Below are 54144 nucleotides of genomic sequence, written 5' to 3'. Positions count from 1 at the left end.
GGTGCGCAGGAACGGATTGGTCGCCAGTTCGCTGGCGAGGGTGACGGGAACGGTGGGGCGGGCAGCGTGACGCATGGCCTGGGCTTCCTGATGGCGCTGCCGCAGGGCAGCGTTGGTGGGATCGACCGTGACGGCGAATGCCGCATTGGCCAAGGTGTATTCGTGTCCGCAGCAGACCAGCGTCTGCCCCGGAAGGGCGGACAGGCGCTGCAGCGAACCCAACATCTGGGAGGGCGTACCTTCGAACATGCGCCCACAGCCCAGGCTGAACAGCGTATCGCCGCTGAACAGGTGGCCGTGGCCGACATAGGCCAGGTGCGAGCGGGTATGGCCGGGGACGGCCAGGGTATCGAACTGCCAGTCCAGCACCTTCACGGCATCGCCGTCGCCGACCCGCTCGCACGAAAATCCGGCAATGCGGGGGTCGTCCGGCGCGTACACCGGCAGATCCGGCCAGCGTTCGCGCAAGGCGGCGACGCCACCGATATGGTCGTCGTGGTGATGGGTGAGCAGGATGGCGGCGGGTTGCAGCCCTTGGGTCGCGGCCTCCAGCACCGGCTCGGCCTGGCCTGGATCGACCAGCAACGCACGCCCGTCGTCCGTGGCGATCGCCCAGATGTAGTTATCCTGGAATGCGGGCAGGGCGATCAGTCGCATAGAATTGGCACCATGCCTGCCGTGTCGCTCCCTCGTCAAGCCAACGTCTCATCCTGGTTTGATACTGCCGGGGCGCAGGCGTTGCTGCAGGCCGAGCAGCCGCTGATCCTCGACGCCTTGCTCAAGCGCCCCGCGCAGCCCTGGCTGTGGCTGGCCCCGGTGCCGCTACCGCCCCCCGCGCGCGAGCTGCCGGGGCGGGGCGTGCGCCTGCACCGCAGCGCCTGCGGCTACGCCGGCGACCTGGTGTGCACGCTGCCACTGCCGCTGCCGTCGGAAAGCGTCAACGCCATCGTCCTGCAGCACGTGCTCGCCGCCGACGCGGCGGCGCTGCTGGAGGAATGCGAGCGCATCCTGATGCCGGGCGGCCGCGTGTGGCTGTTCGCGCTCAATGCGGTGAGCCCGTACCGGCTGCGCTGGCGCCGCCAGGGCCTGGTGGCGCGTCCGCCAGGTAGCTGGCGCGGCCTGCTCGAACAGGTCGGCCTGCCGTGCGTGGAGCAACTGCGCTATCTCGGGCCGGTGTGGCCGACCCGCGGCGGCGTCGGCCCGGCCACCTCCACCGCGCCGCTGCGCGCGGTCTGCCTGCTGCAGGCGGAAAAACGCACCGCCGCCGGCATCGGCCCCATTCCGCTGCGCGCGCCGGTCCGCTGGCGCGGCTCGGTCGCTTCCATCTGAACACGGAGTTTCATGAAGACTGTCGACATCCATACCGATGGCGCCTGCCTCGGCAATCCCGGCCCCGGCGGCTGGGCCGCGCTGCTGCGCTACAAGGGACTGGAGCGCGAGGTGGCCGGCGCCGAGGCGCACACCACCAACAACCGCATGGAGCTGATGGCCGCGATCATGGCGCTGGAGACGCTCAACGAGCCGTGCCAGATCGTGCTGCACACCGATTCGCAGTACGTGCGCCAGGGCATCACCGAATGGATGCCGGGCTGGGTGCGCCGGCAGTGGAAGACCGCCGGCGGCGATCCGGTCAAGAACCGCGATCTGTGGGAGCGGCTGCATGCGGCCGCGCAGCGGCATACGATCGACTGGCGCTGGGTCAAGGGCCACAACGGCGATCCGGACAACGAGCGGGTCGACCAGCTGGCGCGCAACCAGGCCCTGCACGTGCGCGCCGGCGGCGCCGCCGTCGCGACCTGATCTTGTCTTCCTTTTCCGCTGCGAGTCCCATGCGTCAGATCATCCTCGATACCGAAACCACCGGCCTGGAATGGAAGAAGGGCAACCGTGTCGTCGAAATCGGCGCGGTGGAACTGCTCGAACGCCGCCCCAGCGGGCGCAACTTCCATCGCTACCTGCGCCCGGACTGCGATTTCGAACCCGGCGCGCAGGAAGTCACCGGCCTGACCCTGGATTTCCTTGCCGACAAGCCGGAATTCCACGAGGTGGTCGACGAATTCCTGGAGTTCATCGACGGCGCCGAGCTGATCATCCACAACGCCTCGTTCGACCTGGGCTTTCTGGATTACGAACTGTCGCGGCTGGGCGAGTCCTACGGTCGCATCCTCGATCGCGCCACGGTGATCGACACCCTGCTGCTGGCGCGCGAGCGCTTTCCGGGTCAGCGCAATTCGCTGGACGCGCTGTGCAAGCGGCTGGGCGTGGACAACTCGCACCGGCAACTGCACGGCGCGCTGCTCGATGCGCAGATCCTCAGCGACGTGTACATCGCGCTGACCTCCGGCCAGGAGGAAATCGGCTTCGCCCTGGCCGAGGACGGCGCCGCGCATGCGGCGGCGCAGGGTCCGGCATTCGACATGACCAGGCTGCTGCCGCGGCCGCGGGTGTTGCCGACGGCCTCGGAACTGGAAGCGCACCAGGCGCGGCTGGAAAAGCTGCGCAAGAAGGCCGGCCGCGCGCTGTGGGACGACGCCGAACCGGTCGTGGTGGACGCGATGGCCGGCTGAAGGGCACCTCGAATGACGGTGGGACGTCTGTTGTAGGAGTGGCGTCAGCCGCGACGGGGCGTTGCCGGTAAAACCCGGTCGCGGCTGCAACTGCTCCTGCAGGGCAGCCTGGCCGGCTTGAGCGTTGAGAATGCAGTATCCAGCGGTGCCCTGACGTGGCTTGCGCGGACGGAGCGGCGGCCGCGCCGCACCGAATTCAGTGACAGCGCACCAGGATCGCGGTGATGTTGTCCGAGCCGCCTTCGTCGAGCGCGGCGGCGACCAGCATGTCCACGCATTCCTGCGCGCTGCAGTCGTCGTGGCCCAGCGCGTTGGCCAGGCCGGCATCGTCCACTTCCTCGGTGAGCCCGTCGCTGCACAGCAGCAGGCGCATGCCCGGGCGCAGCTCGCCGGTCATCGTCGCCACGTTCAGGTGCTGCGGATCGGTGACGCCCAGCGCCTGGGTGACGACGTTGCGGTGCGGATGCGCGCGCGCCTGTTCGGCGGTGAGCGCGCCCTGCGCGATCAGTTCCTGCACGTAGCTGTGGTCCTGGCTGAGCTGGGCCAGCTTGCCGTCGCGCCACAGGTAGGCGCGGCTGTCGCCGACCCAGGCCACCTCGAAGCGGTTGCCCTGGACCCGCGCGGCCACCACCGTGGTGCCCATCGGCAGGGTGTCGTTGCGGCGCTGCGAGGCGCGGATGATCTCCTCGTCGGCGATGCGGATGGCCTGCGCCAGGGCGGTGCCGCCGCGCACTTCGCGCACGATGGCCTCGCGCGCCAGCGCGCTGGCGACCTCGCCGCAGGCGTGGCCGCCCATGCCGTCGGCCACCAGCCACAACCCCAGTTCGTGGTCGCCGTAGTAGGTGTCCTCGTTGAGGTCGCGGCGCAGGCCGACGTGGGTGAGGTGTCCGAATTCGATCATTGCGCGCCTGCGGCCGGCCGGTGTTTTCTGGGGTCGACGGGCATCATCGCGGTCGCGCGCGGATCAGGCAATCGCCGCACGCGGCACGCAGCAGGCGGGGTTCATCGCCCCGCGGCGCCGGGGCGCTTGCGGGGGCTCGGCGCCTGGCCGCTTGTCCGCGCGCGGCGGGGACCGTATGATGCACGCCCCCGGTCCGCCGGGGACCACCCGGGAAGGTGGCAGAGTGGTTGAATGTACCTGACTCGAAATCAGGCAGGCGTTTATAGCGCCTCGGGGGTTCGAATCCCCCCCTTCCCGCCAGTTTCATCGCGCGCGCGCCCTCCAGCGGTCGCAGAGTGTGATCGGTGCAGGGGTGGGGGGTGAGAAGCCCCGCGGGTTCGACCCATCGGCGACAGCCGATGGGCACGGCGCAGCCGCCCGCAGGGCGAGGTGCAGCATGCACCGCGTGCATCCCCCCCTTCCCGCCAGTTTCGCATCAGGCCCCGTCAGGGGCCTTTTGTTTTTGGGCGATCGCGACGCGTGCCGACGCCGCTTTAAGACGCGGCCGTTACACTCTCTTTTCTCCTGTTTTTGGTGTCTGCCATGTCCGAAATCCTGGTGCCCGTGTCCTTCGGCGAATTGCTCGACAAGATCGCCATCCTGCAGATCAAGTCCGAGCGCATCGAAGATCCGGGCAAGCTGGCCAATGTGCGTGCCGAACTGTCGGCACTGGAAAAGACCTGGATGGCGCATCCGGCGGCCGGCGGCGACGTGGCGCGCCTGCGCGCGGAACTGAAGGCGGTCAACGAGCGCCTGTGGGTGATCGAGGACGAGATCCGGATCAAGGAGAAGGCGCAGGCCTTCGACGAGGAGTTCATCAAGCTGGCGCGCAGCGTGTACTACGAAAACGACGAACGCGCGCGGCTCAAGAAGGAAATCAACCTGGCCCTGGGCTCCAGCTACGTGGAAGAGAAGTCCTACCAGGACTACCGCAACGCCTCGGCGTGAGGGCAGAGTTCCGGGAGGCGTTGCCGCCTCCCGGAACGCGCCTCACCTCAGTTGCGTGCGACCACCAGGCCGGTCAGGCGCCGCACCAGCGGCAGCACCAGCAGCAGGGTGGGGAAGGCCACCAGCCAGGACAGCGCCCAGGCGCCGAGCCAGAGCGTGCCGACGCCGGGCGCCAGCCCGACGCTGCGCAGGGTGCTGATCATCGAGACGATGCAGGTCATCAGCACCGATAGCAGCAGCGGGGTCACCCAGGCGGCGTGGCGCGGGGACAGCTTGCGGGAAAACAGCGGGGAACGTGACATTGCGGACTCTCCGTAAGCCGGTCGATCGAAGGCGCCACCCGCAAGCGGCCTGCCAGGCCCGGGCGGGAAACAGCCCCGGACGGATCCGGCGCAGTTGGCGCGTTGATTGACGTAAACGCTTACGGCGGCTCCTGCGGGCCGGGTCGGCGGCAGGACGCGCGGTGATGGTAGAGCGGCGCCGCGGGCGCCGCAACCGGGCTCAGTGGCCGTGGTCGGCGCGATAGCGCTCGAATGCGGCGATCGCATCGTCCACCGCGATGAGTTCCATCACGCCGTCGAATTCGATCTTGCTGCCCCACTTCAACTGCGCGGCCGGCTTGCCCAGGTACTTGCGCGCGGCGGCGTCGTACTTGTCCACGCAGTAGCGGATGTCCGAATACGGGCCGCTGCGGCGCGGGTTGCTGGCCGCGTGCAGGCCCAGCACCTTGGTGCCCATGGCGTTGGCGATGTGCATGGGGCCGGAGTCGGGTGTCATCACCAATGCGGCGCGCTGCAGCAGCGCCGGCAGTTGCTTGAGCGTGTCGCGGCCGACCAGGTCGAGCACCGGCGTGCGCGCCGCCGCGACGATGGCGTCGGCGGTGCTGCGCTCCAGGTCGCTGCGGCCGCCGCACAGCACCACCCGCCAGCCCTGCGCGGCGGCATGGTCGGCCACCGCGGCGTAGCGCTCGGCATACCAGTTGCGACGCTGATGGCTGGAGCAAGGTGAGATCAGCAGCGCCGGACGGCCGTCCTCGGGCCATTGCGCACGCGCCCAGGCATGGGCGTCCTCGGGCACTGGCAGGTCCCAGCGCACCTCGGTCTGGCGCAGCCCGAGCGGCTCGCAGAAGCTGCCGATCGCCTCCAGTACGTGGATGCCGGGGCGGTCGGGGATGCGTTCGTTGACGAACAGGCCGTGCAGGTCCTTGGAGCGGCTGCGGTCGTAGCCGATGCGGCGGCGCGCCGGCACGAACGCCGACAGCACGTTGGCGCGCAACGCCACCTGCATCTGCAGCAGCGCGTCGAAGCCTTGCGCCGGCAGGGCGCGGCGCAAGGCGCGCATGCCGGCCAGGCCGCTGCGCTTGTCGTACGGGTGGAAGACCACGCCCGGCAGGCCGTCGAGCAGCTTGTGCCCGGCCTTGTCGATGATCCAGTGCAACGCCGGCGCCTGCGGCCAGGCGCGTTGCAGGGTCCGTACCAGCGGCACCACGTGGGTCACGTCCCCCAGCGCCGACAGGCGCAACAGGCACAGCGAAGGGAGCGTTGCCGGCATGGTGTTGTTAGACTCGCTGGATGGTTGCATTCGACGCCACCGAAGCACTGACGCCGTACCGCGAGGGCCGCGGCTACGGGGCCATTCTGTTCGACCGCGAACGGCTGCGGCAAGCAGAACCGGCGCTGTTTTCCGCCGCCGCCTGGGGCGAACGCGCCCGCCCGGTGGATGCCGGCGGCCGCGGCGGCGCCTGGTTCGTCGATGCCCCGTTCGGCAGCTGCGTGCTGCGCCAGTACCGCCGCGGCGGGCTGGTCGCCAAGCTGGTCCGCGACCGCTACCTGTGGACCGGCGCCGAGCGCACCCGCAGCTTCGCCGAATTCCGGCTGATGCGCGCGCTGATCGCGCGCCAGCTGCCGGTGCCGCGGCCGCTGGCGGCCTGTTATCTGCGCCAGGGGCTGCGTTACCGCGCGGCGATCCTGATGGAGCGGCTGGAGGGCGTGCGCTCCCTGGCCGAGCGCGCACATCTGGCCGGCCGCGGCGCGCCGTGGGAGGAGGCGGGGCGGCTGATCGCGCGCTTCCATCGCGCCGGTCTCGACCACGCCGACCTCAATGCGCAGAACATCCTGTTCGACGGCAACGGCCGCGGCTGGCTGATCGACTTCGACCGCGGCGTGCTGCGCATTCCCGCCACCCGCTGGCGCGAGCGCAACCTCAAGCGGCTGCGCCGTTCGCTGCTGAAGCTGCGCGGCGAGCGCAGCGTCGATGCCGTGGAGAAGGACTACGCGCGCCTGCGCCGCGCCTACGACCTGGCCTGGGAGCGCGGCTGCTGATGACGGACTGGGCGCTGCGCTTCCAGGGCGTGGGCAATGCCTCGGCGGTGGCGCTGGGCTCGCCGATGGCCACCATCGAGCGCGACGGCCGGCCGTGGCTGACCATCGACTGTGGCGGCGAGGGCCTGACCGCCTATCAGGCGCACTACGGCGCGATGCCGCAGGCGCTGTTCGTCACCCATGTGCATCTGGACCACGTCGCCGGCTTCGAGCGGCTGTTCGTGGACAGCTATTTTTCCGAGCGTCGCGGCAAGGTGCGCCTGTACGTGCCGGCCACGGTGCTGCCGCTGCTGCACCGCCGCGTGGCCGACTATCCGAATGTGCTGGCCGAGGGCGGCGCCAACTTCTGGGATGCGTTCCAGCTGATCGCGGTGGGCGATGCGTTCTGGCACGAGGGCGTGCGCCTGGAGGTATTCCCGGTGCGTCACCACTGGCCGGAGACCGCCTATGGCCTGCGCCTGCAGGGCGCGCTGGTGTGGAGCGGGGATACCCGGCCGATCCCGGAAATGCTGAACCGGTATGCCGACGACGGCGAACTGGTGGCGCACGACTGCGGTCTTCACGGCAACCCGTCGCATACTGGCGTGGACGACCTGGAGCGGGAGTACCCCGCAGAGCTGCTGCAACGAACCATGCTCTACCACTACGCCAGCGCCGAGGATGCCGAGGCCCTGCGCGCCCGCGGCCACCGCGTGGCGCGGCCGGGCGAGCGCGTGGCGCTGACGGCGCCGCGCGCGCCGCAGGTGCCGGCGGGATGAACGCGCTGCCGCGCCCGCCGCTCGCGTCGGCGACGCCGGCGGACCGGCGCGGGCGGCCGTTGCGCGACCTGCGCCTGTCGGTGATCGAGGCCTGCAATTTCCGCTGCGGCTACTGCATGCCGGCCGACAAGGTGCCGGATGATTACGGCTTCGACGCCGCATCGCGGCTGTCGTTCGCGCAGCTGGAGACGGTGGCCCGCGCCTTCGTCCGCAACGGCGTCAACAAGCTGCGCCTGACCGGCGGCGAACCGCTGCTGCGCCGCGATCTGCCCGAGTTGGTGCGGCGGCTGGCGCGCATCCCCGGCGTGGACGATCTGGCCATGACCACCAATGGCGCGCTGCTGGCGCGGCATGCGCAGGCCTTGCGCGAGGCCGGCCTGCGCCGGGTCACGGTCAGCCTGGATGCGATCGAGCCGGCGGTGTTCCGACAGTTGTCCGGCGGCCGTGGCGAGATCGCGCAGGTGCTGGAGGGCATCGACGCGGCGGTCGCGGCCGGGCTGGGGCCGGTCAAGCTCAATTGCGTGGTCCAGCGCGGCATCAACGACGACCAGGTGCTGCCATTGTTGGCGCATTTCCGCGGCAGCGGCCATGTGCTGCGCTTCATCGAATACATGGACGTCGGTACCTGCAACGCCTGGCGCCGCGAGCGGGTGGTGCCGGCCGCCGAGTTGCGTGACCGCATCGCCGCACGTTGGCCGCTGCAGGCGCTGGCGCCGCACTACCCGGGCGAGGTCGCCGCGCGCTATGCGTTCGCCGATGGCGGCGGCGAGATCGGTTTCGTCACCTCGGTCAGTACGCCGTTCTGCGGCGATTGCCACCGCGCTCGCGTGTCCGCCGATGGCCATCTCTACACCTGCCTGTTCGCGGGCGAGGGCACCGATTTGCGGCCGGCGCTGGCGGGGGGCGAGGAGGCGCTGGTCGAGCGCGTGCGTGCGCTGTGGGAACGCCGCGACGATCGCTACAGCGAACTGCGCGGCGCGGCGACCGCCACGCGCGGCAAGCACGTCGAAATGTTCCTGATCGGCGGTTGAGCCATGGACGCCGCCGTGCAACGCGCGCTGGTCGCGCTGGAACTGGAATTGCTGGAACCGGCGGTGCGTGCCTCGGCGGCGCGCGTGGCGGAACTGCTCGACGACGCCTTCGTCGAGTTCGGTGCCTCCGGCCGCTGCTTCGACAAGCCGGCGGTGCTCCAGGCGTTACCGGCTGAGTCGGGCGCATTTCGCTACTGTGCATTCGACATCGATGTGCAGCTGCTGGAGCCGGAGTTGGCGCACCTGCGTTATCGCAGCGAGCGCAGCGGCGGTGGCGAGCCGCCGCGACAGGCGCTGCGCAGTTCGCTTTGGCGGTATCGCGACGGCCAATGGCGCATGCTGTTCCACCAAGGCACGCCGATCCCCGGCGGCGCTTGAAGATCGCGCCGTGGGAGCGGCAGCGCAATCCATGACCAAGAAGACCTCCGCCACGTCCGCGCGCGCCGCCGCGCCGGCGCTGACCCATCTGGACCCGCAGGGATTGCCGACCATGGTCGACGTCTCCGCCAAGGCTGCCACCGCGCGTGTGGCGGTGGCCGAGGCGCAGGTGCGCTTTCCCGCGGCCGTGGCCGCGCAGTTGCGCGCCGACGCGTTGCGCAGCGCCAAGGGCGGCATCGTCGACACCGCGGTGATCGCCGGCACGATGGCGGTCAAGCGCACCCACGAACTGATTCCGTTCTGCCATCCGTTGCCGATCGACGGCTGCCGCTTCGCCATCGACTGGCGCTCGCCGCAGGTGCTGGGCATCGAATGCACGGTGCGCACCGTGCACCGCACCGGCGTGGAGATGGAGGCGCTGACCGGCGCCAGCGTCGCCGCGCTGACCGTCTACGACATGTGCAAGGCGCTGACCCACGCGATGACCATCGGCCCGGTGCGGCTGGTCGGCAAGCGTGGCGGCAAGCGCGACGTCGGGAGCGTGGCATGAGCGTCCAGGTGAGCGTGCTGTACTTCGCCAGCCTGCGCGAGGCCGCGGGCCTGGAACGCGAACAGGTGCATACCGATGCGCCGAACCTGCGCGCGCTGTATGCCGAACTCGACGCGCGCCACGGCCTGCGCTGGCCGCTGGATCGCTTGCGGGTGGCGGTGGACAGCGCCTTCGTCGGCTGGGACGAGGCGGTGCGCGACGGCAGCGAAGTGGTGTTCATCCCGCCGGTCTCGGGAGGCTGAGCCATGTCCACCGAACCGCGTTTCCGGCTGGCCGACCACCCGCTCGACATCGCCACGCTGCGCGCCCCGCTGGCGCACGCCCAGGCAGGCGCCTATGCCAGCTTCGAAGGCTGGGTGCGCGACCACAACGACGGCCGCGCGGTCGACGGCCTGCACTACGAGGCCTACGCCGCACTGGCCGAGGCCGAAGGCCAACGCATCGTCGACGAGGCCCTGGCCCGCTTCGCCATCCTCGACCTGCGCTGCGTGCACCGCGTCGGCGAACTGACGATCGGCGACCTGGCGGTGTGGGTGGGCGTCGTCGCTGCGCACCGCGGCGCCGCGTTCGACGCCTGCCGCTACGTCATCGACGAGGTCAAGGCGCGCGTACCGATCTGGAAGCGCGAACGTTATCGCGACGGCGATGCGGGCTGGCTGCATCCGGAGGCGCAGGCGCCGCAACGCGAATAGCAGCGCGCGCGATCAGGCGTTGATCGTGTCTTCGTACAGAAGGGTGGTAACCCCGCCGGCTGACCGCGCCAGGCATAGTCTGCCGCCGCAAGGCTCTCTGTGCCGTCGCCACGGCCGGAACGACTGACAGGCCGGGATGGCTTTACTTGCTGCAGGTGCAGCCGCTGCCTGCGATCTAGGCTGATCGTTCGTCGTCGAGAAGGGTGGTAACCCCGCCGGCTGACCGCGCCAGGCATAGCCTGCCGCCGCAAGGATCTCTGTGCCGTCGCCACGGCCGGAACGAATGACACGCCGTGATGGCTGTTGCTTTCTGCAGGCGCAGCCGCTGCTTGCGATCTAGGTTGATCGTTCGTCGCCGAGGAGGGTGGTAACCCCGCCGGCTGACCGCGCCAGGCATAGCCTGTCGCCGTGCGGATTTCTATGCCGTCGCCACGGCCGGAACGAATGACACGCCGGGATGGCTGTTGCTTTCTTGTAGGCGCAGCCGCTGCCTGCGATCTAGGCTGATCGTTCGTCGTCGTAGGAGGGTGGTAACCCCGCCGGCTGACCTCGGCGCCCGCGTCGATCGATACCGTTGCTGCCTTCCGGCCCTGGCGGGGTTTTCGACCTAGCGTCGCGAGGGGCCGACGGGGCCACCATAGAGACGAAACCGCGCCAGTGGCGCGGTCTTTCCTCATTTGAACACCGCCACCAGGGTGGGGCATTCTGCGAGAGGACACGCATTCGAATCTGGCGGAGAGAGGGGGATTCACTCGGCATCTTCGATGCCTCGCCCTGCGGGCGGCTTCGCCGTGCAGGTGGCTACGCCACCTGTCGAACCCGGGGGTTCTCACCCCCTCCCAGGCGCCGGCGAAACTCACGCGACTGGGCCATCTCAACACTTTCAATCTGGCGGAGAGAGGGGGATTCGAACCCCCGAAGCGCGGTTTAGACGCTTACACACTTTCCAGGCGTGCTCCTTCAACCACTCGGACACCTCTCCGGGTCTTGCGCGGGCCATGCGGTCCGGGCAAGGGCGGGAATTCTAGCCGTCATGGCCGCCGTTCACAAGGCGAATCGCGGCTGCCGCGCTGACCGGCGTCACCTTTGCCCTGTTCATCGTCGCAGGCAGCCCTGCGCCAAAGGTCGGCGCGCGCGTGATTGCGGATGACCGGGCGACTGAACGATCGCGATGGCCCGGCGTGGCACAATGGCGGTTCAGATGAAGACGGTCGCCTGATGTCCTATCTCGTTCTCGCCCGCAAGTGGCGCCCCAAGCGTTTCGCCGAGCTGGTGGGGCAGGAGCATGTGGTCCGCGCGCTCACCAACGCGCTGGACAGCGGCCGGGTGCACCACGCCTTTCTGTTCACCGGCACCCGCGGCGTCGGCAAGACCACCATCGCGCGCATCTTCGCCAAGTCGCTGAACTGCGAGCAGGGCACCAGCGCCGACCCGTGCGGTCAGTGCGCGGCCTGCCTGGACATCGACGCCGGCCGCTACATCGACCTGCTGGAGATCGACGCCGCGTCCAACACCGGCGTGGACGACGTGCGCGAGGTGATCGAGAACGCGCAGTACATGCCCTCACGCGGCAAGTTCAAGGTCTACCTGATCGACGAAGTGCACATGCTCTCCAAGGCGGCGTTCAACGCGCTGCTGAAGACGCTGGAAGAGCCGCCGGAGCACGTGAAGTTCCTGCTCGCCACCACCGACCCGCAGAAGCTGCCGGTGACGGTGCTGTCGCGCTGCCTGCAGTTCAACCTCAAGCGTCTGGACGAGGAGCAGATCCAGGGGCAGATGACCAAGATCCTGGCCGCCGAGCAGATCGAGGTGGATGCCTCGGCGATCGTGCAGCTGGCCAAGGCCGCCGACGGCAGCCTGCGCGACGGCCTGTCGCTGCTCGACCAGGCCATCGCCTACGCCGGCGGTGCGCTGCGCGACGACGTCGTGCGGACGATGCTGGGCACGGTCGATCGCACCCAGGTCGGGGCGATGCTGGACGCCCTGGCCGATGCCGATGGGCAGCGGCTGCTGCAGGTGGTGGCCGGGCTGGCCGAGTTCTCGCCCGACTGGGGCGGGGTGCTGGAGGCGCTGGCCGAGGCCTTGCACCGCATCCAGGTGCGGCAACTGGTGCCGGGCGCAGCCATGCCCGCGCTGGACGGACTGGACCCGGCGCCGCTGGCCGAGCGCCTGCGTCCGGAGATCGTGCAGCTGTGGTACCAGATGGCGCTGAACGGGCGCCGCGACCTGTACCTGGCGCCGAGCCCGCGCGCCGGCTTCGAGATGGCGCTGCTGCGCATGCTGGCGTTCCGGCCGATGGGCGCCACGGCGCTGCCGGCCGGCACGACGACCGGCGCGGCCACCCCCACCCAGGGGCACGGCAATGCGACGGCGGCCGCTGCCAGTGCGCCTGCGGCGGCGATGGCGGCACCTGTCGCGGTGGCGGCCGCTGCCCCGGCGGCGCCTGCCGTTGCCGCGCCAGCGCAGGTTCCCGCTGCGCCCGTGGCGGCTGCGCCCAGTGCGGCGGCGGCCCCGCTCGATCCGCCATGGGATCCGCCGGCACCGCCGGCGGCACGCCCAGCGCCGTCCGCGCCCGTCGCGACGCCGGCGCCAGCGGTCGTTCAGGCCGCGGCCACGGCTGCGGCCGCCGAGCCGGAAATGGCGATGGTGCCGCCGCTGGCGCCGCCGCGCACCCACGCCGCCGTGTCCGATACGCCGCGCGCGCTGCACAGCGCCGAGGACTGGCTGGAACTGGTCGCCGATTGCGGTCTGAGCGGCCCCTCGCGGCAACTCGCCGCCAACGCCGCCTTCGTCAGCCATGCCGAGGGCGTGCTGCGGCTGTCGCTGTCGCCGGGCTTCGAGTATCTGCAGTCCGAGCGCTCGCTCGGCGAACTGGCCGCGGCGCTGGCCGATGCGCTTGGGCAGCGGCCGAAAATCGTCATCGAAAGCGGCATCGCGGTCGATGCCGAAACCCTGCATGAGCGCTCGCACCGGCAACGCGGCGAGCGCCAGAACGCGGCCGAGACCGCGTTCATGAACGACCCGGCGGTGCAGGCGCTGATCCAGCAGCAAGGCGCGCGGGTCGTCCCCGATTCCATCCGTCCCTACGATGAGTGAACCACGATGCGCGGCAATATCGCCCAACTGATGCAACAGGCGCAGAAGATGCAGGAAAACCTGCAGCGCGCCCAGGAAGAACTGGCCAAGCTGGAAGTCACCGGCAGCGCCGGCGGCGGCATGGTCAACGTGACCCTGACCGGCGCCAAGGAGTGCCGCAAGGTGCGGATCGATCCGAGCATCCTGGCCGACCAGGAAATGGCCGAGGACCTGATCGCCGCTGCCTTCAACGACGCCTCCAACAAGATCGATGCCGAATCCAAGGCGCGCATGGGCGCGGCCACCGCCGGCATGCCGATCCCGCCGGGCATGAAGCTGCCGTTCTGAGTTGCCGGGATTCGGGATTGGGGATTCGCGGTTTTTCGCGAGTGCGCTGCCTCTCCTGCTTCGGTGAATTCCTCCGCGTAGGAGCGGCTTCAGCCGCGAGGGGCATTATCGGTAACGCCCCTCGCGGCTGAAGCCGCTCCTACGAAAACATCGCGTGACAGCGATGTTTCTTTTACGAATCCCCAATCCCCACTCCCGAATCCCCAACCACAATGAGCTCGCCGCTGCTCGAACAACTGATCGATGCGTTCCGCGTGTTGCCTGGCGTCGGCCAGAAGACCGCGCAGCGCATGGCGTATCACGTGCTCGAGCGCGAGCGCGAGGGCGGGCAGCGTCTGGCCGAGCGGTTGCACGAGGCGATCGAACGCATCGGTCATTGCGCGCAATGCCGCGATTTCAGCGAAACCGAGGTCTGTGCGATCTGCGCCAGTCCGGCCCGCGATCGCCAGCAGCTGTGCGCGGTGGAGTCGCCGGCCGACCGCCTGGCGATCGAGCACGCCACCGGCTACCGCGGCCTGTACTTCATCCTGCAGGGCCGGCTGTCGCCGCTGGACGGCATCGGCCCGCGCGAACTGGGCCTGGACCGGCTGGCCGCGCGGTTGGCGCAGGGCGAGGTGGCCGAACTGATCATCGCCACCAACTCCACGGTCGAAGGCGAGGCCACCGCGCATTACCTGGCGCAACTGGCGCGTCAGCATGGCGTGCGGCCGAGCCGGTTGGCGCAGGGCCTGCCGCTCGGCGGCGAGCTGGAGTACGTGGATCGCGGCACCCTGTCGCATGCCTTCGGCAGCCGCAGCGAAGTGCCGCGCACCGGCACCGGCGAGTAACCGCCGCACGCGGCTGCGGTGCGACGCCGAATTGGGCTATAACGGCGGCCCCTTCTTTCGTTCCGGGCGCGCTCCATGGACACCATCTTCGGCAAGATCATCCGTCGCGAAATTCCGGCCAGCATCGTCTACGAGGACGACGCCGTGCTCGGCTTCAAGGACATCGCGCCGCAGGCGCCGGTGCATGTGCTCTTCATTCCCAAGCAGGTGGAGATTCCGACCCTGGACGACCTGGCGCCGGAGCAGGCGACCCTGGTCGGCCGGCTGGTGCTGGCCGCGGCCAGCTATGCGCGCGAGCAGGGCCTGGCCCAGGACGGCTACCGGGTGGTGATCAACTGCCGCGAGCACGCCGGGCAGACCGTGTTCCATCTGCACCTGCATCTGCTCGCCGGTGCGCCGCTCGGGCGCTTCGGCACGCCCTGAGCAGCGGCTGGCGCGAACGTGCAGGCATAAAAAAACGCCGCTGGATCAGCGGCGTTTTTCGTTGCGGCAGAAACGCAGGGCTTACCACCAGCCCCAGCGCGGACCCCACGGGCCCCACGGGCCGCCCCAGGGGCCGTACGGATAGGCGGGCACCACTTCGACCTGGCGCACCACCGGCCAAAGGTACACCACGTCCGCGTCCATCTTCGGCAGGCGGTAGTCGTACTCGCCGATGCGGGTGTTGTCGTAGCCGGACACGTGGCCGATGAAGGTCACCTCGCGGCCGGGCTCGAACACCGCCGGGTCGTAGAAGCCGGCGCGGCAGGCGATGAAGCGGCCATCGCTGGCGTCGGCGGCATCGCTGTCCGGGCGGCCGCTGGCATTGAGCGGACGCGACAGCATCTGGAAGCAGGTCTGGCCCTGGCCGGGCGTGGTCTTGATGATCTTGCCGCCCCAGCGCACCGGCGCGCCGGCCTGCTGGCCGGCGACCGAGTCGCGCGGGCTGACGGGCGCGAACTGGCCCTGCAGCGGCTTGGGGGCGGTGGCGCAGGCGCCGAGCGCCAGCGCAGCGATCACGGGGAACAGCAGGCGAATCTTCATCGGGATGCTCCAGTGGGCGGACGGTGCCTGCGCAGGTCGCGCAACAATGAAGCGCTGTCCGAATCAGCGCCAGCGTAGCGCGCATCGGCGAAACGCCGGCTGAGCGGAATCAGGCTCGCATCGCCGGTTTCCCGCTGTACGCGCGCCGCCCACGCCAGGGCCGGTTCGTGCGGGTCGCGGCCCAGCCCGCGCCGGGCGTAGCGCCGGCCCAGCGCCCGCCATGCCCGCAGCAGCGGATCGCGTTCGCGCTCGCCGCGCGCCAGCCACCAGGCCATCGCACCCAGCAGCACCGCGGCGAATCCGGCGAACAGCGCCACCAGTTGCCCGGGTTCCAGGCGGGCGATGCCGAACTGGCTGAGCAGGCGCTGCTGGCGGTTGGCGTCGAAGGACAGCACCAGGTCGTTCCAGCCGCGTCGTGCCCAGTCGGCGAGGTCGCGCCAGCGCCAGTCGGCGCCGCCGCCCTGCGCGCCGGCATCGCTGCCCAGACGGTCCTCCAGGGTGTCGTAGATGCGTTCCGGCGCCACCGCCGCGGTCGGGTCCACCCGCACCCAGCCGCGTTGCGGCAGCCACACCTCGGCCCAGGCGTGCGCGTCCATGCGCCGCACCACCCAGTAGTCGCCGAACGCATTGCGGGTGCCGCCGGCATAACCGGTGACCACACGTGCAGGAATGCCGGCGCCGCGCATCAGCACCACGAACGCCGAACTGAAGTGCTGGCAGAACCCGGCCTTCTGCTGGAACAGGAACTCGTCCACGCCGTCGCGGCCGGGCAGCGGCGTCTCCAGGGTGTAGGCGAAGTCGCGGCGGATCCATTGCAGGGCGCGGGCGACGATCGCCGCATCGTCGGCGCCGGCCTGCTGCCGCCACTGCCGGGCCAGCGCCAGGGTGCGCGGGTTGTAACCGGGCGGCAACGCCAGCGCGCGCTGCCGTTGCGCCGGCGCGAGATCGGCCTCCACCCGTTGCGGCAGCGCCGACCGCAGCCGCCAGCGGGTCAGCGCGCTGAGCGGGCGCTCGGTCTGCAGCACGGCGTCGGCCGTCAGCCGGGTGCCGGCCGGTGCCTGCCGCGGCAGGTCCAGGGCGACCAGTTGCCGGCGGTCGGTCGGTTCCACCTCGAGCTGGTAGTCCCAGCCGCCGGGTGCGAGCTGGATCGTGGGTGCCGGCGCGAAGGCGTTGTCGCGCGGCGCACGCCAGGTGCGACCGTCGAAATCCCACAGCACCGGGCCGCGCCAGTAGCGCTGCGCCGGCGCCGGCACCGGGCCGAAGAACTGCACGCGCAACGCCGGGGTGTCGTCGGCCAACAGGTCCAACCATTCCCCGGGGCTCATCGTGTCCGACAGGCCGGGACGGCCCAGCGCACGTTCCGGTACGCCCCACAACGGCGAGCCCAGGCGCGGGAACAGCCAGAACGCGGCCAGCGCCAGCGGCAGGCCCAGCGCCAGCAGGCGGCCGACGCCGCGCAGTTGCCCACGCAACGGGCGCCGCGCGCTGTGGCCTTCCTGGTCGGCCAGGCGCTGCATGCACAGCAGGGCCGCGATCACCGCGGCCAGCCCCAGCGCCATCGTCACCGGCCCCTGGTCGAGCAGGAAGGCGGCGAACGGCGCGAACAGGGCGAAGCCGAGCAGGCTGCGCGCATCGCGCAGGCTCTTCAGTTCCGAGGGCTTGATCGCCAGCATCGCCGCCAGCAGTGCGCAGCCGGTGTCGCGGCCGAAGCGCAGGCCGACCTGCCAGTACAGCGCCGCGAGCATGACGGCGACCAGGACCAAGCGCAGCAGCGCCGGCAGCGGCCGCCACGCCGAACTGGCGCCGATCAGCAGGGCGGACAGCGCGATCAGCCAGGCCAGGGTGCCGGGTAATTGCAGCAGCAGCGGCAGCAAGGCCAGCAGCGCCGCGCCCAGCGCCCAGGCGCGGCTGGCGGCGTGCAGTGCGGGCGAGTGTGGCTCAGTCATGCGGCAGCAGCGCCAGCGCGCGCAGGCACAGATGCCGGTGCTGCGGGCCGCGGCCCGGCCCCAGCGCCGGTTGCCCAGGCAGCAGCAGGCGGTAGCGGCGGCCGTCGCGTTCGGCTTCCTCGACCCAGCGCGCCAGCCGCGCGATGCGGCGTTCGTGCGGCAAGGCCGGCAGCGTGCGCCAGTCCAGTACCACGTCCACGCCGATCGGGCGTTCGTACTCGCGCACCAGCAGGGTGTCGCGGCGCGCCGAGTGTTTCCACGCGATCGCCCGCGGCGCATCGCCGGCGCGGTAGGGACGTAACTGATGCAGTTCCTCGCCGAGCGCGTGCAGGCGGGTCTGGGTTGGGGTGCCGGCGCCTGCAGGCAGCGGCGGGCCGTCGGCTTCCGGTTGCGGATAGACCAGCAGCGGGGCATCCGGCCAGAACCAGGCCCAGGCGCGCAGCAGGCCCAGCGGCTGGGTGGTGGAGACCTGGATGCGTTGCAGGTCCAGCCAGCCGCGACGCTCGGTGGGCACCTCCAGGTCGGCCTCGTTGCGATCGTCGCGGTGCAGGTCCAGGTAGGTGTGGGCGGCACCGTGGCGCACGCGCAGGCCGCGGCGGCGGCGGCCGTCGGCGGTGGCCAATGCCAGCCGCAGGCGCAGCGGTTGCCCGGCCGCGACCGGCTCGGCCGACAGCGCCTCCAGGCGCAGTCCGGACAACTGCAGATGGGCGACGATGGCGCTGGCCATCGCCGCCGCGCCGAGCAGCATCGCCAGCAGCAGCGCGGGGTTGTTGTTGTAGTTCAGCGCGCCGAGCAGCATCGCCGCCAGCAGCAGCGCCAGGAAGCCGCCGAACGGCGTCGGCAGGATGTAGATGCGGCGCCGGTCCAGATGCACCGGCAGCGCTTCCGGCGCGCGCGGCGCGGCCAACTGCGCCAGTCGCTGCCGCCAGTCGCGCCGCCCGCTCGGCATCGGCGTCAGTCCACCGCGACGCTGTGCAGGATCGCCTTGGCCAGGGCCTGGCCGGAGGCCGATTCCTGTTCGGCCACCAGGCGATGCTCGGCGACGGCCACGAACAGCGCCTGCACGTCCTCGGGCAGCACATGGCCGCGGCCGAGCAGCAGCGCATGCGCCTTGGCCGCGCGCAGCAGGGCGATGCCGGCGCGCGGCGACAGGCCCACGCGCACGCCCGGGTGCTGGCGGCTGCGCGCCAGCAGTGCCTGCACATAGGCAACCAGCGCCTCGCTGGCGTGGATCTGCTCCACGCCCTGGCGCAGCGTGGCCATGTCGGCCTCGCCGAGCAGTGGCTGCGCCTGTGCGATGAGGTCGCGGCGGTCGCTGCCGCTGAGCAGCGCGCGTTCGGCCTCGGCGTTGGGATAGCCCAGGGCCAGCCGCAGCAGGAAGCGGTCCAGTTGCGAGTCGGGCAGCGGGAAGGTGCCGGACAGGTCCACCGGGTTCTGGGTGGCGATCACGAAGAACGGCGAGGGCAGCGGATGGGTGGTGCCGTCGAGGGTGACCTGCTGTTCGGCCATCGCTTCCAGCAGCGCGCTCTGCGTGCGCGGCGGCGCGCGATTGATCTCGTCGGCGAGCAGCACGTGGGTGAACACCGGGCCGGGATGGAACTGGAACTGGCGCGACTGCGCGTCGTACACCGACACGCCGAGCACATCGGCCGGCAGCAGATCGGAGGTGAACTGCACGCGCTGGAAGCCCAGCCCCAGGCTCGCCGCCAGCGCATGCGCCAGCGTGGTCTTGCCCAGGCCGGGCAGGTCCTCGATCAACAGATGTCCGCCGGACAGCAGGGCGACAAAGGCCATGCGCACCTGTTGCGGCTTGCCCAGGACCAGCGCGTTGACCTGCTGCTGGGCGCGCGTGAGCGCCTCGCGCAACGTATCGGTTAGCATTTCCGGCAAGCGGAGCGGAGTAGGCATCGCATTCTCGCAACGGTTTCAGGGAGTTTACGGGCAATGCAAGGGGAACAACGTGCACGCAGCGTCTTCATCGTGCTGTGGACGCTCGTCACCGCCGCCAAACTGCTGGTCGCCGCGCGCCTGCCGTTGTTCGTGGACGAGGCATTCTATTGGCAGGAAGGCCAGCATCTGGCGCTGGCCTACTCGGACCTGCCCGGGCTGACCGCGTGGCTGGCGCGGTTGGGCGTGGCGCTCGGCGGCGACCACCTGCTGGCGTTGCGCGCGCCGTTCCTGCTGCTGGGTGCGGCCGTGCCGTGGCTGATCGCACGCATCGCCACGCGCTGGTTCGGCGCAGTGGCGGGCTGGCGCGCCGGCAGCCTGGTCTTGCTGATGCCGCTGTCCGGCACCCTGGGCATCCTGGCGCTGCCGGACGTGCCGATGGCGCTGGCGACGATCCTGTGCATCGACGCCACCGCGCGGCTGCTGCGCCAGACCGAGGCGCTGAGCGCGGTGGAGCTGGCGCTGGGCCTGGTCATCGGCGCGCTGAGCCATTACCGCTTCGTCGGCGTGATCGGCGTCGGCGCGATCGCGCTGCTGCTGATCCCGCAGGGCCGACGCATGCTGCGCGATCCGCAGGTATGGGTCGCGCTGGCGCTGGGCATGGTCGCCTGGCTGCCGCTGCTGGCCTGGAACGCGGACAACGGCGAGGCCGGTCTCAAGTTCCAGTTGGTCGACCGCCATCCCTGGAGCTTTCAGCCCGCCGGCATCGCCTTCCTGCTGATCCAGTTGCTGCTGGTCACGCCGTTGCTGGCGGTGGCGATGACCAAGGTGGCGCTGATGGCCACGCGCGGCGGCAGCAGCGGCACGCGCGTGCAGTGGCGGTATTTCGGCCTGCTCGGCGGGGTGTCCACGCTGGGCATCTTCCTGCTCGGGTTCTTCACCGACGCCGAGCGGGTCAGCTTCCACTGGCCGCTGCCGGGTTATCTGGCGTTGCTGATCGCCACGCCGGTGATCCTCAACGGTTGGAGCAAGCCGCTGCGCCGCGCCACCTGGTTGCTGGCCGGGCTGGGCCTGGTCGGTGCGTTCGGCTACTACCTGGCGGTGTCGGTGCCGGCGGTGCGCGAGCACACCGCCGGCGACAAGTACTACCCGCGCAACTTCGCCGGCTGGCGGCCGCTGGCCGACGCGGTGCGTCGCGAACTGGCGAGCATGCCGCCCGGCACCCAGGTGCTGGCGGACAACTTCAAGGTCGGCGCCGAACTCGGCTTCGAACTGCGCGATCCCAACATCCAGGTGCTGCCGCATCCGTTGAACGACAAGCACGGGCGCAGCGCACAACTGCAGCAGTGGGGTCTGCTCAGCGACGGCCACCGCGACGGTCCACGGCTGCTGGTGCTATCGCCCAGCGACATGAAGTACCGGCTGCTGCTGCAGCGCTACCACGCGGTCTGCGACCTGGTCGGTCCGCTGCCGCCGCCGCGGGTGGTCTCCAGCGACCACGGCAGCCAGCGTTTCCTGCTGTTCGCGCTGCCGGCGCAGCGCGCGGCCGGCCCCTGCGCGACGCCGGCGATGGCCTGGTTCAACACCCCGGACGTGGACGCCAGCGTCGGGCGCCGCTTCGACGTGTCCGGCTGGGCGTTCAAGGACGGGGTGGGGATCGACCGGGTCGAGGTGCTGCTCGACGGCAAGGTCGCGGCGCAGGCGCACTACGGCGACGTCTACGACGTCACCAGGTTCTGGAAGATCTCCACGGATCCCAATCATCCGAACATCGGCTTCCGTGCCACCGTCGATGCCAGTGGCCTGGCACCGGGCACGCACTGGCTGGGCCTGCGCCTGCACGGCCGCGACGGCAGCGTCGAGGATTGGTGGGAACAACCGATCGTGCTGCGCCCGCACTGAGCTAGGATGGCGCGCCTTTCCACGCTGCCGCGCAGGACCGCACGCCGCCCATGTCCAGTTTCCCCTCCGATCGCCCCGCGGCCGCGCCGCGGATCGCGGTGCTGGTGCCGTGCCACAACGAAGCGGCCACCATCGGCCGGGTCGTGGCCGATTTCGCCACGCATCTGCCGGGCGCGCAGGTCCATGTGTTCGACAACAATTCCAGCGACGCCACCATCGCCCGGGCGCGTGCGGCCGGCGCGGTGGTGCGCGAGGTCGCGCTGCAGGGCAAGGGCAACGTGGTGCGGCGCCTGTTCGCCGACATCGAGGCCGACGTCTACGTGCTGGTCGACGGCGATGCGACCTACGATGCGGCGATGGCGCCGGCGCTGGTCGAGCGGCTGCTGCGCGACGGACTGGACATGGTGGTCGGCGCGCGCCGCAGCGACGAAGCGGCGGCGTACCGCGCCGGCCATCGCACCGGCAACGTGCTGCTGACCCGCTGCGTGGGCTTCCTGTTCGGGCGCAGCTTCGACGACATGCTGTCCGGCTACCGGGTGTTCTCGCGGCGCTACGTGAAGTCGTTTCCCGCGCATGCCGCCGGCTTCGAGACCGAGACCGAACTGGCGGTGCACGCGCTGCAACTGCGCATGCCGGTGGCGGAGGTGGACACGGCCTACGGCGCGCGTCCGGAAGGATCGCAGAGCAAGCTGCGCACCTGGCACGACGGCACCCGCATCCTGCTGACCATCCTGCGCCTGTTCAAGGCCGAGCGGCCCTTGCTGTTCTTCTCGCTGGGTTTCGGCGCCTGCGTGCTGCTGGCGCTGGCGCTGGCAGTGCCGCTGTTGCTGACCTATGCGCAGACCGGCCTGGTGCCGCGGTTTCCCACCGCGATCCTGTGTTCGGCGTTGGTGTTGCTGGGTGTGCTGCTGCTGGCCTGCGGGCTGATCCTGGACACGGTCACGCGCGGCCGCATCGAGGCCAAGCGCCTGGCTTACCTGGCGATCCCGGCCTGGCCGGCGGCGGACGCGCAGGGTGCGCATCATGGTGACGGCGCATGAGCACCACTGCTGCTGCGGCGCTGCCGCGCCCGACGCGCCGCCAGCGCCTGCTGGCCGCGCTGGATCGCCGCTTCGCCTTCCACAGCCGCGGCAACGTGATCGCGGCGGGTGTGGCGGTCGCGCTCTTGGGTGGGCTGCTGTCGCTGTGGCTGGGTCAGGACGCCAACTGGGACCTGCGCAACTACCACCTGTACAACGGCTACGCCGTCCTGCACGGCCGCCTCGGCATCGACCTGGCGCCGGCGCAGATGCAGAGCTACTTCAATCCGCTGCTGGACGTGTTGCATTACGCGCTGTTCGTTGGCCTGCCTGCGCCGCTGGCCGGGTTCGCGATGGGCGTGCTGCACGCACTGGCGTTCCTGCTGCTGGCCGGCATCGTCTGGCAGGTGCTGGACCCGCGGCTGGACCGCGCGCGGCTGGTGCCGTGGCTGGCGCTGGCCGGGCTGTGCAGCGCCGCGTTCCTGTCCGAGTTCGCCGGCACCATGGGCGACAACACCAGCGCGCTGCCGGTGCTGGGCGCGCTGCTCGCCGCACTGTACGCGCAACGCCGCCAGCAGGCCGCGGGGCAGGGCGTGGCGCTGGGCTGGTGGGCGCTGGCCGGCGCCCTGCTCGGGCTGGCGATGGCCTGCAAGCTGACCAACGCCCTGTTCGCGCTGGCCCTGGGCGTGGCCGCGCTGGTCGCCGGCGGTCGCCCGCGGCAACGGATCGGCGGCGCCGCAGTGCTGACTACGGTGACGGTGCTCAGCTTCGCGCTGCTGGCCGGGCCGTGGCTGCTGCGGGTGTGGCAGACCTTCGGCAATCCGCTGTTCCCGCAGTTCAACAGCCACTTCATGGCGCCGCTGGCGCAGCCGGTGGCGGTCAGCGACACGCGCTGGTTGCCGAAGACGCTGTGGGAGTGGCTGACCTGGCCGCTGCAGTTCTCGCTGGCGCCGAACCGGGTCAGCGAGGTGCGCCTGCGGCAACTGGTGTGGCCGCTGCTGTATCTGCTGGGCCTGGTCGCGCTGCTGCGCTGGATGCTGCGGGGTTTGCGCGGCTCCGCGCCGGCGGAGGTGGTCGCGCCGGCGTGGCGCGCGGTGCTGGTGTTCGTGGTGGTCGCCTTCCTCGCCTGGCAGGCGGCCTTCAGCATCCAGCGCTACCTGGTGGTGCCGGAGTTGCTGGCGCCGTTGCTGCTGTGGGTGGGGCTGCGGCGGCTGCTGCCGGCGCGCATCGCTGCCCCGGCGGCGCGCTGGACCCTGATCGCCTGTGCGGCCTTTGCGCTGTACGGCTGGGGCGAATGGGGGCACGAGCGCTGGGCGCGCGAGGCGTTCCGGGTGCAGGCGCCGCCGATGCTGCAACCCGAGCGCAGCCTGGTGCTGCTGGTCGGCGATGCACCGGAGTCCTGGCGCATTCCGTTCCTGCCCGGGCAGGCGGCGTACGCGTCGGTCGCCTCCAATTTCCCGGAAACGCCGGCCTACGCCACGCGGGTGCGCGAGATGCTGGCGGCGCGCGGGCAGGGCTATGCGCTGTTGCCGGCGGAAGTGGATCGCAATGTCGAGCGCCTGCAGCGGCTCAATGCGGTGGCCGCGCGCCTGGGCCTGGATCGCGGCCCAGACTGCGCGTTGATGCGGCGCCTGGCGCGGCGCCCGGTGCGCGCCGGTGTGGAGGTGGATGCCGGTCGTTGTCGCTGGGTGCTGCTGCCGGAACGGGCCGTGGATGTCGCCGCCGCGGATCGCCAGACCCAGGCGCTGGCGGCGCAGCAACTGGCGCGCTACGGCCTGGCGCTGCAGCCGGGGTCCTGTCAGATCTACCAATCCTGGGTCGGGCAGGCGCGCTTCCCGTACCAGTGGTGCCGGCTGCAGTGAGCTAGGGCAGCACGAAGCCGGCCTCGCGCAGCAACTCGGACAGCGCGATCAACGGCAGGCCGATCAGCGCGGTCGGATCCTGGGTCTGGATCGCGCGGAACAGGCTGATGCCCAGGCCCTCGCACTTGAAGCTGCCGGCGCAGTCCAGCGGCTGTTCGGCGGCGACGTAGCGGGCGATGGCCTCGGCCTGCAGGTCGCGGAACCGGACCTCGGTGAGGTCGCAGGCGTGCAGGGTGCGTGTGCCGCGCTGCAGGCAGACCGCGGTGTGGAAGCGCACGCTGCGCCCGGACATGGCCGCCAGCTGCGCGTGCGCCGCGGCCACCTCGCCTGGCTTGCCCAGCGGTTGGCCGTCCAGTTCGGCGACCTGGTCCGAGCCGATCACCCAGGCCTCCCCGGCAGTGGCCGCGACCGCCGCCGCCTTGGCCGCCGCCAGCCGCTGCGCCAGCGCCAGCGGCGCTTCGCCGGGCAGCGGGGTCTCGTCGACCTGCGGGCGGGCGCACTCGAAGGGCAGGCGCAGCCGCTGCAGCAGTTCGCGGCGGTAGGCGGAAGTGGAAGCCAGGATCAGCGGCGGCATCGGCGGTGGGCAGGGCGGCGGCGGGCCGGGGTCGGCAGTCTGCGGCGGCCGGCGCTGGCCGGCAAGGCAACCCGGGACCGGGCGGGGGCGGTTTGACAGCGGCGCCGGCAGTCCTTAACATTCTGCGGCTTATGTCCGCGAACGTGCCCGAACTGTTGGATGCCTGGCGGATGGTCGCAGCGCGCAGGGTCTTCGAAGACCGTCTGCCGCTCTCGGCGATGACCCGTCTGCAAGGCAGCCTGGCCGACACCGAAGGCGAATGCCGCTACACGCTGGAATTCGGCCGCGACGCTGTACTGCAAGTGTCCTATGTCGAACTGAAGATCGAAACCGAGCTGCCGCTGATCTGTCAGCGCAGCCTGCAGCGCTTCCTGCTGCCGGTGTCGAGCGTGCAGCGGCTGGGGCTGATCCGCAGCGAGGAAGAAGAAGCCGCGCTGCCGCCGGATCACGAGGCCTTGCTGGTGCCGGAAGACGGCATGCTGCGGCCGGCCGATCTGGTCGAGGACGAGCTGGTGCTGGCGGTGCCGTTGGTGCCGGTGGCGCCCGGAAGCGAGGCGGTCGATCGCGACTGGCCGGCGACCGAGGAAGAAACGAGCAAGGTCAACCCGTTCGCGGCGTTGGCGGCGCTGAAGAAACAGTAGCGGTCGGTCCGCCTGCCGCTGCCTGAGGTTGTTGCCGGACGCGCGCGTCCTGCGCGACGTAATGACGACAGATGTAAACGAACCGAGTTTGGAGCAATCCCATGGCTGTGCAGAAATCCCGTGTCACCCCGTCCCGCCGCGGCCAGCGCCGTTCGCACGACGCCCTCAGCGCCAAGCAGCTGTCGACCGATCCGACCAGCGGCGAGATCCACCTGCGCCACCACGTCACCGCCGACGGTTACTACCGTGGCAAGAAGGTGATCGCCACCAAGACCGCGCAGGTCGAAGAAGATTGATCCGTGCCCGTCCACCGCGCTGCGGTGGATGGAGTCACCCATCTTCACAGGCCGCGCCGCACCGGGGCGGCCTGCGTAACAGGCAACAGGAACCAGCATGAGCAAGCGGATCTATTCCAGGATCGCGGGCACCGGCAGCTATTTGCCTGAAAAAGTGTTGACCAACGACGATCTGTCGCACATGGTCGACACCAGCGACGAATGGATCCGCAGCCGTACCGGCATCCGCGAGCGGCACATCGCCGCCCCCGGCCAGACCGCCGGCGATCTGGGCTATGAGGCCGCGCTGAAGGCGATCGAAGCCGCTGGCATCGATGCCGCCGAACTCGACATGATCGTGGTCGGCACCACCACGCCGGACCTGATCTTCCCGTCCACCGCCTGCCTGATCCAGGCCCGCCTCGGCGTGGTCGGTTGCCCGGCGCTGGACGTCAACGCCGCCTGTTCCGGCTTCGTCTACGCGCTCAGCGTGGCCGACAAGTTCATCCGCAGCGGCGACGCCAAGACCGTGCTGGTCATCGGCACCGAAACCCTCAGCCGCATCGTCGATTGGACCGAGCGCACCACCTGCGTGCTGTTCGGCGACGGTGCCGGCGCGGTGGTCCTGCGCGCCGACGAAGACACGGGCATCCTCAGCACCCATCTGCATGCCGACGGCAGCAAGAAGGAGCTGCTGTGGAATCCGGTCGGCATCGCTACCGGGCTGGGCGACGGCACCGGCGACCCGGCCGCCGGCGGCATCCAGATGAAGGGCAGCGAGGTGTTCAAGTACGCGGTCAAGGCGCTGGACGCCGTGGTCGACGAGACCCTCGAGGCCAACGGCCTGGACAAGCACGACCTGGACTGGCTGATCCCGCACCAGGCCAACCTGCGCATCATCGAAGCCACCGCCAAGCGCCTGGAACTGCCGATGGAGCAGGTGGTGGTGACGGTGGACATCCACGGCAACACCTCCTCCGCCTCGGTGCCGATGGCGCTGGACGTGGCGGTGCGTTCGGGCCGCGTGCAGCGTGGCCAGTTGCTGCTGCTGGAAGCCTTCGGCGGCGGCTTCACCTGGGGCTCGGCGCTGCTGCGCTACTGAGCCTGTTTCCGCGCCCGGCGCCGTTGGCGGCGTCGTGGCGCGCGATCGCGATCCGATGCCGGGCGCCGTGCGTCGTCGCCACGACGCGCGGCAATGCGCTCGCCGAACCCAATTCTCATGACGCCAGCGCGTCCGGCGCGTGCATCGCGGTGCGTGGTCGCGCGCGGCCTGTGCCGCGATGCGTCCGTGTCTGTCTTCCTTTCGCGACATCACGCCGTACGCGAAAAGCGCGATTCGCCCAGCGTGTTCGCCTGTAGCTGTGCGCTTTTGGCGTTGTCGCCTGGGCGTCCAGCCGCGCCCATCGGCCATGCCCCTCGTTACGCCTCTCCGCGGTGACGCGCTGCCAGCACCTTGCCCAACAGGCGCAATCGCAACGCCTTGCGCCCGCGTGCGCCCCGCGCTTCACGTGTGCTGTCGGCCTGACGCCGGGCGTCGCCGAGCGAGGCACGATCGGCGGCACGCGATGGGCCGGCCGTCATTTCACATACGCCCGGGTACAGACGCCCGGCCGGTTTCGCCCGTATCATCGCCGCTCGATTTTCGCAGGGCCAACCGCGTGACCGATTCCACACTCGCCTTCGTCTTCCCCGGCCAGGGTTCGCAATCGCTGGGCATGCTGGCCGAACTGGCCGAATTGCATCCGCAGCTGCGCGACAGCTTCGCCGAAGCCTCCGACGGCGCCGGCGTGGACCTGTGGGCGCTGAGCCAGGGCGGCCCGGAAGAGATGCTCAACCGCACCGAGTACACCCAGCCGGCGCTGCTGGCCGCCAGCGTGGCGCTGTGGCGGCTGTGGCTGGCCGAGGGTGGGGCGCGTCCGGCGCAGCTGGCCGGGCACAGCCTGGGCGAATACAGCGCGCTGGTCGCCGCCGGCGCCCTGTCGCTGCACGACGGCGCGCACCTGGTGCGGCTGCGCGGGCAACTGATGCAGGACGCTGCGCCGGCCGGCGTGGGCGCCATGGCCGCCGTGCTCGGCGCCGAGGACGCGCTGGTCGAAGAGGTCTGCGCGCAGGCCGCGGGCAGCCAGGTGGTGGTGCCGGCCAACTACAACTCGCCGGGGCAGGTGGTGATCGGCGGCGATGCCGCGGCGGTCGACCGCGCGCTGGCGCTGCTGGCCGAGCGCGGCGTGCGCAAGGCGGTGAAGCTGGCGGTCAGCGTGCCGTCGCACACCCCGCTGATGCGCGAGGCGGCCAGCCGCCTGGCCGAGGCGATGCGCGGACTGGACTGGCAGGCGCCGCAGCTGCCGGTGGTGCAGAACGCCGATGCGCAGGTGCACGAGGGCGTCGAGGCGATCCGCCAGGCGTTGGTCGAGCAGTTGTATCTGCCGGTGCGCTGGACCGGCTGCGTGCAGGCGCTGGCCGCCGGCGGCGCCACCCGCCTGGCCGAGTGCGGCCCGGGCAAGGTGCTGACCGGGCTGGTCAAGCGCATCGACAAGTCGCTCGACGGCCGCGCCCTGGGCACGCCCGCCGAGTTCGCCGGCGCGCGCGAGGCCTGGGCCTCCTGATCGCCGGTCGCCGCGCGGTGCGCCGTTCGCCCGCGCTGGTTTCCCTCCTTTCCCCCGGCGCCATGCGCCGTCCGTCTCCAAGGAAACGCAGATGAGCAAGCCATTGCAGGGCGAGATCGCGCTGGTCACCGGCGCCAGCCGCGGCATCGGTGCCGCCATCGCCGACGAACTGGCCGCGCAGGGCGCCACCGTCATCGGCACCGCCACCTCCGACGCCGGCGCGCAGGCGATCGGCGCGCGCCTGGCCGCCCACGGCGGCCACGGCCGCGCGCTGGACGTCACCGATGCCGCCGCGGTCGACGCGCTGATCGAGGCGATCGCCAAGGAATTCGGCCCGGTCTCGATCCTGGTCAACAACGCCGGCATCACCCGCGACAACCTGCTGATGCGGATGAAGGACGACGACTGGCAGGCGATCATCGACACCAACCTGACCAGCGTGTTCCGCACCTCCAAGGCGGTGCTGCGCGGCATGATGAAGGCGCGCAAGGGCCGCATCGTCAACATCGCCTCGGTGGTCGGCGTGACCGGCAATCCGGGCCAGGCCAACTACGCCGCGGCCAAGGCCGGCATCATCGCCTTCTCCAAGTCGATGGCCAAGGAAATCGGCTCGCGCGGCATCACCGTCAACGTGGTCGCGCCGGGCTTCATCGACACCGACATGACCAAGGCGCTGCCGGAAGCGCAGCGCACCGCGCTGCTGGAGCAGATCGCGCTCGGCCAGCTCGGCCAGCCATCCGACATCGCCAATGCGGTGGCGTTCCTGGCCGGTCCCGGCGCCGGCTACATCACCGGCGAAACCCTGCACGTGAACGGCGGGATGTACATGCCGTGAGCCTGCGGCGCAGTGGACGCGCCTAAGTGGCTGATCGGCCGGCATTTGTGCAGTGCTGCAAGGGCCAGTCGGTTTCCACTACACTACCCAACGCGGCCATCGCAGCCCGATGGCGTTTTGTGAGTCCCTCACAGGAGCACCGCACATCCGTGTGCGGGGATCCTAAAACTCGAACCACCACTACTCCATCTGGAGCGATATCCCAATGAGCACCATCGAAGAACGCGTCAAGAAAATCGTCGTCGAACAGCTCGGCGTCAAGGAAGAAGAAGTCACCAACAACGCATCGTTCGTCGATGACCTGGGTGCCGACTCGCTGGACACCGTCGAGCTGGTGATGGCCCTGGAAGAAGAGTTCGAGTGCGAGATCCCGGACGAAGAAGCCGAGAAGATCACCTCGGTGCAGCAGGCCATCGACTACGTCAAGGCGCACGTCAAGAGCTGAGGCTGCGTTCGCGATCGCCATCGGCGCCTGCGTGGGCCCGATGCGCGTGACAATCCCATGGGGCCGCGCATGCGGCCCTGTGTTTTTACAGCGTCAAGGCCGCGCGTATCGCGGTGAGGAGATTTCGCAATGAGCCGTCGTGTCGTCGTAACCGGCATGGGCCTGGTGTCGCCGTTGGGCAATGACCTGGCCAGCAGTTGGGAAGGGATCGTCAACGGACGCTCCGGCATCGGCCCGATCACCCAGATCGATGCGTCTCAGTTCACCACCAAGATCGCCGGCGAGATCAAGGATTTCGATCCGACCAAGTTCATCTCGTCCAAGGACGCGCGCAAGATGGATTCGTTCATCCATTACGGCGTCGGCGCCTCGTTCATGGCGCTGGACGATTCCGGCCTGGAAATCACCGAGGCCAATGCCGAGCGCATCGGCGCGATCCTCGGCTCGGGCATCGGCGGGCTGCTCGGCATCGAGGAGCAGACCATCAAATTCCACGAGGGCGGCGCGCGCAAGATCTCTCCGTTCTACGTGCCCAGCACCATCATCAACATGCTGCCGGGCCAGGTGAGCCTGATCAAAGGGCTGAAGGGGCCGACCTTCTCCGCGGTCTCGGCCTGCGCCACCTCCAACCATTCCATCGGCACCGCGATGCGCATGATCCAGCACGGCGACGCCGACGTGATGCTGGCCGGCGGCGCCGAGCGCGGCTCCTCGCCGACCTCGGTGGGCGGCTTCTGCTCGATGAAGGCGATGTCCACCCGCAACGACGATCCCGCCGCCGCCTCGCGCCCGTGGGACAAGGAGCGCGACGGCTTCGTGCTCGGCGACGGCGCCGGCGTGCTGGTGCTGGAAGAGTACGAACACGCCAAGGCGCGCGGCGCGCGCATCTACGCCGAGCTGGTCGGTTTCGGTGCCAGCTCCGACGCCTTCCACATGACCGCCCCGAGCGAGGACGGCGAAGGCGCCGCGCGCAGCATGGTGGCGGCGATGAAGGACGCCAAGCTCAATCCGGAACAGATCGGTTACCTCAACGCGCACGGCACCTCCACGCCGCTGGGCGACCTGGCCGAGACCCTGGCGATGAAGCGCGCGCTGGGCGATCACGCCTACAAGACCATGGTCAGCTCCACCAAGTCGATGACCGGCCACCTGCTCGGCGCCGCGGGCGGTGCCGAGGCGATCTTCTCGGTGATGGCGATCCACGCCGGCATCATCCCGCCGACCATCAACCTGCACGAGCCCAGCGAAGGCTGCGACCTGGACTACGTGCCGAACGTGGCGCGCGAGAAGAAGATCGACGTGGCGATGTCCAATGGGTTCGGCTTCGGTGGGACCAACGGGACGTTGGTGTTCAAGCGGGTCTGAGGGCCGGGATTCGGGAATAGGGAATCGGGAATCGTCACAGCCGGCGCCTCACTCCCGTCGCGCGCGTCCATCTATCGAGCGGCGCGCGTGAGGTCCGCGCGCGTTGCTGCGGTCTCGCTTGGAGCTTGTCTGGCGACGCCTCCGTTTTCCTGACGTTTCTTTCATTCTTCCAGCGGATCTTCGATGCTGCGTACCGTTCCCTTGCCGGCCGAGGTCGATCTGCTGGCGCTGCATCGCCTGGCGCCGCAGCGGTATCCGGTGTTGCTGGAATCGGCGGCGTCGGGCACGGCGCAGGGGCGCTGGGATCTGTTGCTGGTCGCCGACGGGCAGGGCCTGCGGCTGGATCGCGATGGGGGCACCCGCGCGCTGGATGGCACGGCGGTCGCCGGCGATTTCCTCGATGCGCTGGACACGCATTGGCAGGCCGAACGCTGCGAGCGCGACGAGCCGCGCTGGCCGTTCCGTGGCGGCTGGGCGCTGCTGCTGGACTACGAACTGGCCGCGCAGGTGGAGCCGGTGCTGCAGTTGCCGCCCTCCGCCGCGGCCACGCCTGCGGCGCTGGCCTTGCGTTGTCCCGCCGCGCTGCTGCGCGATCACGTCACCGGCGACTGCGTGGCGCTGGCCGAGCCCGCGCATGCAGCGCTGCTGGACGCCGTGCTCGCCGATCTGCAGGCGCTGACCGCGGCCGCACCGGCGTCGGCCTGGCAGGCGCCGCTGGCGATCGAGGAAGACCCGCCACAGCGCTTCGTCGACGGCGTGCGCCGCATCCTCGACTACCTGCGTGCCGGCGACGTGTTCCAGGTCAACCTGTCGCGGCGCTGGTCGGCGCGCTTCGCCGCGCCGCTGGCGCCGGCGGCGCTGTACGCGCAACTGCGCCGCGCCAACCCGGCACCGTTCGCCGGCCTGTTCGTCGGCCACGGCCGCGCCGTGGTCAGTTCCTCGCCGGAACGGCTGGTGTCGGTGCGCGGCGACGTGGTCGAGACCCGGCCGATCGCCGGCACCCGCGCACGCGCGCCGGGCGACGACGAGGCCGCGCGCATCCGCGAACTGGTCGGGCACCCCAAGGAGCGCGCCGAGCACGTGATGCTGATCGACCTGGAGCGCAACGACCTGGGGCGGATCTGCGCGCCGGGCAGTGTCGAGGTCGACGAACTGATGACCGTGGAGAGCTACGCCCACGTGCACCACATCGTCAGCAATGTGCGTGGCCGGCTGCGTGCGGGCACCACGCCGGGCGAGACGATCCGCGCCACCTTCCCGGGCGGCACCATCACCGGCTGCCCCAAGGTGCGCTGCATGCAGATCATCGCCGAGCTGGAGCAGACCCCGCGCGGCGCCTACACCGGCGCGTTCGGCTGGCTCAACCGCGACGGCGACATGGACCTGAACATCCTCATCCGCACCGCCGAGGTGGATGGCGCGCAGGTGCAGTTCCGCACCGGCGCCGGCATCGTGTTCGACTCCGACCCGGAGCGCGAGCTCGACGAGACCCGGGCCAAGGCGCGCGGCCTGCTGCGCGCGCTGGAGCCGTGAGCGGGGCCGCGCGATACCGGGCCATGCCGGCCGCGCGGTATCCTGCACGTCATTGAATTCGCTCCGAGGTGGTCGTGGCTTGGGCTAAACGCGGGTGTCTGACCCTGCTGGGGACATTGCTGGTGCTGGCGCTGCTGGTGGCCGCGGCCGGCGCCTGGTGGTGGCACGGCTATCGCGCCTTCGCCGAGCAACCGCTGCAGGCGAGCCAGCCCAGCGTGGAAGTGGCGCGCGGCGCCTCGCTCAATGGCGTGCTGCGCAAGCTGCGCGCCGCCGGCGTGAACCAGGGCAGCGACCTGCAATGGCAGGTGCTGGCGCGCGAACTGGGCGTGGCCGGCAAGCTCAAGTTCGGCGAGTACGCACTGCAGCCGGCGCTGAGCCCGCGCGAGCTGCTGCTGCGCATGCGCAAGGGCCAGGTGATCCAGTACCGCTTCACCATCGTCGAAGGCTGGAACGTGCGCCAACTGCGCAGCGCCTTGAACGCGGCCACGCCGCTGGTGCACACCACCACCGACCTCAGCGACAGCGAACTGATGGCCAAGCTCGGCCAGCCTGGCCAGCACCCGGAAGGCCGCTTCCTGCCCGAGACCTACCTCTACCAGCGCGGCGATACCGACCTGCAACTGCTGCGTCGCGCGCATGCGGCGATGGACAAGGCGCTGGCCGAGGCCTGGGACGCGCGCGCCAAGGACCTGTCACTGCAGTCGCCGGAGCAGGCGCTGATCCTGGCCTCGATCGTGGAGAAGGAAACCGGCCTGGCCGCCGAGCGTCCGCAGATCGCCGGCGTGTTCGTGCGCCGCCTGCAACTGGGCATGAAACTGCAGACCGACCCGAGCGTGATCTACGGCATCGGCAGCGCCTACGACGGCAACATCCGCAAGCGCGACCTGGAGACCGATACGCCGTACAACACCTACACCCGCACCGGCCTGACCCCGACCCCGATCGCCATGCCCGGCCGCGACGCGCTGCGTGCCGCCACCAACCCGGCGCCGGGCGACAGCCTGTACTTCGTGGCCATCGGCGACGGCAGCGGCGCGCATGCGTTCTCCGCCAACTACGCCGAGCACAACGCGGCGGTGGCGCGCTACCTGCAACGCCTGCGCCAGGCGCGCAGCGACGCGGCGGTGTCGCCATGAGCGAGGCCGTGCTGCGTCACCATCGCTTCGTCAGCCTGGAAGGCGGCGAGGGCGCCGGCAAGACCACCGCGATCAACGCGATCCGCGATGCGTTGCAGGCGCAGGGCCACGAAGTGGTGCTGACCCGCGAACCGGGCGGCACGCCGCTGGCCGAGCGCATCCGCGCGCTGCTGCTGGACAAGACCCCCGGCGAGGTCGCCGAGCCGCTGGCCGCCGAGACCGAACTGCTGCTGGTGTTCGCCGCGCGCGCGCAGCACGTGCGCGAGGTGATCCGCCCTGCGCTTCAGCGCGGCGCCTACGTGGTCAGCGACCGCTTCACCGATTCCAGCTACGCCTACCAGGGCGAAGGCCGCGGCCTGGATCGCGCCTGGATCGCCGACCTGGAACGGCGCGCGGTCGGCCTGCAGCCGGGCCTGACCCTGCTGCTGGACCTGGACGTGCAGATCGGCCGTGCCCGCACCAGCGGCCGCGATCTGTGGCCGGACCGGATCGAGAGCGAGCAGGACGATTTCTTCCAGCGCGTGCGTGCCGGCTTCCGTCAGCGCGCCGCGCAGGACCCGCAGCGCTTCCGCGTCATCGACGCCAGCCAGCCGCCGCAGGCGGTCGCCCAGGCGGTCGCCGCCGCGCTGGCCGCGTGGGCGCAGCAGCAACAGGAGCCGACGCCATGAGCGACGTGCCGTTCGCGCCCTGGCAGCAGCGCGCCTACGACCAGACCGTGGCCGCGCTCGACGCCGGCCGCCTCGGCCACGGCCTGCTGATCTGCGGGCCGGAAGGCCTGGGCAAGCGTGCGGTGGCGCTGAAGCTGGCCGCGCACGTGCTGGGCCAGGGCGAACCGGCCGCGAACGTGCGCAGCGCGCAACTGATCGCCGCCGGCACCCATCCGGACCTGCACCTGATCTCGTTCATCCCCAACCGCACCGGCGACAAGCTGCGCACCGAGATCGTCATCGAGCAGGTGCGCGAGATCTCGCAGAAGCTGGCGCTGACCCCGCAGTACGGCGTGGCCCAGGTGGTGGTGGTGGACCCGGCCGACGCGATCAACCGCGCCGCCTGCAATGCGTTGTTGAAGACGCTGGAAGAGCCGCAGCCCGGCCGCTATCTGTGGCTGATCAGCGCGCAGTCGGCGCGCCTGCCGGCGACCATCCGCAGCCGCTGCCAGCGCCTGGAGTTCAAGCTGCCGCCGGCCGACGAAGCGATCGCGTGGCTGCTGGCCCAGGACTTTCCCGAGAAGACCGCGCGCGAAGCGCTGGACGCCGCGCGCGGCCATCCCGGCCTGGCCGCGCAGTGGCTGCGCGAGGACGGATTGAAGCTGCGCCGGCAGGTGGCCGCGGACCTGGAACAGGTCGCCGCCGGCAAGCTCGTCGCGCTGGACGCCGCGCAGCGCTGGAGCGGCGACGCACTCGCCGAGCAGCGCCTGGGCCATGCCGCCGACCTGGCGCTGGCGCAGGCCTCGCAGGCCGGCTTGACCGACCCGGCGCGATTGCACAAGCTGGCCGCGTGGTTCGATGCCGCCAATCGCACCCGCGATCTGCTGCGGACCACCGTGCGCGCCGACCTGGCGATCGCGGAACTGTTGCTGGCCTGGCGCGATGGCGATCGCCCGGCCCGGAGAGGGGCACAACGATGAGCGCGATGAGCGGACGCCAGGGCATCCTGTCGCTGGCGGTGAAGGACAAGGCGGCGCTGTACAACGCCTACATGCCGTTCGTGAAGAACGGCGGCATCTTCGTGCCCACCCCCAAGCGCTACTTCCTCGGCGACGAGGTGTTCCTGCTGCTGACCCTGCCCGATTCCAGCGAGCGCCTGCCGGTGGCCGGCAAGGTGATCTGGGTGACCCCGGTCGGCGCCCAGGGCAACCGCGCCGCCGGCATCGGCGTGCAACTGCCGGACAACAGCGAAGGCGAGACCATCCGCACCAAGATCGAGACCCAGCTGGCCGGCATCCTCAACGCCGACAAGCCCACCCAGACCATGTAGCGGCCGCGCGGCGACGCCGCGCAACGGACCTCGCAAGGACCCATTGACGCCGCGCGCCACAGCCCTATAATGTGCGGCTCGCGACACGGGCGGTTAGCTCAGCGGTAGAGCATTGCCTTCACACGGCAAGGGTCGCAGGTTCGAACCCTGCACCGCCCACCACGGATTTGATTGTCATGAAAAAGCCGGCCTCGTGCTGGCTTTTTTGTTTTTGCAACTTTGGCGCCGGCTGCTCAATGGCCTGTTTAGGGTGTTTGGTGAAGCTGAAGAGGCTGATGTTAGAAGCCTTTCAGGCCAGTGCCGACGTGCCTCCCTTCCTGCCGCTTGCCACTCTGTGTGGCTGGCCCTGATTCCGCTAAAGTACCCACCATGACGAAAGACACCATCCCCGGGGGGCTGCTGATCGCCATCGAGGGTATCGATGGGGCAGGCAAGTCCACGCTCGCTCGAAGCCTTGCCGCAGCTCTTGAGGCAAACGGTGCGGTGGTTAATCTGAGCAAGGAGCCAACCACCGGCCCTTGGGGAATGAAGCTGCGAGATTCAGCTGTTGTGGGTAGGCTGAGCCCGGCGCAGGAGGTGGAGTACCTGCTTTTGGATCGCCAGCAACATGTGCATGAACTCATTGCGCCAGCGCTGGAGCGTGGCGAGATTGTCATCTTAGACAGATATTTTCCGTCGATGATCGCATATCAAGGGGCTGCCGGTTTGCCCGTAGATGAGCTCCTTCAGGCGAATAGCTTTGCACCTCGCCCGAATCTGCTGCTGTTGTTGGACTTGGATCCGCTAGTCGGCTTGCAGCGAATTCGCGCGCGCGGAGATGCTCCTAATCATTTTGAAACTCCTGATAATCTCGAGAAATGCCGAGCAATCTTTTTGGCGTTAGCAGACTCTCGCATGCGGCGTATCGATGCCAGTAAAGATGCAGAGGCTGTTCTGCTTGATGCACGTGCATATGTGGCTTGGGCTATAGGTGAACGATTGGCTGCCGCTGGCATGACAGTTGAGAATGTAGAGAAAATGGGAAGACTTAATGCTGATGCATTTCTTTGATTGGTAGAGGGCGATCCTTAAATCTCGCACTAATTATTTGATTGTCGTGTGGTGATGTGTCTTGGGTTTGGCTTCTTGGGTGTTTTTAATAATTTAATATTTTTGATCGACTTCCTCAAGTTGATTAATTGAATTTAGCAGGCGAAGCGCATTATTTGGGTTGCGAAGTAGAGGCGGTTTCCTCCATCGCTTTGTAGTCCTCCAGTGATAGCATGACTACGGCTTTCTTGTGGCCACGCGTAATGGCCACTGCCTCGTGGTTATTGACCACACGGTCCATAATGTCCTCTAGAGAAGAACGTGTAGCACTGTAGGTGATTGTGTCCATGCTGTGCTCGGAGTTGTACAAGAATTTGTACGCTCATTAGGAGGCTTATCAATGGAAGTTATCAAACTACACTGTTGGTGACTGGCGATCTTCGGTCGAGCGGCTAGTGCTGTAGTTGGGTGCGTTAGGCTCACAGCCCGCTCACGGCATCGCTCGATACTCCACGCATGCCCGAAGGTCCCTCGATCGTCATCCTGAAGGAAGAAGCCGCTGCGTTCGCCGGGCGCAAGGTGCTGCGGGTATCCGGCAACAGCAAGCTGGATCTGGAGCGCATGCGAGGTCGCAAGATCCTGTCGCTGCGCAGTTGGGGCAAGCATTTCCTGATCGAGTTCGATGCGTTCAGTGTGCGCATCCACTTCGTGCTGTTCGGCAGCTACCGGATCAATGCGCGCAAGGATGCGTCGGCGCGTTTGAGCCTGGGCTTCACCAAGGGCGAGGAACTGAACTTCTACGCGTGTTCGATCAAGTTCATCGACGGTCCGTTGGATGCGGCCTACGACTGGACCGCGGACGTGATGAATCCCGGCTGGGATGCGGCGCAGGCGCGGCGCAAGTTGCGGCTGCGGCCGCATATGCTCGCTGCCGATGCCTTGCTGGATCAGGATGTGTTCGCCGGGGTCGGCAACATCATCAAGAACGAGGTGCTGCACCGGATTCGCGTGCATCCGGAGAGCGAGATCGGGGCGTTGCCGCCGCGCAAGTTGGGCGAGCTGGTGACGCAGGCGCGCGAGTACAGTTTCGATTTCTATCGCTGGAAGAAAGCCTACGAGCTGAAGAAGCACTACCAGGTGCACACCAAGACGGTCTGTCCGCGCGACGGTCATTTGCTCACTTATCGCAAGCAACTCGGCAAGGCGCAGCGGCGCGCGTTCTTCTGCGAGCACTGCCAAAAGCGATACGGGCTTGGGCTTGTCTAGGGGACGTTCTGACTACATGTCGATTAGCCCTTATCAGGTTGATGCATAGAGCTAAAAAGCTGGATATGGCCCAGCTTTGAGAGCTTGTTTACACCTCAATCTTGGTTTCCCTCAGTCTTACGCCTAAAATGTGAATTGCGTCGCACTTTGTGTATGCTTGGCTTCGACCGGGGGCGGTCCCCGGCGTACCAAGGAGAGGACACATGGCAAGTCGCCATAAGATTGGTTGCATCAACAAAGATGACAGGCAGGATAAGTACAACCGCATTACGCACGTTGGCGGAGTAAACCCCGATGGCGCAAGATGGAAGCTGACCCTTGACGAAGCCATCAATGGTATTGAATCGGGGAAGTGGTCTTTCTATACGCACGTCGGAGGCCATGAAAGGCGGGTGATCGTGGCCTCCAGAAACGGCAGGAAGTACCTTCGAACCGAGGCGGACAGCGACACGCCCGACAATTTGTTGAGTCTGCCTGAGTGCCCCTGATGCTGTATCTGGTGCCGACTACTTGTCGGCACCTCAGGAAGATTTTCTACGATTTCTATGGTGCTTGAGATTTTCGCAATCGCGAGATCCTCATGCAGAAATCATCTGGAAAACAAGCTGCTGGCCTCAATGAAAATCCCGGCTGCGGATATCCAGGCCGAGCAGCATGGGCGTCAGGTCTTCAAGGTGGGCGGCGATCAGGTGGCGGACATTGCCTTCGGTCTCGACGCGACCGCGTACCAGCAGCAGCCGGGACTCGAGCAGGGCTTGGCGCTTGCGGTCGGCCAGGCGTCGCCACACCACCACGTTGACCAGGCCGTGCTCGTCTTCGAGGGTGACGAAGGTGACGCCGCTGGCGGTCTGCGGGCGTTGGCGCATGGTCACCAGACCGGCGATGGCGACGGCGCTGGCATGCGGCAACGCGCGGAGTTCGCCGGAATGGCGGTAGCGGCGCGCCCGTAGCTGCGCACGCAGCAGGGTCAGCGGGTGCTTGCCAAGGGTAGTGCCGAGCGTCGCGTAGTCGGCGCGGATGTCCTCGCCCTGGCTGGGCAGCGGCAGTGCGACCTGTTGCTCGGGTGTGGCCGCGAGCGCTTCGAACAGCGGCCGTTGCGCTTCGACGCCGGCCACGGCCCAGCGGGCACGATGGCGATGGCCGGCCAGGGCTTTCAATGCGCCGGCGTCGGCGAGGGCGGCGCGTGCCTTGTCGTCGAGCGCGGCGCGGTGGCAGAGGTCGGCGAGGTCGTGGAACGGCGCCTGTGCGCGCGCCTGCTGCAGACGCAGTGCGGCGTCCTCGGCCAGGCCGCGGACCAGACGCAGGCCCAGGCGGATCGCCGGCTGCACCTGCGGGTCGGGACTATGCGCTTCCAGGCTGCAATCCCAATCGCTGTAGCGTACGTCCACCGGCCGCACCTGCAGGCCGTGGCGGCGTGCGTCCTGCAGCAACTGGTCGGGGCTGTAGAAGCCCATCGGCCAGCTGTTGATCAGCGCGCAGGTGAACGCGGCCGGTTCGTGGCACTTGAGCCAGCAACTGGCGTAGGTGAGCAGGGCGAAACTGGCGGCGTGGCTTTCGGGAAAGCCGTAGCTGCCGAAGCCCTTGATCTGCTCGAAGATGCGTCCGGCGAATTCGGCGGTGTAGTTCCTCTCCAGCATGCCCTGCAACAACTTGTCGCGATGCGGTTCCAGCCCGCCGTGGCGTTTCCAGGCCGCCATCGAACGGCGCAACTGATCGGCCTGGCCCGGCGTGTAGCCGGCGGCGACCACCGCGAGTTGCATCACCTGTTCCTGGAATAGCGGCACGCCAAGCGTGCGTTTGAAGACCTCGCGCAACTCGTCTGGCAGATCGTCGGTGGCCTCCTCGCCGCTGCGCCGGCGCAGATACGGATGCACCATGCCGCCCTGGATCGGGCCGGGGCGCACGATCGCCACCTGGATGACCAGGTCATAGAACTCTTTCGGCTGCAGCCGCGGCAGCATCGCCATCTGCGCGCGCGATTCGATCTGGAACACGCCGATGGTGTCGGCGCGCTGGATCATCGCGTAGGTCTCAGGGTCTTCGGCGGGAATAGTGGCGAGCGTGTAGTCGCGGCCGCGGTGCGCGCGCAGCAGGTCCAGGGTGCGGCGTAGCGCGCTGAGCATGCCCAGCGCGAGCACGTCGACCTTCATCAGTCCGACCAGTTCCAGGTCGTCCTTGTCCCACTGGATCACCGTGCGCTCGGCCATGGTCGCGTTCTCCACCGGCACCAGGGTGTGCAGCGCATGCTCGGAGATGACGAAGCCGCCGGGATGCTGCGACAGGTGACGCGGGAAGCCGATCAGTTGGCCGGCGAGCACCAGCAGCCGCCGCATCACCGGCGTGTCCGGGTCGAAGCCGCGTTCGCGCAGCAGTTCCTGTGCCGACTCCACCGGATCGCGCTGGCCCAGCGCGGACGACAGCGCGTCGACGGTGTCGCTGGGCAGGCCCAGTGCACGCGCTACGTCGCGTACCGCGCTGCGCGTGTGATAGCTGATCGCCACGGCCGCCAGTGCGGCGCGCTCGCGGCCGTAGTGACTGAAGATGTACTGGATCACTTCCTCGCGGCGGTCGTGCTCGAAATCGATATCGATGTCCGGCCGCTCCTTGCGTTCCTCGGAGATGAAACGCTCGAACAGCATGCCGATGCGGTCCGGATCGATCGCGGTGATGCCCAGCGCGTAGCACACCGCCGAGTTCGCCGCCGAGCCGCGGCCCTGGCACAGGATGTCCTTGGAGCGCGCGAAGCGCACCAGGTCGTAGACAGTGAGGAAGTAGGACTCGTACTTCAGCCGCTCGATCACGCCGAGTTCGTGTTCGATCAGGCGCCGCGCCTTGTCCGGCACGCCGTGCGGCCAGCGCTGCGCCGCGCCGCGTTCGGTGAGGATGCGCAGCCATTGCGTGGGCGTGTGCCCGGGCGGCACAAGTTCGTGCGGGTATTCGTACTGCAGTTGGCCGAGGTCGAATGTGCAGCGCTGCGCGATGCGCGCGGTTTCGGCCAGCAGTTCCGGCGGATACAGCGTCGCCAGCGTGGCGCGCGGGCGCAGGTGGCGTTCGCCGTTGGGATACAGGTGGGCGCCGGCTTCGTGCAGCGGCAGGCGCTGGCGGATCGCGGTCAAGGTGTCCTGCAGCGCGCGGCGGCCGCGTGCGTGCATGTGCACGTCGCCGCTGGCCACGGCGGGCAGTTGCAGGCGCTGCGCCAGGTCCAGCCGCGCCTGCAGCAGCGCGGCATCGTCGGGGCCACGCAGCAGTTCCACCGCCAGCCACAGCCGCTGCGGGAAGCGCGCTTGCAGCCAGGTGCCGTCCGCGGCGTCGTCGCTGTCGCCGCGCGGCAGCCACAGGCACAGCAGACCGGCGCCGTCGTCCGCGCTGGCCAGATCCTCGCGCAGGGCGCGGTAGCTGCCTTTGTCGGCGCGGCGCCGGGCCAGGGTGATCAGCCGGCACAGGCGCTGGTAGCCGTGCAGGGTCTCGGCCAGCAGCACCAGCTTGGGGCCGTGCTCGAACTGGAGCTCGCTGCCGACGATGAGGTGCAGGCCCATGTCCCGGGCCGCCTGCCAGGCACGCACGATGCCGGCCAGGCTGCATTCGTCGGTAATCGCCAGGGCGCGGTAGCCATGGTGCAGCGCGCGTTCGCACAGTTCCCAGGGATGCGAGGCGCCGCGCTGGAAGCTGAAGTTGGACAGGCAATGCAGTTCGGCGTAGTCGGGCAGGGTGGAGTCCGCTGGCGTGCGCGGCACGTTGGCGGCGGGTGCGCTGGTTGGCGCAGGGGCCGGCGTCGGCAGCAGCCGCAGGCGCGGCGGCATGCGTGGATGCGGCGGGGTGTGGCTCATGCGAACCAGCCGTGCAGCATCAGTGCGTCCGGCGCGTCGGCCGGGGCGAAGGCCCAGGCGCGCTGGCCCTGGCGGGTGCGCACCACGTAGTAATCGCGGCGCACGTCGCCGTCATCCCACCAGCCGCTCTCGATGCGTTCCGGCCCGGCCAGGCGCTCGGGCGCGCGTTCGCGCAGCGGCACTGGCCGCGCCAGCAGCCAGCCGGGCCGTGGCGGCGCGTTGGCGGCGGGTGTGGCCGTGCTGCGCGCCGTGCTGGATTCGGCGCGCCAGGCCAGTTCCGGGCGATGGTCGGCGTGCGCGCGCAGGCCGTGCACGGCGTCGTCGCCCAGGCGCGCGCGCAGGCGTTCGCGCAGTTGTTCCCACGGCAGCGCCTGCTGCGCGCGTTCGTCGAACAGTTCGCGCGCGGCCGGCACGAACGGCGGCAGTTCGTCGGCACACAGGCGTAGTGCCTGCACCGATGCCGGCACGCTGGCCTGCTGCAGGCGCCCGCGCGCCAGTTCGAACAGCATCGCCGCATCGCGCTCGGCGGCGAGCAGGCCCACCGGCACCACGCTCGGTTCCAGATCTTCGTGTTCCAGCAGCAGGCGGAAGCGCTGCACGCCGCCGTCGCGTCCGGCCAGGAACGCGGCCAGGTCCTGGGTCAGGCGACGCAGCGGGAACAGCAGCGCCTGGTTGGATTCGGTGGCATAGCCCAGTTCCACGCGCGCATCGAAGCGGTCCGGCGGCAGGTAGTACTGCAGCGGCAGCGGCGCCTGCCCGCGCAACGCGTCCAGGTGCTGCAGCAGGGCCGGCGGATAGCGCCGCGCCAGCGCGGTGCGCGGCAGTGCGAACAGCTGCTGCAGGCGGCGCAGGCCCATCCGCGCGAAGCCCTCGGCCAGGGCCGGCGACAACCCGGCGCGGGCGATCGGCAACTGCCCCAGCGCGCGCTGCAGCGCGGCGTTGTCGAGCAGGGCGATGCCGTCGTGCGCATTGACCAGCGCGCGCGCGGCCAGCGGGTGCGGCGCGACCACGATGCGGTGGCGGAAGCCCAGCGCAGTCAGTTCCTCGCGCAGCCGTGCCTCGAAGCGCGGCCAGGGCCCGAACAGGCCGAGGCTGGCCTCGATCTCCAGTAGCAGCGCGCCGGGGTAGTCGGTGCTGACCAGCGAACTGAAGCGGTACGCCCACGCCGCAAGGAACTGCTGGCTGCGGCGGCTTTCTTCGGCATCGTGCAGGGCGGTGGCGAAGCGATCGCACAGGGCCTGCGCGGTGACCAGCGATTGTCCGGGGCGCAGGCCGCGGGCGCGCGCGGCGGCGTTGACCGCCTTCAGCGTGCGCCGCTGCGGCGGACCGTCGAGCAGCGCCAGCGGTTCGTCCGGTGATGGCCAGCGGCGCAGGACGGTGTCCAGCGCCAGTTGCGGCAACAGGATGCAGGCCCAGCGCACGGCAGCGGCCTCACCCGGTCGCCAGGGCGGACAGCGCGATCGGCTGCGCCGGCGGCAGCCCGCCGCGGCACTTGAGCACGCGCAGTTGCGCCGGCGCGGCGTCGATGGCGATGCGCAGCGCGGCCGGCGACGGATTGGCGGCGGCCTTCAGCGGCCGGTAGGCGAAGCCCAGGGTGCGCCCGGTCTCGGCGGCCACCTGCAGCCGGCGCAGGGTCTTGTCGCCGGCCAGCCCCGGCCAGCACAGCACCGCCGCGCAACTGCCGGCGCGCAGGCACTGTTCGGCGGCCCAGGCCGCGTCGGCGCCGGCACGGACGATCTGCACCTGCGCCAGCGCCACGCCGGCCTGGGCCCAGGCAGCGGGGTAGGGCAGGTACGGCGGATCGACCAGCACGATGCGGCCGCCGCCCTGCGACAGCCGCGCCAGCGTCGGCCACAGCAGCTGCAGTTCGCCGATGCCGTCGGCGGCGTGCAGCAGTTCGGTCAGCGCCATCTCCGGCCAGCCGCGCGCGGGCAGCACCGCGTCCAGCGCGGCGTGCCCGGTGGGCTGCGCGCTGGGCGGCAGCGCCGTCGGCTGGCCGCGCCAGACCCGGCGTTCGGCCAGCAGGCGGTCGAGGGGGACGACGGCGGCCATCAGCCGGGCCGGATCAGGCCGCAGTAATGCCCTTCGATGGCGAAGTCCTGCCCGGGAGCGACCACGATCGGCGCATAGGCGGGATTGCGCGGCAGCAGCGCGATGCCGTTGCCATCGGCGCGGTAGCGCTTGATGGTGAGCTCGCCGTCCAGCCGTGCCACCACGATCTGGCCGTTGTGCGCATCGGCAGCGCGGCGCACCCCGACCAGGTCGCCGTCGAGGATGCCGTCGTCGATCATCGAATCGCCCTGCACCCGCAGCAGGTAGTCCGGGCGCAGCGCGAACACCGCGCGGTCCAGGCGCAACTGCTGGTCCAGGCCGATGTCGGCACCGATCGGCGCGCCGGCGGCGACCCGACCCAGCACCGGCAGTTGCAGCAGTTCGCTGCGCGCGCCGGCCTGCGCCGGGCGCAGGCTGCGCGCCTGCTGCGGCACCTGCTCCAGCAGTCCGGCCTCGACCAGCGCCTGCACGTGCTTGCGCGCGGCATTGCGCGAGGCGAAGCCGAAGCGTTCGGCGATCTCGGCCAGGCTCGGCGGCCGCCCGTCCTGCTCGATGCAGGCGTGGACGTAGGTGAGGATGGCGGCGCGCTGCGGGGACAGAGTGGTCATGGTGTACATTTGTACACCGAGGGCGCGGCCTTGGCGAGATGGGGCGCTGAACGCGTTCGGCGTCTCTCGGCGGTGTCAGCCGCGCCCAGCGCCATCCTCCGGCATCGCCCCGGTGTAGCGCGCCCGTGGCCGGATCAGCTTGCCCAGGGCCTGCTGCTCCAGGGCGTGGGCCAGCCAGCCGGCCTGGCGGGCGGCGGCGAACAGCACCAGGGCGTGCGCCGCCGGCAGGTCGTGGACGAAGCAGAGCGCGGCCAGCAGGCAGTCGATGTTCGGGCGCTGGCCGCTGCAGTCCTGGGCGGCGGCGATTACCGAATCCACGTGCTGCATGCGTGCGCTGCCGCCGCTGCGTTCGCGCAGCAGGCGCAGCACTTCGGCTGCGCGCGGGTCGCCGTCGGGGTACAGGGCGTGGTGGAAGCCGGGCAGGTCGTCGCCGCGCTGCCAGCGTTCGGCGATCAGGGCGGCGGCGCTGGGCGCGTCCTGGGCGTCGCGCAGCAGGGCGTGGGCGCGGGCGGTGGCGCCGCCGTGGCGCGGGCCGGACAGGGCGGCCAGGCCGGCGCTGACGGTGGCATGCAGCGGCGCGCCGGTGGAGGCGACCACGCGGGCGGCGAAGGCGGAGACGTTGAGTTCGTGGTCGGCGCACAGCAGCAGCGCGGCGCGCACCAGTTCGGCGAAGTCGGCATCGCCGGGACGCCAGTGGTCGGCGATCAGGCGATGCAGGGGGCGTGCGTCCGGTGCGGTGCCGACCAGCAGCGCGGCGTTCTGCCGCAGCAGGGTGGCGGCGATCTCGCGGCGCACGCCGGGGGCGGCGTTGAGCGATTGGCGCAGGTCCAGAGCCAGCAGCGGGATGCAGGCCATAGCGCGTTCCAGCGGCGGCAGCGCGGCATGCCCGGCCAGCGGCGCCAGCACCGCCGGCCACGGCGCGACCGGGGCGCTGGCGAACGGGTCTTCGCCGTCGGGGCAGTCCCACAGCAGCCGCGCGACGTCCTCCAGGCTGGCGCCGGCGCGCACCATGGCCACCGCCGAGCGTCCGCGGTAGTAGGGGCCGTCCGGGCGGATCAGCGAGATCCGCGTCTCCAGCACCGGCAGGCCGCGGTCCAGGCTCTGCGCGGCACCGCGCGCGGCGCCGCGGCCGGCGCGTTTGCGCTGCGCCAGCCGCTCCACTTCGGCGCGCAGGTAGGCGCGGCTGCGGTGGTCGGGACCAGCGCGCGAGCTGAGCAGGCCGCGGCTGACGTAGGCGTACAGGGTGGCGCTGCTGATGCCGAGCAGGGCGCAGGCCTGCGCGGCGGAGATCAGGTTGCGGTCGGGGCTGTCGGACATGAAGGGACGATAGGTTGATTCATTGAATCAAGATTGATCCATGCCGGCGAGAGTGCCAGATTGGCGCCCATCGCGGAACGCCCGGCGGGGCGCCGCCGCCTCTTCGTCAGGAGCCGCCCATGTCCCTCGTTTCCCCCGGCGCCGGTTTCCGCGCCGCCCTGGCCGCCGAAGCGCCGCTGCAGGTGATCGGCGCGATCAACGCCAACCATGCGCTGCTGGCGCAGCGCGCCGGCTACAAGGCCATCTACCTGTCCGGCGGCGGCGTTGCCGCCGGCTCGCTGGGCCTGCCGGACCTGGGCATCAACACACTTGAAGACGTGCTGATCGACGTGCGTCGCATCACCGACGTGTGCCCGCTGCCGCTGCTGGTGGACATCGACACCGGCTTCGGGCCGAGCGCGTTCAACATCGAACGCACCATCAAGGCGCTGATCAAGGCCGGCGCGGCGGCCTGCCACATCGAGGACCAGGTCGGCGCCAAGCGCTGCGGTCACCGCCCGGGCAAGGAGATCGTCAGCCAGGGCGAGATGGTGGACCGGGTCAAGGCCGCGGCCGATGCCAAGACCGATCCGGACTTCTTCCTGATCGCGCGCACCGACGCGATCCAGACCGAGGGCGTGGACGCGGCGATCGGACGCGCCATCGCCTGCGTGGAGGCCGGCGCCGACGGCATCTTCGCCGAGGCCGCGTACGACCTGGACACCTACCGCCGTTTCGTCGACGCGGTGAAGGTGCCGGTGCTGGCCAACATCACCGAGTTCGGCAAGACCCCGCTGTTCACCCGCGACGAACTGGCGTCGGCCGGCGTGGCGATCCAGTTGTTCCCGCTGTCGGCGTTCCGCGCCGCCAACAAGGCCGCCGAGGACGTGTACACCGCGATCCGCCGCGACGGCCATCAACAGGGAGTGCTGGAGCGCATGCAGACCCGCGAGGAGCTGTACGAGCGCATCGGCTACCACGCCTTCGAGCAGCGCCTGGATGCGCTGTTCGCCGGCAAGGGCGCATGATCGGCGGCGATTTTCCTGCCCGGGCCTGCCCATGAATACCCACGCCAGCGCTGCCTCGTTCCTGCGCAGCCGCATCGACCGCCGCCAGACCGCGCGGCATCTGCTGCAGACCGAACTGGACAAGCTGTCCGAGGCCGAGCGCGAGGTGGTGGAGCGCTTCATCGCCAAGCGCCACGTGGCCCGCGACATCGTCACGCAGGCCGACCGCGACCGCTCGCTGGGCGAGCGCGTCGCCGACCGCGTCGCCGCGATCGGCGGCAGCTGGACGTTCATCATCGGCTTCTGCGTGGTGCTGCTGGGCTGGATCGTGCTCAACAGCCTGGTGCTGGCGCACGCCTTCGATCCGTATCCCTACATCCTGCTCAACCTGTGCCTGTCGTGTCTGGCCGCGATCCAGGCGCCCGTGATCATGATGAGCCAGAACCGCCAGGCGGCGGTGGACCGCCTGCATGCGCAGAACGACTACGAAGTGAACATCAAGGCCGAGCTGGAGATCCTGCAGGTGCACGAGAAGCTCAACCAGCTGCGCGAGCAGGACTGGGCGACGCTGGTAGAACTGCAGAACCGCCAGATCCTCATGCTGCAGCAACTGCTCGAGCGCGCCGGCGTCACGCCGTCGCCGCAGGCCCCCTGATCCACCGCACTCATCCGACCGCAACACCGGGAGATTCGCCATGAACGACACCGCTCCGCAGACCGCCCCCGCCTTCAAGCCGAAGAAATCGGTGGCCCTGTCCGGCACCGCCGCCGGCAACACCGCGCTGTGCACGGTGGGCCGCAGCGGCAACGATCTGCACTACCGCGGCTACGACATCCTGGACCTGGCGCGCAGCAGCCAGTTCGAGGAGATCGCCTACCTGCTGGTGCACGGCAAGCTGCCCAGCAACAGCGAGCTGCGCGGCTACAAGGCCAAGCTGCGCTCGCTGCGCGGCATCCCGGCCGCGGTCAAGGCCGCGCTGGAGCAGTTGCCGCCATCGGCACATCCGATGGACGTGATGCGCACCGGCGTGTCGGTGCTGGGCTGCGTGCAGCCGGAGAAGGACGACCACAACCATCCCGGCGCGCGCGACATCGCCGACAAGCTGATGGCCAGCCTCGGCTCGATGCTGCTGTACTGGTACCACTACAGCCACAACGGCCGGCGCATCGAGGTGGAGACCGACGACGATTCGATCGGCGGGCATTTCCTGCGCCTGCTGCACGGCTTCAAGCCGCACGAGGAATGGGTGCAGGCGATGCACACCAGCCTGATCCTGTACGCCGAGCACGAGTTCAACGCCTCCACCTTCGCCTGCCGGGTCATCGCCGGCACCGGCAGCGACATGTACAGCGCCATCGCCGGCGGCATCGGCGCGCTGCGCGGGCCCAAGCACGGCGGCGCCAACGAGGTCGCCTTCGAGGTGCAGAAGCGCTACGACACCCCGGACGAGGCCGAGGCCGACATCCGCGCGCGGGTCGAGCGCAAGGAAGTGATCATCGGCTTCGGCCACCCGGTGTACACGGTGTCGGACCCGCGCAACCAGGTCATCAAGGACGTGGCGCGCGAACTGTCCGAGGCCCAGGGCAGCCGCAAGATGTACGACATCGCCGAGCGGCTGGAGACGGTGATGTGGGACATCAAGAAGATGTTCCCGAACCTGGACTGGTTCAGCGCGGTCAGCTACCACATGATGGGCGTGCCGACGGCGATGTTCACTCCGCTGTTCGTGATCGCCCGCACCGCCGGCTGGAGCGCGCACATCATCGAGCAGCGCATCGACGGCAAGATCATCCGCCCCAGCGCGCACTACGTGGGGCCGGAGGATCAGGCGTTCGTGCCGATCGACCAGCGCAGCTGATCCTCCCCTCTCCCGTCGGGAGAGGGGTCGGGGGGTGAGGGTACGGGCGCAGCCTCGTGGCGTTGGGTTGCATTGAGCTTCGCCCGTACCCTCATCCGCCCCTCATGAGGAATCGGATTGCACCAGGCTTCGCCTCTTACCCTCATCCGCCCTCATGAGGAGACTGAGTGCACTAGGCTTCGCTCGTACCCTCATCCGCCCGCATGAGGAATCGGATTTCACCAGGCTTCGCCCGTACCCTCATCCGCCCCTCATGAGGAATCGGATTGCACCAGGCTTCGCCCCGTACCCTCATCCGCCCCTTCGGGGCACCTTCTCCCGAAGGGAGAAGGGGTCCTGTCTTCGCTTTTTTTCTACTGTAGCCAGCCATGAACAGCCACTACCGTAAATCCCTTCCCGGCACCGCGCTGGACTACTTCGACGCGCAGGCCGCAGTCGATGCGATCAGCCCGGGCGCCTATGCCAGCCTGCCTTACGTGTCGCGGGTGTTCGCCGAGAACCTGGTGCGTCGCTGCGATCCGGATCTTCTGCACGACGCCTTGCTGCAGTTGATCGAGCGCCGCCGCGACCTGGATTTTCCGTGGTTTCCGGCGCGGGTGGTGTGCCACGACATCCTCGGCCAGACCGCGCTGGTCGACCTGGCCGGGCTGCGCGATGCCATCGCCGAGCAGGGCGGCGACCCGGCCAAGGTCAATCCGGTGGTGCCGGTGCAGTTGATCGTCGATCACTCGCTGGCGGTGGAGTGCGGCGGCGACGATCCGCAGGCCTTCGCCAAGAACCGCGCGATCGAGGATCGCCGCAACGAGGATCGCTTCCACTTCATCGATTGGAGCAAGCGCGCGTTCCGCAACGTGGACGTGATCCCGCCGGGCAACGGCATCATGCACCAGATCAACCTGGAGAAGATGTCGCCGGTGATCTACGTGCACGACGGCGTCGCCTTCCCCGATACCTGCGTGGGCACCGACAGCCACACCCCGCACGTGGACGCGCTGGGCGTGATCGCGATCGGCGTCGGCGGGCTGGAAGCGGAGAGCGTGATGCTAGGCCGCGCCTCGTGGATGCGCCTGCCGGACATCGTCGGCGTCGAGCTGAGCGGCCGGCCGCAGCCCGGCATCACCGCCACCGACGTGGTGCTGGCGTTGACCGAGTTCCTGCGCCAGGAGCGTGTGGTTGGCGCCTATCTGGAATTCTTCGGCGAAGGCGCCGCCGCGCTGACCATCGGCGACCGCGCCACCATCTCCAACATGTGCCCGGAATACGGTGCCACCGCGGCGATGTTCTACATCGACCAGCAGACGCTCGACTACCTGCGCCTGACCGGGCGCGAGGAAGCGCAGGTGGCGCTGGTGGAGCAGTACGCACGTACCACCGGGCTGTGGGCCGATGCGCTGGCCACCGCGCAGTACGAGCGCGTGCTGCGCTTCGACCTGTCGCAGGTCGTGCGCAACATGGCCGGCCCCAGCAACCCGCACAAGCGCGTGGCGACCACCGAACTGGCCGCGCGCGGCATCGCCGACGCCACCAAGCTGGCCGCCGGCCAGGCCGAGCAGGCGCAGGGGCGCATGCCCGACGGCGCGGTGATCATCGCCGCCATCACCAGTTGCACCAACACCTCCAACCCGCGCAACGTCATCGCCGCCGGCCTGCTGGCGCGCAATGCGCGCGCGCGCGGCCTGGCCCGCAAGCCATGGGTGAAGACCTCGCTGGCGCCCGGTTCCAAGGCGGTGCAGCTGTACCTGGAAGAGGCCGGCCTGCTGTCGGACCTGGAGGCGTTGGGCTTCGGCATCGTCGCCTTCGCCTGTACCACCTGCAACGGTATGAGCGGCGCGCTGGATCCGCGCATCCAGCAGGAGATCGTGGAGCGCGACCTGTACGCCACCGCGGTGCTGTCGGGCAACCGCAACTTCGACGGGCGCATCCATCCCTACGCCAAGCAGGCGTTCCTGGCATCGCCACCGCTGGTGATCGCCTACGCCATCGCCGGCACGGTGCGCTTCGACATCGAGAAGGACGTGCTGGGCACCGACGCCGACGGCCGCCAGGTGCGGCTGAAGGACATCTGGCCCAGCGACGCCGAGATCGATGCGGCGGTGCGCGCCGCTGTGAAGCCGGAGCAGTTCCGCCGCGTCTATGCGCCGATGTTCAACGTGCGCGTGGAGCAGGGCGCGCCGGTGGCGCCGCTGTACGCCTGGCGCCCGCGCAGCACCTACATCCGACGCCCGCCGTACTGGGAAGGCGCGCTGGCCGGCGAACGCACGCTGCGCGGCATGCGCGCGCTGGCGGTGCTCGGCGACAACATCACCACCGACCACCTGTCGCCGTCCAACGCGATCCTGGCCGACAGCGCCGCCGGCGAATACCTGGCGCACATGGGCGTGCCGGAGGAGGACTTCAATTCCTACGCCACCCATCGCGGCGACCACCTCACCGCGCAGCGCGCCACCTTCGCCAACCCGAAGCTGATCAACGAGATGGCGGTAGTAGATGGCAAGGTGCAGCAGGGCTCGCTGACCCGGCTGGAGCCGGACGGGCAGGTGCTGCGCATGTGGGAGGCGATCGAGACCTACATGGCGCGCAAGCAGCCGCTGATCGTGATCGCCGGCGCCGACTACGGCCAGGGTTCCTCGCGCGACTGGGCGGCCAAGGGCGTGCGCCTGGCCGGGGTCGAGGCGATCGTCGCCGAGGGCTTCGAGCGCATCCACCGCACCAACCTGATCGGCATGGGCGTGCTGCCGCTGCAGTTCCTGCCGGGCACCACGCGCACGACCCTGGGCATCGACGGCAGCGAGACCTTCGACGTGGTCGGCGCGCGCACGCCGGGCGCCACGCTGACCCTGCGCATCGTACGCAAGGACGGCGGTGTGGTGGAGGTGCCGGTGCTGTGCCGCCTGGACAGCAACGAGGAAGTGTCCATCTACGAAGCCGGCGGCGTGCTGCAGCGCTTCGCCCAGGATTTCCTCGAGGACGCCCGCAGCGCCTGAGCCGGCTGCCGCTGTCATCGGGCGCGTGCCATGCTGGCCGCGCCCGCCACCGCCGAGGAGACCGCCATGACCACGTCCGCCGCCACCACCGGAACCGTCCACCTGCATCGCGTGCTGCGTGCGCCGGCCGAACGCGTCTACCGCGCCTTCCTGGAGCCGGCGGCGCTGGTCAAATGGCTGCCGCCGCATGGCTTCGTCGCCACCGTGCATGCGCTGGACGCGCGGGTGGGCGGCAGCTTCCGGATGAGCTTCACCAACCTCGGCACCGGCACCAGCAGTGCCTTCGGCGGCACCTATCTGGAACTGGTGCCCGGCCAGCTGATCCGTCACACCGACCGCTTCGACAACCCGGACCTGCCCGGCGAGATGATCGTGACCGTGCGGCTGCGGCCGGTGGCCTGCGGCACCGCGCTGGAGATCGTGCAGGAGGGCATCCCGCCGCAGATCCCGGTGGAGTTCTGCCATCTCGGCTGGCAGGAGTCGCTGACCCTGCTGACGCAACTGGTCGAACCCGAAATTCCCGATTCGCCCTGATCCGCCGTCTCTTCTTTTCGTACGCACCCCGGAACCGCCATGGCCCACGCTCCGCAACTCCGCATCCCCGCCACCTACATGCGCGGCGGCACCTCCAAGGGCGTGTTCTTCCGCCTGCAGGACCTGCCCGCGGCGGCGCAGACGCCGGGCCCGGCGCGCGATGCGCTGCTGCAGCGGGTGATCGGCAGCCCCGATCCCTATGCCAAGCAGATCGACGGCATGGGCGGGGCCACCTCCAGCACCAGCAAGACCGTGATCGTGGCGCCGAGCACGCGACCGGACCACGACGTGGACTATCTGTTCGGCCAGGTGGCGATCGAGCGCGCCTTCGTGGACTGGAGCGGCAACTGCGGCAACCTGTCGGCCGCGGTGGGACCGTTCGCGATCGCCGCTGGGTTGGTCGATCCGGCGCGGATTCCGCGCGATGGCGTGGCCACGGTGCGGATCTGGCAGGCCAACATCGGCAAGACCATCGTCGCGCAGGTGCCGATGACCGACGGCGCGGTGCAGGAGACCGGCGATTTCGAACTGGACGGGGTGACCTTCCCGGCGGCGGAGATCGCGCTGGAATTCCTCGACCCGGCCGCCGACGAGGACGGCGCCGGCGGCGCCATGTTCCCCACCGGCAACCTGGTCGACACGCTGGAAGTACCCGGCGTCGGCAGCTTCCAGGCGACCCTGATCAACGCCGGCATTCCCACCATCTTCCTTGAAGCGCAGGCGCTGGGTTACCAGGGCACCGAACTGCAGGACGCGATCAACGGCGATGCGCAGGCGCTGCAGCGCTTCGAGACCATCCGCGCGTACGGCGCGCTGCGCATGGGCCTGATCGCCACGCTGGAAGACGCGGCGACCCGCCAGCACACTCCCAAGGTCGCCTTCGTCGCGCCGCCGGCCGACTACACCGCCTCCAGCGGCAAGCCGGTGGCGGCCGCCGACATCGACCTGCTGGTGCGGGCGATGTCGATGGGCAAGCTGCACCACGCGATGATGGGCACCGCGGCGGTGGCGATCGGCACCGCCGCGGCGATCCCCGGCACCCTGGTCAACCGCGCCGCCGGCGGCGGCGAACGCACCGCGGTGCGCTTCGGCCACCCCTCGGGCACCTTGCGGGTCGGCGCCGAGGCGCGCCAGGTGGACGGCCAGTGGACCGTCACCAAGGCCTTGATGAGCCGCAGCGCGCGGGTGCTGATGGAAGGCTGGGTGCGGGTGCCGGAGACGCCGGCCGGTTGAGCCGGCAGGCCGTGCGCAGGCACCAGCGCCGCACGGCGCAGTCAACGGTGGCGGGACCGCTCAACTGCAGTCCGCGTTGAGCGACGGGTAGGCCGTATTGAGCAGCCATTTGCCAGCCGTGCCTTTCGCGCCCGGAGAGTTGGCGTACCAGAAGCAGACCTTGACCGGGGTGAACTCGGTCCACTCGGTGCAGATGTTGTTCTTGCCGACTGCGGTGCAGGTCCAGCCCGACGTGACGCCGACGGTGGCCGCATCGGCGATGTCCCTTTTGCCGCCGCTGGTGCCGCATTCGGCATGTGTGCCGGCTGCGCCACGCCAGGTGTCGAACGCGCCCTTGAAGGTCGCCCAGTTGGCGAAGGCCGATTTCCCAAGCTGGCTCTGGTCGCCGCTTTTCGGAAGCGGGCTCCGTGCATCGCGCATGTGCAGGCCGACATGGCCGCCCTGGCCGCCGGCAGCGCGGTTGGCGGTATCGGACGCGGCGCTGGCAATGATGTTGTCCTTGTCGGCGCAGGGGGTGAGGGCTTGGGCGGAGCAGGCGACCAGCGTCGCGCAGAACGCGGCGACGAGGGACAGGGATCGGGGTGTGAACATCGGGGTCTCTCCAGGGCAGCGCGGATGCGCGCTCTTCAGACGTCAGTAGCGGTCGCTGTGTGAAGCGGCGCGCGGTATGCGATGCGATTTCGTGCGGCCCGGTTGGGCTTGCGGCAGCGTGATGGCCGTCTGCGCTGCTTGCGTTTCGGCCGCGGGCGAAGAGCGTTCGGTTTGGCATGGGCGTTTGGAAGAGCGGCGTGGCATGGATCGAGCATCGTCGCGGCGTGTTGCTGCCACCGGTGCGCCAACGCGGCCTGGAGCCGGAGGACTTCGCGCGTCGGGACTGAAGTCCCTCCCACAAGGCATCTCGCGGTCCCATGCTCCGCCACCGCCACCGCCACCGGTGCCGGCGACTGCGCGCTGTGCATGTCCTTGTGGGAGGGACTTCAGTCCCGACGCG

The 54144-nt window shown here is 69.7% G+C and carries 55 protein-coding genes, 3 tRNA genes and 1 other RNA gene (1 of these 59 only partly in view); 41 read left to right on the top strand and 18 right to left on the bottom strand.

Annotated elements, in window-relative coordinates:
• Positions 1-657, bottom strand: the 5' portion of a protein-coding gene (gloB, locus tag ACHWVH_RS20165; RefSeq protein ID WP_394687841.1) for a hydroxyacylglutathione hydrolase. 111 nt of this gene lie to the left of the window's left edge; only the first 657 of its 768 coding nucleotides appear in the window; the start codon lies at positions 655-657; its stop codon lies off the left edge, out of view.
• A gap of 12 nt (positions 658-669) precedes the next feature.
• Here gloB and ACHWVH_RS20160 point away from each other — a divergent pair, with 12 nt between their 5' ends.
• Genes ACHWVH_RS20160 through dnaQ form a run of 3 tightly spaced genes read left to right on the top strand, consistent with a single transcriptional unit; the run spans position 670 to position 2567 of the window.
• Positions 670-1329 carry a hypothetical protein gene (locus ACHWVH_RS20160; protein ID WP_026143283.1) on the top strand — a complete coding sequence of 220 codons (660 nt, stop codon included), beginning with the start codon at positions 670-672 and terminating at the stop codon, positions 1327-1329.
• A 12-nt stretch (positions 1330-1341) separates the two neighbouring features.
• Positions 1342-1800: a ribonuclease HI gene (gene rnhA, locus ACHWVH_RS20155; RefSeq protein ID WP_017907823.1), complete on the top strand. Its 459-nt coding sequence runs from the start codon at positions 1342-1344 to the stop codon at positions 1798-1800.
• A 29-nt stretch (positions 1801-1829) separates the two neighbouring features.
• Positions 1830-2567, top strand: a complete 738-nt coding sequence (gene dnaQ / locus ACHWVH_RS20150; protein WP_295943137.1) for a DNA polymerase III subunit epsilon — start codon at positions 1830-1832, stop codon at positions 2565-2567.
• A 196-nt stretch (positions 2568-2763) separates the two neighbouring features.
• On the opposite strand, the gene ACHWVH_RS20145 is transcribed toward dnaQ, so the two are convergent.
• A complete protein-coding gene (locus tag ACHWVH_RS20145; RefSeq protein ID WP_017907821.1) occupies positions 2764-3468 on the bottom strand; it encodes a PP2C family serine/threonine-protein phosphatase in 705 nt (234 codons plus the stop codon).
• 209 nt (positions 3469-3677) lie between these two features.
• Between ACHWVH_RS20145 and ACHWVH_RS20140 the strand changes: the two genes are divergently transcribed.
• Positions 3678-3768 (top strand) — tRNA-Ser (locus tag ACHWVH_RS20140).
• 282 nt (positions 3769-4050) lie between these two features.
• Complete coding sequence (locus ACHWVH_RS20135; protein ID WP_017907820.1) at positions 4051-4455, top strand: DUF6165 family protein; 405 nt, start codon at positions 4051-4053, stop codon at positions 4453-4455.
• A 47-nt stretch (positions 4456-4502) separates the two neighbouring features.
• Here the strand turns inward: ACHWVH_RS20135 and ACHWVH_RS20130 are convergent, their stop codons facing one another.
• Together ACHWVH_RS20130 and ACHWVH_RS20125 are read right to left on the bottom strand one after the other, a co-directional pair.
• The gene (locus ACHWVH_RS20130) at positions 4503-4757 is read right to left on the bottom strand and encodes a DUF2798 domain-containing protein (RefSeq protein ID WP_043092951.1); all 255 of its coding nucleotides are present in this window, start codon (positions 4755-4757) and stop codon (positions 4503-4505) included.
• Positions 4758-4956: 199 nt separating this feature from the next.
• Complete coding sequence (locus tag ACHWVH_RS20125) at positions 4957-6006, bottom strand: glycosyltransferase family 9 protein (protein ID WP_043092950.1); 1050 nt, start codon at positions 6004-6006, stop codon at positions 4957-4959.
• 20 nt (positions 6007-6026) lie between these two features.
• Here ACHWVH_RS20125 and ACHWVH_RS20120 point away from each other — a divergent pair, with 20 nt between their 5' ends.
• The 7 genes from ACHWVH_RS20120 to ACHWVH_RS20090 are packed head-to-tail and all read left to right on the top strand — an operon-like array spanning position 6027 to position 10185.
• Complete coding sequence (locus ACHWVH_RS20120) at positions 6027-6776, top strand: 3-deoxy-D-manno-octulosonic acid kinase (RefSeq protein ID WP_295925408.1); 750 nt, start codon at positions 6027-6029, stop codon at positions 6774-6776.
• Entirely contained in the window at positions 6776-7534 is a 759-nt protein-coding gene (locus ACHWVH_RS20115) for an MBL fold metallo-hydrolase (protein ID WP_295925405.1), read from the top strand. The genes ACHWVH_RS20120 and ACHWVH_RS20115 overlap by 1 nt, the downstream gene beginning before the upstream one ends.
• Positions 7531-8565 carry a GTP 3',8-cyclase MoaA gene (moaA, locus tag ACHWVH_RS20110; RefSeq protein WP_394687840.1) on the top strand — a complete coding sequence of 345 codons (1035 nt, stop codon included), beginning with the start codon at positions 7531-7533 and terminating at the stop codon, positions 8563-8565. Before ACHWVH_RS20115 ends, moaA begins: the two co-directional genes overlap by 4 nt.
• Positions 8566-8568: 3 nt before the next feature.
• Positions 8569-8943 (top strand): DUF4440 domain-containing protein, encoded by a 375-nt coding sequence (locus ACHWVH_RS20105; protein ID WP_017915899.1) that lies wholly within the window; start codon positions 8569-8571, stop codon positions 8941-8943.
• Between the two features lie 31 nt (positions 8944-8974).
• On the top strand, positions 8975-9493 hold the full coding sequence (gene moaC / locus ACHWVH_RS20100) for a cyclic pyranopterin monophosphate synthase MoaC (RefSeq protein WP_017908888.1): 519 nt from the start codon (positions 8975-8977) through the stop codon (positions 9491-9493).
• Positions 9490-9735: a MoaD/ThiS family protein gene (locus ACHWVH_RS20095; protein ID WP_017908887.1), complete on the top strand. Its 246-nt coding sequence runs from the start codon at positions 9490-9492 to the stop codon at positions 9733-9735. Before moaC ends, ACHWVH_RS20095 begins: the two co-directional genes overlap by 4 nt.
• A gap of 3 nt (positions 9736-9738) precedes the next feature.
• Entirely contained in the window at positions 9739-10185 is a 447-nt protein-coding gene (locus tag ACHWVH_RS20090; protein WP_295925399.1) for a molybdenum cofactor biosynthesis protein MoaE, read from the top strand.
• Between the two features lie 533 nt (positions 10186-10718).
• On the opposite strand, the gene ffs is transcribed toward ACHWVH_RS20090, so the two are convergent.
• Both ffs and ACHWVH_RS20080 read right to left on the bottom strand, forming a co-directional pair.
• An RNA gene (ffs, locus tag ACHWVH_RS20085) (signal recognition particle sRNA small type) lies at positions 10719-10815 on the bottom strand.
• A gap of 259 nt (positions 10816-11074) precedes the next feature.
• Positions 11075-11167 (bottom strand) — tRNA-Ser (locus tag ACHWVH_RS20080).
• Between the two features lie 236 nt (positions 11168-11403).
• On the opposite strand from ACHWVH_RS20080, the gene dnaX reads away from it, so the two are divergent.
• From dnaX to ACHWVH_RS20060, 4 genes are all read left to right on the top strand, one after another.
• Positions 11404-13281 carry a DNA polymerase III subunit gamma/tau gene (gene dnaX / locus ACHWVH_RS20075; RefSeq protein WP_394687839.1) on the top strand — a complete coding sequence of 626 codons (1878 nt, stop codon included), beginning with the start codon at positions 11404-11406 and terminating at the stop codon, positions 13279-13281.
• Positions 13282-13287: 6 nt separating this feature from the next.
• Positions 13288-13608, top strand: coding sequence for a YbaB/EbfC family nucleoid-associated protein (locus tag ACHWVH_RS20070; RefSeq protein ID WP_017909282.1), 321 nt, complete (start codon positions 13288-13290; stop codon positions 13606-13608).
• Between the two features lie 212 nt (positions 13609-13820).
• Positions 13821-14435: a recombination mediator RecR gene (recR, locus tag ACHWVH_RS20065; RefSeq protein WP_017909283.1), complete on the top strand. Its 615-nt coding sequence runs from the start codon at positions 13821-13823 to the stop codon at positions 14433-14435.
• Between the two features lie 75 nt (positions 14436-14510).
• A complete protein-coding gene (locus tag ACHWVH_RS20060) occupies positions 14511-14858 on the top strand; it encodes a histidine triad nucleotide-binding protein (RefSeq protein ID WP_010342491.1) in 348 nt (115 codons plus the stop codon).
• 81 nt (positions 14859-14939) lie between these two features.
• On the opposite strand, the gene ACHWVH_RS20055 is transcribed toward ACHWVH_RS20060, so the two are convergent.
• Genes ACHWVH_RS20055 through ACHWVH_RS20040 form a run of 4 tightly spaced genes read right to left on the bottom strand, consistent with a single transcriptional unit; the run spans position 14940 to position 19312 of the window.
• On the bottom strand, positions 14940-15458 hold the full coding sequence (locus tag ACHWVH_RS20055; RefSeq protein WP_017914772.1) for a Slp family lipoprotein: 519 nt from the start codon (positions 15456-15458) through the stop codon (positions 14940-14942).
• Positions 15455-17404, bottom strand: coding sequence for a transglutaminaseTgpA domain-containing protein (locus tag ACHWVH_RS20050; RefSeq protein WP_394687838.1), 1950 nt, complete (start codon positions 17402-17404; stop codon positions 15455-15457). The genes ACHWVH_RS20055 and ACHWVH_RS20050 overlap by 4 nt, the downstream gene beginning before the upstream one ends.
• Positions 17397-18353, bottom strand: a complete 957-nt coding sequence (locus tag ACHWVH_RS20045) for a DUF58 domain-containing protein (RefSeq protein ID WP_267100648.1) — start codon at positions 18351-18353, stop codon at positions 17397-17399. Before ACHWVH_RS20045 ends, ACHWVH_RS20050 begins: the two co-directional genes overlap by 8 nt.
• A gap of 5 nt (positions 18354-18358) precedes the next feature.
• On the bottom strand, positions 18359-19312 hold the full coding sequence (locus ACHWVH_RS20040; RefSeq protein WP_150410543.1) for a MoxR family ATPase: 954 nt from the start codon (positions 19310-19312) through the stop codon (positions 18359-18361).
• Positions 19313-19348: 36 nt separating this feature from the next.
• Here ACHWVH_RS20040 and ACHWVH_RS20035 point away from each other — a divergent pair, with 36 nt between their 5' ends.
• The 3 genes from ACHWVH_RS20035 to ACHWVH_RS20025 are packed head-to-tail and all read left to right on the top strand — an operon-like array spanning position 19349 to position 24074.
• Entirely contained in the window at positions 19349-21193 is a 1845-nt protein-coding gene (locus ACHWVH_RS20035) for a glycosyltransferase family 39 protein (protein WP_295925390.1), read from the top strand.
• Between the two features lie 50 nt (positions 21194-21243).
• Positions 21244-22233 (top strand): glycosyltransferase family 2 protein, encoded by a 990-nt coding sequence (locus tag ACHWVH_RS20030; protein WP_017912660.1) that lies wholly within the window; start codon positions 21244-21246, stop codon positions 22231-22233.
• Positions 22230-24074 (top strand): hypothetical protein, encoded by a 1845-nt coding sequence (locus ACHWVH_RS20025; RefSeq protein ID WP_394687837.1) that lies wholly within the window; start codon positions 22230-22232, stop codon positions 24072-24074. Before ACHWVH_RS20030 ends, ACHWVH_RS20025 begins: the two co-directional genes overlap by 4 nt.
• A gap of 1 nt (position 24075) precedes the next feature.
• On the opposite strand, the gene ACHWVH_RS20020 is transcribed toward ACHWVH_RS20025, so the two are convergent.
• A complete protein-coding gene (locus ACHWVH_RS20020; RefSeq protein WP_394687836.1) occupies positions 24076-24648 on the bottom strand; it encodes a Maf family protein in 573 nt (190 codons plus the stop codon).
• A 131-nt stretch (positions 24649-24779) separates the two neighbouring features.
• Between ACHWVH_RS20020 and ACHWVH_RS20015 the strand changes: the two genes are divergently transcribed.
• From ACHWVH_RS20015 to tmk (ACHWVH_RS19950), 14 genes are all read left to right on the top strand, one after another.
• Positions 24780-25289, top strand: coding sequence for a DUF177 domain-containing protein (locus ACHWVH_RS20015; protein WP_010342480.1), 510 nt, complete (start codon positions 24780-24782; stop codon positions 25287-25289).
• Between the two features lie 101 nt (positions 25290-25390).
• Positions 25391-25585, top strand: a complete 195-nt coding sequence (rpmF, locus tag ACHWVH_RS20010) for a 50S ribosomal protein L32 (protein WP_010342479.1) — start codon at positions 25391-25393, stop codon at positions 25583-25585.
• 97 nt (positions 25586-25682) lie between these two features.
• Positions 25683-26666, top strand: coding sequence for a beta-ketoacyl-ACP synthase III (locus tag ACHWVH_RS20005; protein WP_010342478.1), 984 nt, complete (start codon positions 25683-25685; stop codon positions 26664-26666).
• Between the two features lie 556 nt (positions 26667-27222).
• Complete coding sequence (gene fabD, locus ACHWVH_RS20000) at positions 27223-28167, top strand: ACP S-malonyltransferase (protein WP_394687835.1); 945 nt, start codon at positions 27223-27225, stop codon at positions 28165-28167.
• Positions 28168-28258: 91 nt separating this feature from the next.
• Entirely contained in the window at positions 28259-29002 is a 744-nt protein-coding gene (fabG, locus tag ACHWVH_RS19995; RefSeq protein ID WP_284467688.1) for a 3-oxoacyl-ACP reductase FabG, read from the top strand.
• A gap of 205 nt (positions 29003-29207) precedes the next feature.
• Complete coding sequence (acpP, locus tag ACHWVH_RS19990; protein WP_010342475.1) at positions 29208-29447, top strand: acyl carrier protein; 240 nt, start codon at positions 29208-29210, stop codon at positions 29445-29447.
• Between the two features lie 129 nt (positions 29448-29576).
• On the top strand, positions 29577-30812 hold the full coding sequence (gene fabF / locus ACHWVH_RS19985; protein ID WP_394687834.1) for a beta-ketoacyl-ACP synthase II: 1236 nt from the start codon (positions 29577-29579) through the stop codon (positions 30810-30812).
• A gap of 183 nt (positions 30813-30995) precedes the next feature.
• Positions 30996-32345 (top strand): aminodeoxychorismate synthase component I, encoded by a 1350-nt coding sequence (locus ACHWVH_RS19980; RefSeq protein ID WP_394687833.1) that lies wholly within the window; start codon positions 30996-30998, stop codon positions 32343-32345.
• Positions 32346-32413: 68 nt separating this feature from the next.
• Positions 32414-33481, top strand: coding sequence for an endolytic transglycosylase MltG (gene mltG, locus ACHWVH_RS19975; protein WP_394687832.1), 1068 nt, complete (start codon positions 32414-32416; stop codon positions 33479-33481).
• Positions 33478-34149 (top strand): dTMP kinase, encoded by a 672-nt coding sequence (gene tmk, locus ACHWVH_RS19970; RefSeq protein WP_394687831.1) that lies wholly within the window; start codon positions 33478-33480, stop codon positions 34147-34149. Before mltG ends, tmk (ACHWVH_RS19970) begins: the two co-directional genes overlap by 4 nt.
• Positions 34146-35108: a DNA polymerase III subunit delta' gene (locus tag ACHWVH_RS19965; RefSeq protein ID WP_394687830.1), complete on the top strand. Its 963-nt coding sequence runs from the start codon at positions 34146-34148 to the stop codon at positions 35106-35108. The genes tmk (ACHWVH_RS19970) and ACHWVH_RS19965 overlap by 4 nt, the downstream gene beginning before the upstream one ends.
• The gene (locus ACHWVH_RS19960; protein ID WP_010342469.1) at positions 35105-35458 is read left to right on the top strand and encodes a PilZ domain-containing protein; all 354 of its coding nucleotides are present in this window, start codon (positions 35105-35107) and stop codon (positions 35456-35458) included. The genes ACHWVH_RS19965 and ACHWVH_RS19960 overlap by 4 nt, the downstream gene beginning before the upstream one ends.
• 87 nt (positions 35459-35545) lie before the next feature.
• Positions 35546-35620 (top strand) — tRNA-Val (locus ACHWVH_RS19955).
• Between the two features lie 207 nt (positions 35621-35827).
• On the top strand, positions 35828-36508 hold the full coding sequence (tmk, locus tag ACHWVH_RS19950) for a dTMP kinase (protein ID WP_295908154.1): 681 nt from the start codon (positions 35828-35830) through the stop codon (positions 36506-36508).
• A gap of 151 nt (positions 36509-36659) precedes the next feature.
• Here the strand turns inward: tmk (ACHWVH_RS19950) and ACHWVH_RS19945 are convergent, their stop codons facing one another.
• A complete protein-coding gene (locus ACHWVH_RS19945; RefSeq protein ID WP_295909032.1) occupies positions 36660-36788 on the bottom strand; it encodes a type II toxin-antitoxin system Phd/YefM family antitoxin in 129 nt (42 codons plus the stop codon).
• 215 nt (positions 36789-37003) lie between these two features.
• Here ACHWVH_RS19945 and ACHWVH_RS19940 point away from each other — a divergent pair, with 215 nt between their 5' ends.
• Entirely contained in the window at positions 37004-37753 is a 750-nt protein-coding gene (locus ACHWVH_RS19940; RefSeq protein ID WP_394687829.1) for a DNA-formamidopyrimidine glycosylase family protein, read from the top strand.
• A 203-nt stretch (positions 37754-37956) separates the two neighbouring features.
• Positions 37957-38241 carry a DUF3892 domain-containing protein gene (locus ACHWVH_RS19935; protein WP_081616499.1) on the top strand — a complete coding sequence of 95 codons (285 nt, stop codon included), beginning with the start codon at positions 37957-37959 and terminating at the stop codon, positions 38239-38241.
• 126 nt (positions 38242-38367) lie between these two features.
• Here ACHWVH_RS19935 and ACHWVH_RS19930 read toward each other — a convergent pair whose 3' ends face one another.
• From ACHWVH_RS19930 to ACHWVH_RS19910, 5 genes are all read right to left on the bottom strand, one after another.
• Positions 38368-41580, bottom strand: a complete 3213-nt coding sequence (locus ACHWVH_RS19930; RefSeq protein ID WP_394687828.1) for an error-prone DNA polymerase — start codon at positions 41578-41580, stop codon at positions 38368-38370.
• Positions 41577-43001 (bottom strand): DNA polymerase Y family protein, encoded by a 1425-nt coding sequence (locus tag ACHWVH_RS19925; RefSeq protein WP_295925306.1) that lies wholly within the window; start codon positions 42999-43001, stop codon positions 41577-41579. The genes ACHWVH_RS19930 and ACHWVH_RS19925 overlap by 4 nt, the downstream gene beginning before the upstream one ends.
• Positions 43002-43011: 10 nt before the next feature.
• Positions 43012-43632: a translesion DNA synthesis-associated protein ImuA gene (imuA, locus tag ACHWVH_RS19920; protein ID WP_152239384.1), complete on the bottom strand. Its 621-nt coding sequence runs from the start codon at positions 43630-43632 to the stop codon at positions 43012-43014.
• On the bottom strand, positions 43632-44240 hold the full coding sequence (gene lexA, locus ACHWVH_RS19915; RefSeq protein ID WP_394687827.1) for a transcriptional repressor LexA: 609 nt from the start codon (positions 44238-44240) through the stop codon (positions 43632-43634). Before lexA ends, imuA begins: the two co-directional genes overlap by 1 nt.
• A 75-nt stretch (positions 44241-44315) precedes the next feature.
• Positions 44316-45557: a citrate synthase family protein gene (locus ACHWVH_RS19910; RefSeq protein WP_295925301.1), complete on the bottom strand. Its 1242-nt coding sequence runs from the start codon at positions 45555-45557 to the stop codon at positions 44316-44318.
• Positions 45558-45676: 119 nt separating this feature from the next.
• Here ACHWVH_RS19910 and prpB point away from each other — a divergent pair, with 119 nt between their 5' ends.
• The 6 genes from prpB to prpF all read left to right on the top strand — a co-directional run bounded on the left by prpB (position 45677) and on the right by prpF (position 53153).
• Entirely contained in the window at positions 45677-46564 is an 888-nt protein-coding gene (gene prpB / locus ACHWVH_RS19905) for a methylisocitrate lyase (RefSeq protein ID WP_295925298.1), read from the top strand.
• Positions 46565-46595: 31 nt separating this feature from the next.
• Complete coding sequence (locus ACHWVH_RS19900) at positions 46596-47198, top strand: DUF1003 domain-containing protein (RefSeq protein ID WP_043092908.1); 603 nt, start codon at positions 46596-46598, stop codon at positions 47196-47198.
• A 40-nt stretch (positions 47199-47238) separates the two neighbouring features.
• Positions 47239-48402 carry a 2-methylcitrate synthase gene (gene prpC, locus ACHWVH_RS19895; RefSeq protein WP_209032030.1) on the top strand — a complete coding sequence of 388 codons (1164 nt, stop codon included), beginning with the start codon at positions 47239-47241 and terminating at the stop codon, positions 48400-48402.
• Between the two features lie 368 nt (positions 48403-48770).
• Positions 48771-51386 (top strand): Fe/S-dependent 2-methylisocitrate dehydratase AcnD, encoded by a 2616-nt coding sequence (gene acnD, locus ACHWVH_RS19890; protein WP_394687826.1) that lies wholly within the window; start codon positions 48771-48773, stop codon positions 51384-51386.
• A 30-nt stretch (positions 51387-51416) separates the two neighbouring features.
• A complete protein-coding gene (locus ACHWVH_RS19885; protein WP_150410525.1) occupies positions 51417-51920 on the top strand; it encodes an SRPBCC family protein in 504 nt (167 codons plus the stop codon).
• A gap of 39 nt (positions 51921-51959) precedes the next feature.
• Positions 51960-53153 carry a 2-methylaconitate cis-trans isomerase PrpF gene (gene prpF, locus ACHWVH_RS19880; protein WP_394687825.1) on the top strand — a complete coding sequence of 398 codons (1194 nt, stop codon included), beginning with the start codon at positions 51960-51962 and terminating at the stop codon, positions 53151-53153.
• A 60-nt stretch (positions 53154-53213) separates the two neighbouring features.
• Here prpF and ACHWVH_RS19875 read toward each other — a convergent pair whose 3' ends face one another.
• On the bottom strand, positions 53214-53744 hold the full coding sequence (locus ACHWVH_RS19875) for a hypothetical protein (protein WP_267100632.1): 531 nt from the start codon (positions 53742-53744) through the stop codon (positions 53214-53216).
• Positions 53745-54144: the final 400 nt, after the last annotated feature.

Source organism: uncultured Xanthomonas sp., assembly GCF_964278005.1.
Classification (GTDB): Bacteria; Pseudomonadota; Gammaproteobacteria; order Xanthomonadales; family Xanthomonadaceae; genus Xanthomonas_A; species Xanthomonas_A sontii.
The sequence above is the reverse complement of the archived record's forward strand: the minus strand, read 5'-3'. Positions and strand labels throughout refer to the sequence as shown.

Excerpts from the sequence above, each read along its gene's own strand:
- ACHWVH_RS20160 (WP_026143283.1), top strand. The coding sequence starts at position 670 with ATGCCTGCCGTGTCGCTCCCTCGTCAAGCCAACGTCTCATCCTGGTTT.
- rnhA (WP_017907823.1), top strand. The coding sequence starts at position 1,342 with ATGAAGACTGTCGACATCCATACCGATGGCGCCTGCCTCGGCAATCCC.
- dnaQ (WP_295943137.1), top strand. The coding sequence starts at position 1,830 with ATGCGTCAGATCATCCTCGATACCGAAACCACCGGCCTGGAATGGAAG.
- ACHWVH_RS20145 (WP_017907821.1), bottom strand. The coding sequence starts at position 3,468 with ATGATCGAATTCGGACACCTCACCCACGTCGGCCTGCGCCGCGACCTC.
- ACHWVH_RS20135 (WP_017907820.1), top strand. The coding sequence starts at position 4,051 with ATGTCCGAAATCCTGGTGCCCGTGTCCTTCGGCGAATTGCTCGACAAG.
- ACHWVH_RS20130 (WP_043092951.1), bottom strand. The coding sequence starts at position 4,757 with ATGTCACGTTCCCCGCTGTTTTCCCGCAAGCTGTCCCCGCGCCACGCC.
- ACHWVH_RS20125 (WP_043092950.1), bottom strand. The coding sequence starts at position 6,006 with ATGCCGGCAACGCTCCCTTCGCTGTGCCTGTTGCGCCTGTCGGCGCTG.
- ACHWVH_RS20120 (WP_295925408.1), top strand. The coding sequence starts at position 6,027 with ATGGTTGCATTCGACGCCACCGAAGCACTGACGCCGTACCGCGAGGGC.
- ACHWVH_RS20115 (WP_295925405.1), top strand. The coding sequence starts at position 6,776 with ATGACGGACTGGGCGCTGCGCTTCCAGGGCGTGGGCAATGCCTCGGCG.
- moaA (WP_394687840.1), top strand. The coding sequence starts at position 7,531 with ATGAACGCGCTGCCGCGCCCGCCGCTCGCGTCGGCGACGCCGGCGGAC.
- ACHWVH_RS20105 (WP_017915899.1), top strand. The coding sequence starts at position 8,569 with ATGGACGCCGCCGTGCAACGCGCGCTGGTCGCGCTGGAACTGGAATTG.
- moaC (WP_017908888.1), top strand. The coding sequence starts at position 8,975 with ATGACCAAGAAGACCTCCGCCACGTCCGCGCGCGCCGCCGCGCCGGCG.
- ACHWVH_RS20095 (WP_017908887.1), top strand. The coding sequence starts at position 9,490 with ATGAGCGTCCAGGTGAGCGTGCTGTACTTCGCCAGCCTGCGCGAGGCC.
- ACHWVH_RS20090 (WP_295925399.1), top strand. The coding sequence starts at position 9,739 with ATGTCCACCGAACCGCGTTTCCGGCTGGCCGACCACCCGCTCGACATC.
- dnaX (WP_394687839.1), top strand. The coding sequence starts at position 11,404 with ATGTCCTATCTCGTTCTCGCCCGCAAGTGGCGCCCCAAGCGTTTCGCC.
- ACHWVH_RS20070 (WP_017909282.1), top strand. The coding sequence starts at position 13,288 with ATGCGCGGCAATATCGCCCAACTGATGCAACAGGCGCAGAAGATGCAG.
- recR (WP_017909283.1), top strand. The coding sequence starts at position 13,821 with ATGAGCTCGCCGCTGCTCGAACAACTGATCGATGCGTTCCGCGTGTTG.
- ACHWVH_RS20060 (WP_010342491.1), top strand. The coding sequence starts at position 14,511 with ATGGACACCATCTTCGGCAAGATCATCCGTCGCGAAATTCCGGCCAGC.
- ACHWVH_RS20055 (WP_017914772.1), bottom strand. The coding sequence starts at position 15,458 with ATGAAGATTCGCCTGCTGTTCCCCGTGATCGCTGCGCTGGCGCTCGGC.
- ACHWVH_RS20050 (WP_394687838.1), bottom strand. The coding sequence starts at position 17,404 with ATGACTGAGCCACACTCGCCCGCACTGCACGCCGCCAGCCGCGCCTGG.
- ACHWVH_RS20045 (WP_267100648.1), bottom strand. The coding sequence starts at position 18,353 with ATGCCGAGCGGGCGGCGCGACTGGCGGCAGCGACTGGCGCAGTTGGCC.
- ACHWVH_RS20040 (WP_150410543.1), bottom strand. The coding sequence starts at position 19,312 with ATGCCTACTCCGCTCCGCTTGCCGGAAATGCTAACCGATACGTTGCGC.
- ACHWVH_RS20035 (WP_295925390.1), top strand. The coding sequence starts at position 19,349 with ATGCAAGGGGAACAACGTGCACGCAGCGTCTTCATCGTGCTGTGGACG.
- ACHWVH_RS20030 (WP_017912660.1), top strand. The coding sequence starts at position 21,244 with ATGTCCAGTTTCCCCTCCGATCGCCCCGCGGCCGCGCCGCGGATCGCG.
- ACHWVH_RS20025 (WP_394687837.1), top strand. The coding sequence starts at position 22,230 with ATGAGCACCACTGCTGCTGCGGCGCTGCCGCGCCCGACGCGCCGCCAG.
- ACHWVH_RS20020 (WP_394687836.1), bottom strand. The coding sequence starts at position 24,648 with ATGCCGCCGCTGATCCTGGCTTCCACTTCCGCCTACCGCCGCGAACTG.
- ACHWVH_RS20015 (WP_010342480.1), top strand. The coding sequence starts at position 24,780 with ATGTCCGCGAACGTGCCCGAACTGTTGGATGCCTGGCGGATGGTCGCA.
- rpmF (WP_010342479.1), top strand. The coding sequence starts at position 25,391 with ATGGCTGTGCAGAAATCCCGTGTCACCCCGTCCCGCCGCGGCCAGCGC.
- ACHWVH_RS20005 (WP_010342478.1), top strand. The coding sequence starts at position 25,683 with ATGAGCAAGCGGATCTATTCCAGGATCGCGGGCACCGGCAGCTATTTG.
- fabG (WP_284467688.1), top strand. The coding sequence starts at position 28,259 with ATGAGCAAGCCATTGCAGGGCGAGATCGCGCTGGTCACCGGCGCCAGC.
- acpP (WP_010342475.1), top strand. The coding sequence starts at position 29,208 with ATGAGCACCATCGAAGAACGCGTCAAGAAAATCGTCGTCGAACAGCTC.
- fabF (WP_394687834.1), top strand. The coding sequence starts at position 29,577 with ATGAGCCGTCGTGTCGTCGTAACCGGCATGGGCCTGGTGTCGCCGTTG.
- ACHWVH_RS19980 (WP_394687833.1), top strand. The coding sequence starts at position 30,996 with ATGCTGCGTACCGTTCCCTTGCCGGCCGAGGTCGATCTGCTGGCGCTG.
- tmk (WP_394687831.1), top strand. The coding sequence starts at position 33,478 with ATGAGCGAGGCCGTGCTGCGTCACCATCGCTTCGTCAGCCTGGAAGGC.
- ACHWVH_RS19965 (WP_394687830.1), top strand. The coding sequence starts at position 34,146 with ATGAGCGACGTGCCGTTCGCGCCCTGGCAGCAGCGCGCCTACGACCAG.
- ACHWVH_RS19960 (WP_010342469.1), top strand. The coding sequence starts at position 35,105 with ATGAGCGCGATGAGCGGACGCCAGGGCATCCTGTCGCTGGCGGTGAAG.
- tmk (WP_295908154.1), top strand. The coding sequence starts at position 35,828 with ATGACGAAAGACACCATCCCCGGGGGGCTGCTGATCGCCATCGAGGGT.
- ACHWVH_RS19945 (WP_295909032.1), bottom strand. The coding sequence starts at position 36,788 with ATGGACCGTGTGGTCAATAACCACGAGGCAGTGGCCATTACGCGTGGC.
- ACHWVH_RS19940 (WP_394687829.1), top strand. The coding sequence starts at position 37,004 with ATGCCCGAAGGTCCCTCGATCGTCATCCTGAAGGAAGAAGCCGCTGCG.
- ACHWVH_RS19935 (WP_081616499.1), top strand. The coding sequence starts at position 37,957 with ATGGCAAGTCGCCATAAGATTGGTTGCATCAACAAAGATGACAGGCAG.
- ACHWVH_RS19930 (WP_394687828.1), bottom strand. The coding sequence starts at position 41,580 with ATGAGCCACACCCCGCCGCATCCACGCATGCCGCCGCGCCTGCGGCTG.
- imuA (WP_152239384.1), bottom strand. The coding sequence starts at position 43,632 with ATGGCCGCCGTCGTCCCCCTCGACCGCCTGCTGGCCGAACGCCGGGTC.
- lexA (WP_394687827.1), bottom strand. The coding sequence starts at position 44,240 with ATGACCACTCTGTCCCCGCAGCGCGCCGCCATCCTCACCTACGTCCAC.
- ACHWVH_RS19910 (WP_295925301.1), bottom strand. The coding sequence starts at position 45,557 with ATGTCCGACAGCCCCGACCGCAACCTGATCTCCGCCGCGCAGGCCTGC.
- prpB (WP_295925298.1), top strand. The coding sequence starts at position 45,677 with ATGTCCCTCGTTTCCCCCGGCGCCGGTTTCCGCGCCGCCCTGGCCGCC.
- ACHWVH_RS19900 (WP_043092908.1), top strand. The coding sequence starts at position 46,596 with ATGAATACCCACGCCAGCGCTGCCTCGTTCCTGCGCAGCCGCATCGAC.
- prpC (WP_209032030.1), top strand. The coding sequence starts at position 47,239 with ATGAACGACACCGCTCCGCAGACCGCCCCCGCCTTCAAGCCGAAGAAA.
- acnD (WP_394687826.1), top strand. The coding sequence starts at position 48,771 with ATGAACAGCCACTACCGTAAATCCCTTCCCGGCACCGCGCTGGACTAC.
- ACHWVH_RS19885 (WP_150410525.1), top strand. The coding sequence starts at position 51,417 with ATGCTGGCCGCGCCCGCCACCGCCGAGGAGACCGCCATGACCACGTCC.
- prpF (WP_394687825.1), top strand. The coding sequence starts at position 51,960 with ATGGCCCACGCTCCGCAACTCCGCATCCCCGCCACCTACATGCGCGGC.
- ACHWVH_RS19875 (WP_267100632.1), bottom strand. The coding sequence starts at position 53,744 with ATGTTCACACCCCGATCCCTGTCCCTCGTCGCCGCGTTCTGCGCGACG.